We start from the raw sequence: 57,671 nt of genomic DNA on the forward strand, positions 1-57,671 counted from the left end.
GTGCGCGGCCGTCGCCGCCGTCCTCGCGCTGTGGTTGTTGCGTGAGGCACCTCACAGGCGCGCGCGAAACACCGGCGGTAGGATGCCGGTGTGACGGACTTCGACGACCTCCTCGCCGCCAACCGGACCTTCGCCGACTCCTTCTCGCTCACCGGCTTCGACGGCATCGCACGTGCCGGTGTCGCCATGGTGACGTGCATGGACTCGCGCATCGACCCCCTCGGCATGATCGGCCTCCGGCCCGGCGACGCCAAGATCCTGCGCAACCCGGGCGGTCGCGTCAACGACCAGGAGCTCGTGGCCCTGGTCCTCGGCGCGCACCTGCTGCAGGTGAAGCGGGTGCTCGTCGTCGAGCACACGCGCTGCGCGATGGCCTCGTCCACCGAGGAGCAGATCCACCAGCGGGTCTCGGACAGCGCCGGCACCGACGCCACCTGGATGTCGATCGGACCGATCACCGACCAGAAGCGGCAGATCCGCGCCGACGTGCACCGCGTGACGTCGCACCCGCTCATCCCCGAGAGCGTCGAGGTCGGCGGCTTCATCTACGACGTCGACTCCGGTCTGCTCGAGCAGGTCGTCTGACGCAGACCCCTGACCGCGCAGGTCAGTCGATCGGGGTGCCGTCGAGGGCGAAGGTCGCGCGGGTGGTCGGGAGGAGCGTGGTCTCCACCACGTCCTGCACGACGGTGGGATCGATGTCGGCCAGGTCGACGGGAGACGCAGCGGGGTCGAGCATCCCCGGCTCGCCCACCGGCTCCCACGCCGCCCCGGCGAAGACCCACTGGCGAGTCGTCGTCCCGTCGACGACGGTGGCGACGCCGCTGCCGTCCCTCACGTCGAACGCCGTCACCGTCGCCGCGCCGACGGAGTCGTCGAGCTCCGTCACCTGCGTGTCCCACCAGGCGGCGGCGTCGGGCACCGTCACGCCGTCCTTCTCGGTGTAGCCGCCGTCGTCCGCGACGACGATGTCGTCGGAGGAGCCGGAGTCGAACCCGCCGTCGAAGGAGCGCGCGACCCCGAGGAACACCACGACGGCGATGACGAGCGGCACCAGGAAGATCGCGATGACCGCGACGACGCCACAGCCGATCGTGCGCTCCGTCGTCCACCCGCCGGTCCGCCGTCCTGACCCCGAGCCCGAGTCCGAACCCGAGCCGCCGTAGGACGGCGGGGCCCAGCTGGGCCCGCCGGAGCCAGGGGTCGACGCGGGCGCGGAGGACGTGACCGGTGGCAGGGTCGACGGGGCCGGCGGGGTGGTCGGGGCTGGCGGGGTGGTCGGGGCGACAGGGTCGAGATCGGCCACCGGCGCGGGCATCCCGAACGGCGGCGCGCCCAGGTCCGGGGACGTCGACGACGGTGGGCGCCCCTCGAGGTCGCGCAGGACCATCGCGAGGTCGCCCTTCGTCGCCGCTGCGTCGATCTGCTCGAGGCGCAGCGCCCGGTCGGCCGCCGTGATGCGACCCTCCGCGTACGCCTCGTCCACCATGCGTCGAGCCCGCCGACGGTCGCCGCGCCCGGCGCCGCTCGGGTCGCTGATGTCGCTCACGGCGGCAGCGTAGCGGGACGGACGTCCGGCTCCGGTCAGGCGTCGATCAGGTCGGAGTCGACGTCGTAGGCGCTCTGCACGATGAACTCCTTGCGCGGGGCGACCTCGTTGCCCATGAGGAGCTCGAAGACCGCGGCAGCCCGCTCGGCGTCGTCGACGGTGAGCCGGCGCAGCGTGCGGTGCCGCGGGTCCATCGTGGTCTCGGCCAGCTGGTCGGCGTCCATCTCTCCGAGGCCCTTGTAGCGCTGGATGGGGTCCTTCCAACGGACGTTGCGCCGCTTCAGGTCCGCCAGCGTGCGCTGGAGCTCGGCGTCGGAGTAGGTGTACTGGTACTTGTCCTGGCCCTTCTTCGGGTTGGTGAGCTCGATGCGGTGCAGCGGGGGCACCGCCGAGAACACCCGACCCTCCTCGACGAGCGGACGCATGTACCGGAAGAAGAGGGTGGCGAGCAGGCACCGGATGTGCGCGCCGTCGGAGTCGGCGTCCGCCATGAAGATGATCCGGCCGTAGCGGGCCTGGTCGAGGTCGAACGTGCGTCCTGATCCGGCGCCGACCACCTGGATGATCGAGGAGCACTCGACGTTCTTGAGCATGTCGCCGACGCTGGCCTTCTGGACGTTCAGGATCTTGCCGCGGATCGGCAGCAGCGCCTGGAACTCCGAGTCGCGCGCGGACTTCGCCGTCCCGAGCGCGGAGTCGCCCTCGACGATGAACAGCTCGGTGCGGTCGGCGTCGGCCGCGCGGCAGTCGGCGAGCTTGGCGGGCAGGGCGCTGGACTCGAGCGCGTTCTTGCGCCGCTGGTTGTCGCGCTGCTGACGCGCCATGAGACGGGTCCGCGACGCGGCGACGACCTTCTCCATGACCTGTCGCGCCTTGGCCTTCTCGGCCGCCTTGGTCGACGTCAGGAACGCCTTGAGCTCGCGGGAGACGACCTGGTTGACGATGCGCGTGACGGCCGGGGTGCCGAGCACCTCCTTGGTCTGCCCCTCGAACTGCGGCTCGGCGAGCCGTACGGTCACGACCGCGGTGATGCCCTCGAGCACGTCGTCCTTCACGATGTCGGCGTCACCGGACTTGAGCAGCCTGGTGTTCCGCAGCGTGTCGTTGAAGGTCTTCGTGACGCCCCGCTCGAAGCCCTGCACGTGCGTGCCGCCCTTCGGCGTGGCGATGATGTTGACGAACGAGCGCAGCTCGGACTCGTAGCCGGTGCCCCAGCGCAGGGCGACGTCGACGCCCAGCTCGCGCTCGACCTCCTGCGGCGTCATGTGCCCCTTGCTGTCCAGCACGGGCACGGTCTCCGTGAAGGAACCCTCGCCCTGCAGGCGCAGCACGTCGCTGACCGGCTCGTCGGCTGCCAGGAAGTCGCAGTACTCGGTGATGCCCCCGTCGTGCTTGAACGACTCCTCGAGGGGCTCGTCGCCACGCTCGTCGCGCAGCACGATCTGCAGGCCCGGCACGAGGAACGACGTCTGCCGCGCGCGGTTGACCAGCTCGTCGTAGGCGAAGGTGGCGGTCTTGATGAAGATCTGCGGGTCCGCCCAGTAGCGCACGCGGGTGCCCGTGACCGTCTTCTTCACACGACCGCCCTTGTGCAGGGTGTTGTCGGGCGTGAAGTCCGCGGCCGGGCCGTCGCCGGCGAAGACGCCGGGCTCGCCGCGGCGGAACGACATCGACCAGGTGGCGCCGGACTTGTCGACCTCGACGTCGAGCCGCGAGGACAGCGCGTTCACGACCGACGCGCCGACACCGTGCAGGCCACCGGTCGCGTTGTAGGACCCGCCGCCGAACTTCCCGCCCGCGTGCAGCTTGGTGTAGACCACCTCGACGCCCGTGAGACCGGTCTTCGGCTCGATGTCCACCGGCACCCCGCGGCCGTTGTCGCGCACCTCGACGGAGCCGTCGGCGTGCAGGACGACGTCGATGCGGTCGCAGTGCCCGGCCAGGGCCTCGTCGACGGAGTTGTCGATGATCTCCCAGAGGCAGTGCATGAGCCCGCGCGTGTCGGTGGAACCGATGTACATGCCCGGACGCTTGCGCACGGCCTCGAGGCCCTCGAGGACGAGCAGGTTGCGAGCGTCGTAGGTCGACACGTCCGGGACCTCCGTGGAAGACGTTGGGGGGTGGGTCGGGCGTCCGCGGACCCGCGCGGCGGGTCGGGGGCGTCCCGCCGTCAGCCTAGTCAGCGGCTCGTCGGTGACCCGTCTGACACGCGGCACGCCGACCGGCGTCCAGCCGTTTGACCCCGGCGGGCAGTATCTATGTCGTATGTCACCTGGGCCTGTGCGGAACAGGCCGCCGTGGTTGGATGTTGTGACAGACGTACCCCCGACGCCGCTGAGGAAGAGAGAACATCATGGCTGCAGTCGCCGAGCTTCCCGGTCTGAACGCGACCGACCGTTGCGACCGGTGTGGAGCACAGGCGTACGTCCGCGTCGAGCTCGCCGGCGGAACCGAGCTGCTCTTCTGCGCACACCACGCCCGCGAGCACGAGGACAAGCTGCGTGAGATCGCCGTGTCGATCCACGACGAGTCGGGCCGCCTCGCCGGCGTTCCGGGCTCGGCCCCCGACGTCGAGGTCTGAGACCAGGTCCTGAGAAGCGGCTTCACCGGGAGCCCCTCGCCGCACTGCGGCGAGGGGCTCCTGCCGTCTCGAGGTGCGGAGTCGGTCGACGGGTGCCACGCTCGCCGCACGAGGTCGGCATCACGTCGACCACTGTCCGAGGAGTCCTCATGCAGATCGGTACGTCGCTCTTCCTGCTGGCAGTCGGCGCGATCCTGTCCTTCGCCGTCCAGGACCGCATCAGCGGCGTCGACCTGACGATGGTCGGCTACATCCTCATCGCGGTCGGCGCGCTCGGCCTCGTGCTGTCGCTCATCCTCGGCACGCGCACCCGTCGCGACCTGCCGCCGCCCCGCTGACCGTGCTCGTCGTCCCGAGAGCCTGGTCAGCGACGCGAACCCGTTGCTAACGTCACCTTCATGAGTGCCGGGGAGGGGCCTGTGGCCCAGGATCCGTTCTGGGGCGTCGTGCGCCGACGTCATCCCGACGTCGACCTCGTGCTCCTCACCGGCCGCTCCCCGCTCGACCCTCCCGCGGCCGAGCCGGACGACGCGATCAGGTTCGACGAGGCGCGGAGGATCGAGCGCGGCGTCGACGACGCGTACGGGTCGATCCGTCACCTACTGCCGCCGGACACGCCCGCTCCGACCCGTCTGTGGCGTGCGGCCGACGGCGGGCACGCGTACCTGAACGAGAAGGCCCTGCGGGGTCTGGCGGGCCCGCGGGCCGTGGTCACGCTCCGGTCCCTCGCCCGCGCCCTGCAAGAGCGCGGGTGGGCGGTGGAGGCGGCCGGCGACGAGGACCGGCCGCGCCTGATGGCGACCAACGGTTGGATCGACCTCGACGTCCGCAGCGGTGCGGCGGCGACGCAGCTCCTCATGGCGGGTCCGGTCGTGCCGGTGCGCGCCGACGACCTCGCGACCCTGAAGGCCGAGCGGTGAGCGGCGTCGAGGCGGACTGGAACGCCATCACCGCCGCGGCCAGGGTGTGGGACGGCGCGGCCGACGGGCTCGACGGTGCGTGGCGACGGCTGCACGGCACGACCGGCTCGCCCATGGCGCCCGACGTCGTAGCGGCGTTCGAGACCTTCCGCGAGGCGTGGGTCGACGAGGTCAAGGACGTCGCGACGACCGCGCAGGCGCACGCGGAGTCCCTCGACGACGCTGCCGCGACCTACTCGGCGGTCGACGACGCCGCCTACCAGCGCATCAGGTCGCTGATGCCGTGGTCGTACCGCGACAGCACGATCGACCCCGACGGTGGCCCGCCCCCGATGCCGACCCCGTCCCCCGGCCCGAGCCCGTCGCCCCCTCCCCCGAGCGACTCGGCCCCGGCCACGCCCCAGCCGTCCCCTGGACCGTCGCCCACGCCGTCACCGAGCCCGACGGGAGGTGACTGACGTGGCACTCGTCCGGGTCAGCCAGCCCGACCCGCTGCGCACGACATCGGCCGCAGCGGCGTCGGCCACCACCGGCGTCCGAGCCACCGGCGAGAGCGTGAGCGATGCGCAGGAGTCGCTGGCGTCACAGGGCACGCCCGCGTCGTGGACCGGTGACGCCTCCGAGGCCGCCGAGAACGAGTTCACGGCGCTCTCCGCGCGTCTGGACGCCGCGTCCGCCGCGTTCGTGCGAGCCGTGACCGTGCTCGACGCGTTCGACGACACCCTCCAGACGCTCAGCTCCCGGCGGATCGACCTGGTCGAGAGGGTCTCGGAGCTCAACGGACGGATCGATACCTACGATGCCGACGTCGCCGCGTCGGATAAGGACGACGCGACCGCGCAGGAGGCGCTCGTCCAGAGGTCGGCCAACCTCGAGCGCGAGGCCACGGCCCTCCAGGCGGACGTCGACGCGTGGAACCGCGACCAGGAGTCGGCCGAGCAGACCGTGGTCTCCGGGCTGCAGGGCGTCGACACCGTCGCCGAGGGGCAGTCGGCAGCCTCGGCACCGAACCGTGCCGATGCCGCCACCCTGGCGCAGCAGCTGCAGCAGAAGGTCGACAGCGGTGACCCCGAGGCCGTCGCCGACTGGTGGAGTGGCCTGAGCCCCGAGCAGGTGGCCGCGCTCGTGATGCACTCCCCGCAGCTGGTCGGGAACGCCGGCGGGGTACCCAGCGAGGTGCGTGACGAGGCGAACCGCACGTCGATGCTCAGCGACATCGACTACCTCAGCCAGCGTCGCGACGACGGCCAGCTGAGCGACCTCGAACGCCAGCAGCTGATGAACGCCGAGGACGCCCGCGACACGCTCGACGACTACCAGGACCGGATCGATCCCGAGACCGGCGAGAACCAGGCGTTCCTGCTCGTCTACCGGCCCGACGCCTTCGACGGTGACGGCGGCGTGGCGATGAGCCTCGGGAACCCCGACACCGCTGACGACGTCACCTCCTTCGTCCCGGGGCTGACCAGCGAGGCGACGTCGCTCAGCGGCAACGTCGAGTCGATGGACCGGCTCATGCAGCTGGCCGACGGGAAGAACGGCGACCGGTCCGTCGCCGCGATCACGTGGATCGACTACGACGCACCCAGCAGCGGCGAGGGACTGACCGACGATCCCTGGGACTTCCTCCAGGTCGCCGGGCAGGGCAAGGCCACGGACGGCGGGGAGCGCTTCGCCGACTTCGTGGCCGGCATGCGAGCGAGCGACCAGGGTCCTGACGCCCACTTCACGGCGATCGGCCACAGCTACGGGTCGACGACCGTCTCGCACGCCGCCACCGACAACGACCTGCAGGTGGACGACATGGTCCTGATCGGCAGCCCGGGCACCGGATCGGCCGAGACGGCGACCGACCTGATGCCGGAGGGACACCTGTTCGTCGGATCGGCCGACTACGACCCCGTCACGCTGCTGGGCTCCCCCGCCATCGGCGCCCTCGGTCACGACCCCGCCCAGGCCGACTTCGGTGCGCACCGCTTCGAGGTCGACCCCGGCTCCTACCGGGTGCAGGACCTCCTCGAGAACCACTCGTCGTACTTCAACGAGGGCTCGACGTCGCTGGACGCGATGGCCGACGTGGTCGCCGGCCAGACCCCCGACCAGGTCGACGGACGCACGATCGGCAGCTACCAGACGCTCGACACGCTCGTCGTCGGCAGCTCCGTCGTGTCCGGCGGCGAGCAGATCTGGAACGGGGTCGAGTGGACAGGCGGGCAGGTCGCCGACGCGGCAGGGTGGACCTGGGACAAGGCCAAGGACGCCGGCAGCTGGCTGAACCCGTTCGACTGAGAGGCTGGGATGAGACGTTCGAGGATCGTGGTGGGGATCGTGATGATGGCCAGCCTGTTCGGGTGCGGTGACGGAGGGTCCGGCGACGACTCGGCCGACGCTCAGCGCACCGCCGAGGAGGCCCGGACCGCCGCGACGCAGACCTTCGACGCCGTCGGTCAGGGCGTGGAGGCGCTCGGCTACTCCAGCACCGGCGCGGGACGCTGGGTCATCTGCGGCCAGGAACCGAGCCCCAACGGCGCCCAGTACGTCGCGGAGATCGCCGTCGTCCAGAGCAACGTGCCTCCGTCGCAGTACGGCGAGGTCGTCCGCCGGCAGGCGGAGGCCCAGGGCTGGAGCGTCGAGGAGGTCGCCGGCGACACCCTCGAGGGCCGCAAGGACGGCCTGACGTTGCGCGCCCAGTACGGCGCGGCCGGGATGAACCTCTCGGTCCGCAGCACGTGCCTGGACGTGCCGAAGGACGAGATCCGCCGACTGACCGACCTGCCGAAGGACGACCTCGGCGTCGCACCCCCGTCGTGACGAGGTGGGCAAGGATCGTCGCGGGCGTCGTGACGCTGGGCGTGCTGTCCGGGTGCGGTGACCCTGGCGACGACGGCGGTGTATCGCGCGAGCAGGCCTCGCGGCGTTCCGAGGAGATCCGGACGGAGGCGGCGGACCTCTTTCCGAAGCTGGCCACGAGCATGTCGGCGGTCAGCTTCACGGGCAGCGGCACGGCCCGGTGGAAGATCTGCGGCATGCCGCCCAGCCCGAACGGTGCCGAGTACGTGGCCGAGCTGACCGTCGACCAGGCGAACACAGGCGTCTCTGAGCGTCTCGCCGCAGTCAAGGAGCTTCTCGACGGACAGGGGTGGACCCTCGACAAGGAGACGTCCGGGACGGTCACCTCCTCGAAGCAGGACACGACGCTCACCGCTCGTGTCGCGGGGGGGCGGTGCCTATCTGACGCTCTCGAGCGGGTGCGTCGACCTGTCGGGGGACCTGATCGACGAGCTCACCGATCCTGGCCGTCGCGACGACCTCGGCCTGACTCCCCCCTCCTGACCGCTTCCCCGCAGCAACGACGACGGCCCGCCCCGAGGATGCTCGTGCGGGCCGTCGTCGTGCGTCGGGCCGGGCGTCAGTCCAGGTAGTCGCGCAGCACCTGCGAGCGGGACGGGTGGCGCAGCTTGCTCATCGTCTTGGACTCGATCTGGCGGATGCGCTCGCGCGTGACGCCGTAGACCTTGCCGATCTCGTCGAGGGTCTTCGGCTGGCCGTCGGTCAGGCCGAAGCGCATCGAGACGACGCCGGACTCGCGCTCGCTGAGCGTGTCGAGCACGGCGTGCAGCTGCTCCTGCAGGAGCGTGAACGACACGGCGTCGGCCGGGACGATCGCCTCGGAGTCCTCGATGAGGTCGCCGAACTCGCTGTCGCCGTCCTCACCGAGGGGGGTGTGCAGGGAGATCGGCTCGCGACCGTACTTCTGGACCTCGACGACCTTCTCCGGCGTCATGTCCAGCTCAAGCGCCAGCTCCTCGGGCGTGGGCTCGCGGCCCAGGTCCTGCAGCATCTGCCGCTGCACGCGGGCGAGCTTGTTGATGACCTCGACCATGTGCACCGGGATGCGGATCGTGCGGGCCTGGTCGGCCATGGCGCGGGTGATCGCCTGGCGGATCCACCACGTCGCGTAGGTCGAGAACTTGAAGCCCTTGGTGTAGTCGAACTTCTCGACCGCACGGATCAGACCCAGGTTGCCCTCCTGGATCAGGTCGAGGAACAGCATGCCGCGGCCGGTGTAGCGCTTCGCGAGCGAGACGACCAGACGCAGGTTGGCCTCGAGGAGGTGGTTCTTCGCCCGGCGGCCGTCGACGACGATCCAGTCGAGCTCCTCGCGCGTCTTCTCGGAGATGCGGCCGCCCTTGCCGAGCTTCTCCTCGGCGAACAGGCCGGCCTCGATCCGCTTGGCGAGCTCGACCTCCTCGCCAGCGGTGAGGAGGGAGACCTTGCCGATCTGCTTGAGGTAGTCCTTCACCGGGTCCGCCGTGGCGCCGGCCACGAGGACCTGCTGCACCGGCTCGTCGGACTCGTCGGCCGCCGACAGCGTGAAGCTGGACTCCTCGTCCTCCTTCAGCGTCGGGTCGTTCTTGAGGTCCTTGACGAACTCCTCGTCGGGGATGTCGGGCAGGACCTTCTTGCCCTGGGCGTCGACCTTCGCGGCCTGACCACCCTCCGGCACGTCGAGCGCATCGGCGATGTCGACGGGCGCGTCGGCAGTCTTCTTCGCCGCGGCCTTCTTGGCCGGCGCCTTCTTGGCGGCCGTCTTCTTGACCGGCGCCTTCTTCGCGGGAGCGGGGGCGGCGGTCTTCTTGGAAGTCTTCGTCACGGGCTCTTCTGATCTCGCGGGTGGGCTGGACGATCGTGCTGCGCGCTACCCCGGGCGGTCTCGGCGAGGGGGTCGACGACGGTTCCGGCACGGCGGGACGGCAGGCTCTGACACCTGCGTCCGAGGACGGAACACACCGAGGACTCACCTCCCTGACCTGTCTGAGGGCGCAACAAAGAGGCCTGCGGTCAACCTCTGCGTGGTCCAGTGTGCCACGGGGACACAACCCGCGTGGCCGGACCCCCTGGACCGTCCGTGGCCCGCGGGAGGTCAGTCGAGCGGCCAGGTGTGCACGGGCTCGTTCGTGTGCATGAGCTCGGCGTACCGGCGGGTGACGGCACGGAGCGCCTCGGTGCGGTCACCCCCGCGGCCCAGCTCGTGCTCGACGGCCGAGACGAGCCAGGTCGCACCGTTGGCGCCCCGGATGCAGCGCTGCTCGACGACGTCGAGCAGCCGGTCGGAGACCGCGGCGTCGACGCCCATCTGGGCCAGACCCTCGTGCGCGAGCGGCAGCAGGTGACGCAGCACCAGCTCGCGGACGGAGACCGTGCCCACCGACGGCCAGTACTGGTCGGCCTCGATGCCCACCCGCGCCGCCTGGTGGAAGTTCTCCTCGGCCGCCTTGAAGGAGAGCTGCGACCAGACCGGACGCTCGCTCTCGCGCATCACCTGGACCAGGCCGTAGAACAGCGCCGCGTTCGCGACCGTGTCGACCACCGTCGGACCGGCGGGGAGCAGGCGGTTCTCGACCCGCAGGTGCGGACGGCCGTCGCTGACGTCGTAGATCGGCCGGTTCCAGCGGTAGACGGTCCCGTTGTGGAGCAGCAGCTCGGAGAGCGAGGGGACGCGGCCGGACTCGAGCTCGGCCACCGGGTCCTCGTCGTCCACGATCGGCAGCAGCGCCGGGAAGTAGCGGACGTTCTCCTCGAACAGGTCGAAGACCGACGTGATCCACCGCTCGCCGAAGAACACACGGGGCCGGACGCCCTGGGCCTTGAGCTCCTCGCTGCGCGTGTCCGTCGCCTGCTCGAACAGCGGGATCCGCGTCTCGTGCCAGAGCTGCCGGCCGAGGAGGAACGGGGCGTTGGCGCCCACGGCCACCTGCACGCCGGCGATGGCCTGCGCGGCGTTCCACGTCGCCGCGAAGTCGTCGGGCTCGACCTGCAGGTGCAGCTGGGTGCTCGTGCACGCCGCCTCGGGGACGATCGTGTCGGCCGTCGTCTCGAGGCGGTCGACGCCGTCGATGACGATCGCGATGTCCTCGCCACGCGCCGACAGGATCTGGTCCGACAGCAGGTGGTAGCGCGGGTTCGGCGACAGCGACTCCTGGCCGAGGTGCTCCGAGCGCAGGGTCGGCAGCACCCCGACCATCAGCAGCCCCGCCTCGACACGCGCCGCCTTCTCCTGCGCCTCGTTCAGGTCGCGGCGGACCGTGCGCTCCAGCACCGCGAAGCCGTCACCGCTGGCTGGCTGCGGCGGGACGTTGATCTCGATGTTGAACAGCCCGAGCTCGGTCTGGAACGCCTCGTCGGCGATGGCCTCCAGCGCCTCGGCGTTCCTCATCGCGGGGTCGCCGACGCCGTCGACGAGGTTCAGCTCGATCTCGACGCCGATCTGCGGCTCGCCCACGGAGAAGTCGTGCTCGGACAGCATCCGGGCGAACACGTCGAGGCAGCGGCGCACCTTCTCGCGGTACCGCGTCCGGTCCTCACGCGTGAAGGTCCTGTCGTCGACGTCCTGACCCATGCGTTCACCCTAGGGGCGACGCCGGTCCCGTGCGCGTCATCGCAGCGAGGCGGCGTCGGAGAAGGCAGCACGCACGATCTTCCTCAGCTGCCGCGGGTGGGTGCCCACGCGGAGCGCGTCGCCGAGGGTGGCCGCCATCGTGTAGCCCGGGTCCGCGGTCCTGGCCCGCTCGAACCCGATGGCGGCCTGCGCGCCGTCTCCGCGCAGGTACGCGAGGTAGCCGGCCACCGTGTACGGCACGGCCGCGTAGACGCCCGGGGAGCGGCGGGCCAGCTCGCGCCACGTGACGAGGCGCTCCGGCCCGCAGTCCTCGAGGGTCGGCCACAGCCCGTCGCGGACCGCCCCCAGCGTCAGCCAGATCCCCAGTCGCAGCAACGACCGCGCCTCGACCGCGTCGATGCCGGAGCGGTCGACGGTACCCACGACCTCCTGCACCTCCTGGAGCCCGGCGACGGCGAGGTCGGTCGGGGCGCGCCACGACTGCTCCACCAGCTCTCGCTCGACCTGCACCACCTGTGTCAGGAGCCACGTCGCGCCCGGTCCGTCGCACGGTCGCCAGCGGTCCTCCAGCGTCGCGCGGTCGGGGAGCACCTCCTGGCCCGCGAGAACCGCCTCCAGCATCGCCGGGTGGTGCGGGCTCAGGTCGAGCGGCGTGCCCGCCGGGTCGTCGTCCGACGTGGTCCAGTAGCGCGACGAGTCGGTCCACGCGGTGACGACCGGTCGGATCCCGCCGAGCGCGCCCTCGACCGCACGCGCCGCCTCCGCTGCTCGCGCGGTCCTGCAGGAGACGACGAGCACGATCGCCCCGTCGGCGCCCTGGCCGCGCAGGTGGCCGGCCACGAAACGGGCGATCTGACGCACGTGGTCGTCCTGGTCCGGCAGGTCCACGCGCATCGTGAAGCCCAGCCTGTGCCGTGGACCGCTCGTCGCGATCGCGCAGATCGACTCCTGCGGTGCGAAGCCGAGGGCAGCAGGGAGGAGGTTGAAGAGGTCGGCCACGTCGTGGGCCGTGTACACGGGCTGAGTCGTCATGGTCCCAACCTGGTGCCGGCGGGTGCGGCGTGGCGGCGTGCGTGCGCGCCCTGTGGACAGGACACGGCACGCTCCCCCGGAGGCCGTGGAGGGTGTGGACGGAGCGACCGTCGGCGGTCCGCAGCAGAATGGGCCCATGCGGTCCACGGCGTCGGTGCTCCACCTCGACCTCGACGCCTTCTTCGCCTCCGTGGAGCAGCGCGACAAGCCGTCGTTGCGCGGCCGGCCCGTGATCGTCGGTGGCATCGGCCAACGGGGCGTGGTCTCGACCTGCTCCTACGAGGCCCGCGTGCACGGCGTCCGGTCGGCGATGCGGATGGCGGAGGCCCGCGCCCGGTGCCCGCACGCGGCGTTCCTCTCGGGCCGCTTCGACGCCTACCGCGAGGCGAGCACCCTCGTCATGCGCCGGCTGCGGGAGGAGTCGCCGCTCGTCGAGCCGCTCTCCCTCGACGAGGCGTACGTCGACCTCGCGGCCGGCGCGGACGACGACCTCTCCCCCGACGCCGTGCTGGAGCGCGTCGAGGGGCTGCGCCGCGACATCACCGAGATCACCGAAGGTCTCACGGCGTCCGTCGGCGTCGCCTCCTCGAAGCTGATGGCGAAGATCGCGAGCGAGCTGCGCAAGCCCGACGGCGTGTTCGTCGTGGCGCCGGGGACCGAGCTCGCGCTGCTGGAGCCGATGCAGGTCCGGGCGATCCCGGGCGTCGGGCCGGCCACGGCGGAGCGTCTGCGCCGGATCGGGGTCGGCACGGTCGGCGAGCTGCGCGAGCGCGACGAGGACGAGCTGGTGCGGCTGCTGGGCTCCGCGTCGGGACGCTCCCTGGCCCGCCTAGCCCGCGCCGACGACGACCGCGCCGTCGTCGCCGAGCGCGAGGCGAAGTCCATCAGCGTCGAGGACACCTTCCCCGACGACGTCACCGACCGCGCCCGGCTGGAGGCCGTCGTCGACACCATGGCGCGCCGGGTCGGCGGACGGCTGCGGAGCGCTGGGCTGTCCGGACGCACCGTCACGCTGAAGATCCGCTACCACGACTTCGAGACGCACACCCGGTCCACGACCCTCGCGGGTCCCACCGACTCGCCCACGCTCCTCGCCGCGAGTGCGCAGGGCCTGCTCGCCGCCACGGACCTGTCCGGCGGCCTGCGCCTGGTCGGGGTCGGGGTCAGCGGTCTCGCCGACTGGGTGCAGGACGACCTCTTCGCCGAGCCCGAGCCCGAGGCGGCCGACGAGCTCGAGGACAACCCGCCCGCCGTGCCCGACGCCTCCAGCGCGGCTCCGGACCGCTCCCCCGACCCGGGCACCCTCTGGAGCCCCGGCGCCGACGTCCACCACCGCGACCACGGCGACGGCTGGGTCTGGGGCGCGGGCCTCGGACGGGTGACGGTGCGCTTCGAGACGCGCCTCACCGGGCCCGGCCCCGTGCACACCTTCGCGGCCGCCGACGACGCGCTCACCGCCGGCCACACCGGGCCGACCCGCCCCCGTCGGCCTGACGAGCTCGCGGTGCCGAGCGCCGCGGAGCGGTCGGTCGATGGCGGCCTGGGTGCCGGGCGATAGCGTCGCGGCATGACGTCGACGCACGAACCGCCCGTCGCCCCTCAGCACCCGGTCGTCCGCCGCCACCACGGCGACGAGGTCGAGGACCCGTACGAGTGGCTCCGCGACAAGGACGACCCGCGGACGCTCGCGCACCTGGAGGCCGAGAACGCGTACGCGGAGGCGCGCACGGCGCACCTCGCCGACCTGCGCGGTCGGCTGTTCGAGGAGATCCGGTCGCGGACCCTCGAGACCGACCTCTCCGTCCCCGTCCGGCACGGTGCGTGGTGGTACTACTCCCGCACCGTCGAGGGCAGCCAGTACGCCATCCGGTGCCGCACGGCCGTCTCCTCCCCCGACGACTGGGACCCGCCCGTGCTGGTCCCGGGCGAGCCCGTCCCCGGCGAGGAGGTCCTGCTCGACTCCAACATGGAGGCCGAGGGGCACGAGTTCTTCTCCCTCGGCGGATTCTCGCTGAGCGACGACGGCACCCTGCTCGCCTGGTCGACCGACGTCGTCGGCGACGAGCGCTACACCATCCGCGTCAAGGACCTGCGCAGCGGCGAGCTGCTCGCCGACGAGATCACCGGCACGAGCGGCGGCGTCACCTGGTCCGCCGACGGGAGCCACCTCTTCTACACGACCGTCGACGACGCGTGGCGCCCCCACCGGGTCTGGCGGCACCGACTGGGCTCCGACGCCGACGACGTGCTCGTGCACGAGGAGACCGACGAGCGGTTCTTCACCGGGGTCGGGCGCACCCAGTCCGAGCGCTACCTGGTGATCGGTGCGTCGTCGAAGATCACGAGCGAGGTGCTCGTCCTCGAGGCCGACGACCCGACCGGGGAGTTCCGCGTCGTGGTGCCCCGCCGCGACGGCGTGGAGTACTCGCTCGAGCACGCGGTGGTCGCCGGACGTGACCTGTTCCTGGTCCTGCACAACGACGGCGCGGAGGACTTCGAGCTCGGTGCACTCCCCGTCGACGCCACCCCGGTCGACGGTCCGCTGCGCGAGGCGCTCGAGACGGTCGTGCCGCACCGCCCAGGCACCCGGCTGGAGGGCATCGACGTCTTCGCGCGGTCGCTCCTGCTCTCCTACCGCCGGGAGGCGCTCACGCGCGTCGCCATCGCGACCGTCGACGAGGACGGCCTGGGCGAGCCGCGCGAGATCGACTTCGGCGAGGAGCTGTTTACCGCGGGTGTCGGCGCGAACGCCGAGTGGGACCAGCCGGTCATCCGCCTCGGGATGGGATCGCTCGTGACGCCCAGCACCGTGCTCGACCTCGTGGTCGAGACGGGCGAGCTCGTGGTGCGCAAGCAGCAGACGGTGCTCGGCGGCTACGACCCGGCCGACTACGTGCAGCACCGCACGTGGGCCACCGCCGACGACGGCACGCTGGTGCCGATCTCGCTCGTGGCGCGCGCCGACACGCCTCGCGACGGCTCCGCCCCCGCGCTCCTCTACGGCTACGGCTCCTACGAGATCAGCATCGACCCCGGCATGTCCGTGCCACGCCTCTCGCTGCTCGACCGCGGCTTCGTGTTCGCCATCGCGCACGTCCGCGGCGGCGGGGAGCTCGGTCGGGCCTGGTACGACCAGGGCAAGCTGACCCACAAGAAGAACACCTTCTCCGACTTCGTCGCCGCGGCGCGCCACCTCGTGGCGGAGGGCTGGACCTCGGCCGAGCGGCTGGTCGCCGAGGGCGGGAGCGCGGGCGGCCTGCTCGTCGGCGCGGCGCTCAACCTCGCACCCGACGCCTTCGGTGCCGTCGTGGCCGAGGTCCCCTTCGTCGACGCGCTCACGACCATCCTCGACCCGAGCCTCCCGCTGACGGTCATCGAGTGGGACGAGTGGGGCGACCCGCTGCACGACGCGGACGTCTACGCCTACATGAAGTCCTACACGCCCTACGAGAACGTCGCCGAGGTCGCGTACCCGCCCGTGCTGGCGGTGACCAGCCTCAACGACACCCGCGTGCTCTACGTGGAGCCCGCGAAGTGGGTCGCCCGGCTGCGCGAACGGTCCACCGGCGAGGTCCCCGCCCTGCTCAAGACGGAGATGAACGCCGGCCACGGCGGCGTGAGCGGACGCTACGCGGCCTGGCACGAGCGCGCCTGGGAGCTGGCCTGGATCATCGACGTCGTGGGGGCGCCCCACGAGCCCCGACCGGCCGCCACGGATGTCGGTGCCGACTCGTAGGCTGCTCGCGTGTTCCGCATCGCCACCGTCAACGTCAACGGCATCCGCGCCGCCCTCCGCCGAGGCATGGGCCCCTGGCTCGAGGCCGCCGACGCCGACGTCGTCACCCTGCAGGAGGTCCGCGCGCCCGACGCGCTCGTGCACGAGCTGATGGCCGACACCGGCTACCACGTCGTCCACACCGAGGCCGCCGCCAAGGGTCGCGCGGGCGTCGCGGTGCTCAGCCGCACCGAGCCCAAGGCGCACCGTGTCGGCCACGGCGACCCGTCCTTCGACGACGCCGGACGCTGGGTCGAGTCCGACCTCGTCCTGCCCGACGGCAGCCTTCTCACGACCGTCTCGGCCTACGTCCACTCCGGTGGCGTCGGCACGCCCAGCCAGGACGAGAAGTACCGGTTCCTCGACCAGCTCCTCGTGCGGCTCGCCGAGCTGCGTGAGCACGCCGACCACGCGGTGGTCACGGGAGACTTCAACGTCGGCCACACCGAGCTCGACATCAAGAACTGGAAGGGGAACCTGAAGAAGGCCGGGTTCCTGCCGGAGGAGCGCGCCTACCTCGACCGCGTGCGCGACGAGCTCGGGTGGGTCGACGTCGCGCGGGCGCACGCCGGCGAGGTCGAGGGCCCCTACACCTGGTGGTCGTGGCGCGGCCAGGCCTTCGACAACGACACGGGGTGGCGCATCGACTACCAGCTCGCCACGCCGGAGCTGGCGGCCACCGTCAGCTCCGCTCGCGTCGACCGCGCCGCGAGCTACGCGGAGCGGTTCTCCGACCACGCCCCGCTCGTCGTCGACTACGCCCTCTGACCGTGGCGCTCGCCCGCGTCCTCGGTCCCGTCCGGGCCACCGGCCTCGGGGCCGGGTCGATGCTGGGGGCCGGCGTCTTCGTCGCGCTCGGGCCGGCCGTCGGTCGTACCGGCGTCTTCGTCGTGTGGGCGGTGCTGCTGGCGGCGCTCGTGGCTGGACTCAACGCCCTGGCGTCGGCCCGGCTCGCCACCCGCTATCCCGCCGCGGGCGGGACCTACGTGTTCGCGCGGGAACGCCTCGGGGCCACCTGGGGGCACCTGGCCGGCTGGGTGTTCGTGGTCGGCAAGACCGCGTCCTGCGCGGCGATGGCGCTGGCGGTCGGCGCCCACGTGGCCCCCGGACACGCGACCACGCTCGCGGTCCTCGCGGTCGCCGTGCTGACGGCCGTCGACCTCGCCGGCGCCCGCCGTTCGGCCGATGCGCTCACCGTGTCGGCGGTGCTGGTCGTGCTGGTGGTCGGGACGACGTCCCTCCTGGTCCTCGGCGAGGCGCCGCGCGACGACGGGGTCGGCTACGCGATCGACCTGCAGGCGGTCCCGCAGGCGGCGGCGCTGCTCTTCTTCGCCTTCGCCGGCTACGCCCGCCTCGCGACCCTCGGCGAGGAGGTGCGGGACCCCGAGCGCACCATCCCGCGCGCCGTGGCCGTCTCGTTCGCGGTGGTCACCGTCCTCTACGTCGTCGCCGGGGCGGCGGTGGCTCGCGCCCTCCCGCCCCACGTCGCCGGCGCCAGCGACCGCGCCGTCGCCGACGCGGTCGACACGCTCGGCCACCCCGTGCTCACCGCCACCGTCGCCGTCACGGCCGTGGTCGCGGCCGGCGGCGCGCTGCTGTCCCTCCTCGGCGGGGTCAGCCGCACCACGTTGGCCATGAGCCGCGACCGACACCTCCCGCGGGTGCTGTCCCACGAGTCCTCCCGTGGCGTGCCCGCGACCGCCCAGCTCGCGGTCGCGGTCGTCGTGGTGGCCGCCCTGCCCTTCGTGGGCGCGGTCGAGGCGGTGGCGGCCTCGAGCGGCTGCGTGCTCGTCTACTACGCGCTCACCAACGCCGCGGCGCTGACGCTCGACGGCACCGTCCTGCGGGTCCTCGCGGTCGCGGGGCTCCTCGGATGCGTCCTGCTCGTCCTCGCCCTCCCCCTCGCCGGCGTGCTCTGGACGATCGCGGTGGTCGTCGTCGGCCTCGCCGCCGGCCGCCTCACCCTCCCCCGCGCCGCGGCCTGAGCCGCCTCTCCCTCCCCGCGTTTCGTGGACATCGTGACGATCTCGGGCGCGGAAACCGTCACGATGTCCACGAAACGCGGGAGGGGAGGGTGGGCTCGGGCGTAATACATCAGGTGCTGATATAGTTGGTTGCATGCAGCAACCTGATGTCGCACGCCTGACGCAGGCCCTGCGCGACTTGGTGGCGGTCGTGTCCCGCGACTCCGCCACGCGAGGCCTGAGCCGCACCGCGGCCGGGACGCTGTCCGCCCTCGACCGGCACGGTCCGTGCCGCGTCTCGGACCTGACCCGGCTCGAGGCCGTCGGTCAGCCCGCGATGACCGGACTCGTCCAGCGACTCGAGGCCACCGGCCTCGTCAGCCGCACGAGCGACCCCAGCGACCGCCGAGCGACCCTCGTCGCGATCACCGACGCCGGACGCTCCGCCCTCGCGGAACGTCGCCGGAGCCAGGACGCACTGATCGCCGCCCGACTCGGCCGCCTCTCACCCGACCGACTCGACGCCCTCGACCGCGCCGTCGACGCGCTCGTCGACCTGACCCAGGAGGACCATGACCAGCCCCACTGACCAGACATCCGACACCGGCGGCCACGGCTCCGCCCGAGCGAGCCTGCTCGGGCAGCCGAAGGCCGTGTACGCGGTCGCCTTCGCGTGCGTGATCTCCTTCATGGGGATCGGTCTCGTCGACCCGATCCTCCCCGCGCTCAAGGAGCAGCTCGACGCCACCGAGAGCCAGGTGACGCTGCTGTTCACCAGCTACCTCGTGGTCACCGCGGTCGCCATGCTCGTGACGAACGCGGTGTCCAGCCGGTTCGGGGCCAAGCGGACGCTCGTGGTCGGCCTGGCCATCATCGTGGTCTTCTCGGCCCTCGCCGGCTCCAGCGGCAGCATCGAGGGCATCGTCGCCTTCCGCGCCGGCTGGGGGCTGGGCAACGCCCTGTTCATCGCGACGTCGCTCGCCGCGATCGTCTCGAGCGCCCGCGGAGGGTTCGCCGGGGCGATCATCCTCTACGAGGCGGCGCTCGGCCTCGGCATCGCGGCGGGCCCGCTGGTCGGCGGCACCCTCGGCAACATCAGCTGGCGCGGTCCGTTCTACGGCGTCGCCGTCCTCATGTCCATCGCGCTGGTCGCGACCGTGCTCCTGCTGCCCTCCACGCCGAAGCCCACCCACGCGACGCCGCTCAGCGCCCCGCTCAAGGCCCTGCGCCACCGCGGCCTGGCGACCATGAGCGTGGCCGCACTGCTCTACAACTGGGGCTTCTTCACCATGCTCGGCTACGCACCGTTCCCGATGGCGCTGTCCATCACCCAGCTCGGCTGGGTCTTCTTCGCCTGGGGCGTGCTCGTGGCGTTCTTCTCGGTGATCGCCGCCCCGTGGCTGCAGCAGCGCTTCGGCACGTCGGTCTCCCTGTACGCAGCCTTCACCCTCTTCGCGGTCGACCTCGCCCTCATGGCCACCGACCCCACCGACCAGCGCCTCATGGTCGGGTGCGTCGTGGCTGCGGGCATCTTCATCGGCATCAACAACACGCTCATGACGCAGGCGGTCATGACCATCTCGCCGGTGGAGCGTCCCGTCGCGTCCGCCGCCTACGGGTTCGTCCGCTTCATCGGCGGCGGGCTGGCGCCCTTCGCCGCCGGTCGGATGGTGCAGGCATGGTCGGTGCACGTGCCGTTCGCCGTGGCGGCGGTCGCCGTCCTGGGGGCCGCGGTCGTGCTGTCCACCGCCCACCGGGCGCTGCGCGACGCCGACGCCGGCCTCGACGAGGACGGACACGTCGTGACCGACCAGGACGACGTCGCCGGCGAGGTCGCCGACGAGTTCGGGGGCGCACCCGGCGCCATCGACGAGGCCCTGCACGCCCGCTGAGCCGGTCCACCACGACGGGGCGCGCACCTGCTGGTGCGCGCCCCGTGTGGCCGGGACCCCGGTCCGGTCGTCCTGGTCAGGTCAGTTGAACCGGACCTTCATCGAGGTGCCCTTCTCCGACAGCACCCGGACCTTGACCCCCGCGGCCGGCAGCTTCACGCCGTGCTGCGGCGCCTCCGCGTAGAAGTACTTCTTCGTGTCGTCGAAGAGCGGGGCGGCGGCCTGTCCACGGATGTACGTGGGCTTGCCGTCCGTGTGCAGGGTCATCGAGTCGGCCTTGCGCATCGAGAACGGCGCGTCGTAGACCTGGACGCGGGCCCGGAACGGCTTGCCCGTCGTCCTGTCGATGATCGGTCGCGGTCGGGCGTCGATCGGCAGGTTCCGACCCTCGCCCGGGTGGGTGATGGTGTTGTTGTCGGCCTGCGACGTGTCCCAGTAGGAGATCAGCAGCCCCTGCTGGTACGCGTAGTGCTCGACCCAGTCGGGACGCGTGCTCGCGAAGCCGAAGTTGTACGGCCCGGTCCGCAGGTACCGGTCGTACGAGACGTACGAGCGGTGGCCCATGACGTAGAAGTTGTCGTAGGCGTCCGTGGTCGTCGCCCCCACCACGCTGAAGCCGTCGAACGTCCACGCGGCGGCACCGTCCTCCGCGCCGTCGGCGAGCAGCGTCGAGCCGGCCGCGGTCACCGCGACGTCGTCGACGAACAGGCCGGGCAGCGCCAGACCGCCGTCCGTCTTGTAGAAGAACCGCAGCTGGACGGTCGTGCCGGCGTACGCGTCGAGCGGGACCGACAGGTCGGTCCACGTCTTCTGCTCCCCGTCGATGCCCGGACGCCCCGAGGTGTCGTCGCCGATCGGCGTGCCGCCGACGGTCCCGTCGAGCGCCGTCCACGTCGCGCCGGCGTCGGTCGACGCCTGGACGTACGCGTAGTCGTAGCCCTCCTCGATCTCGTAGCGCACCTTCGCCTTCAGCACCGCGTCGGTGGCGCCCGCCGGGATGCTGACCTCGGTGGTCATCGCGTTGGCCAGGTCGTCGCCGGAGCCCGAGTGGAACTGCTTCGAGCCGGCGGCCGGGGCGCCGAGGTCACGGGTGACCTCCTTCTTCGGGAGCACGACGACGGCACCCTGCGCCTTCGCCGTGTTGTACTCCTGGGGACCGAGCTCGAGCGTCCGCTTCTCCTGGGTCCCGACGACCTCGTAGTCGAGCCAGCCGAGCTGCAGCTTCTCCCAGGCACCCAGGTCGCCGGCGCGCTCGCCGAGCGCCTCGCCCTTGGCGTTGAGCCGCGACTGCGCCATGAGGGTCCAGTACTCGTTGCTGTTGTCGCCGCCCGCCGTGCTGTACGCGTCGGGCAGGCCGAGGTCGTGGCCGTACTCGTGGACGAAGACGGAGAGACCGCCGTTCTCCGGCTGCACGGTGTAGTCGCCGATCCAGAGGCCGGTGTCACCGATCTGCGTGCCGCCGAGGCGGTTCTGCGCCGGCCCGGTGACCCCCTGGTCGGTCAGGAAGGCGTACCAGCGGTGCGACCAGATGGCGTCCTCGCCGTACGTCGCGTCACCGTCCTCCTCGCCGTGCCCGGCGTGGACGATCTGGAAGTGGTCGATGTAGCCGTCGGGCTCGTTGAAGTCGCCGTCGCCGTCGTAGTCGTAGCGGTCGTAGACGTCGTACTCCGCGAGCTGCTGCTTGATCTGCGCGTCGGTGCGGCCGGCCTGGCGCTGGTCGGCCACCCACTGCGTCGTGGCGTCCTGGATGAGGTTCCACGTCGAGGCGTCGTCGCGGCCGTAGCGGGCGGTGTTGTACTTGACCTTGACCCAGTCCGACACGGTGCCGTCGATCGTGTACCGGCCCGACGACTGCGTCTCGTAGTACGTCTTGACCGACTCGACGCCCTTGCCCTCCTTGAAGTAGAGGTCCTGGTAGTGCTGCCGGTCGTAGTCGGGCTGCCAGACGGTGGAGTTGTCCTTCGTCCGGTCCGGCTCCTCGATCTGGTTGTGCTGCGGGCCGTCGAACTTCTCGGGTCCGGGCGTGGACGGGTCGGTGTCGGCGTCCGGGTAGTCCGGGTGCCGCTCGTCGCCGAACTCCGCCAGGATGACGAACACCTTGTCGGCACGCTCCTGCGACAGCTCGACGTACTGGTCCTTGCGCTTGCCCTTCGAGGCCTTGGCCTTCGCGCTGCGCGACGCCTTCGGGCTCGCGAGGGTCGCGGCGTCGGCCGGTGCGGCTGCCTCGCCCACCTTCACGACGGTGCTGCCGTTGCGGGTGACGGGCTTCGCCTCGCCGCTCACGACGGACGCGACGGCCTGCTCGCGCAGCTCCCGACGCTTGTCCTCCAGCGGGTTCGGCAGGTCGTGGTCCTTCTGGACCCGGTCGGCCCCCTGCTGAGGCGGCGCCTCGGCCGCCGTGGTCGGTGCTGCGAACGTGAGTCCGAGCGATGACGCGAGCCCGATCCCGAGCACGCATGACGTGACACGCTTCACGTGGTCCCCCCTAGGAACAACTGATGTCTCGGGGGCCGGTCGGCCCCCTGTCGCGTCGGCGGGCCGGTGGGCTCGTCCGACACGAGGCTCGAGCCAACCTAAACGTTTGCTGAGGACGACGACAGTCTTGACTTCACCGGCGACTAGTACTAAAGAACTAGTTCTCCCCGGCTCCGACGCGGTGGTCGCTGGCACTCGGGCCCGGGAGGTGTGACACTGACGACAGTCCCATCCCTGACGTCAGGACCACCATGCGCACCACCATCGCCGTCGTTCTCACCGCCCTCCTCGTGAGCCTCACGGGAGGCTCCGCGCACGCCGTGGTGCGGGTGAGCGTCTACTCGCAGCAGATCCTCGAGCAGACCAACGGGGTCCGGGCGAAGTTCGACCGGCCGAAGCTCGCGCTCAACAGCTGCATGGACGGGTACGCCGACTCGTGGGCCAAGCACCTCGCCACGCAGGAGAAGCGACTCGTCCACCGTTCGTCCGCGTCGCTCCAGGCCATCATGAAGAAGTGCGGCCTGCGCAGCATCGGCGAGAACCTGGCGTTCGGCTACGCCGACGGTCGCAGCGTCGTCGGTCGCTCCACCGACAAGGTCTGCTCCTCCTCGTGCTCGAAGATCAACTGGATGACGTCCGGCGGGCACCGCGCCAACCAGATGAACGCCGCCTTCCGCCGGATCGGCGTGGGCGCGTGGCGCGACAGCAACGACCGCTACTACTCCGTCGCGCTGTACGGGCAGGCGCGCTAGCCGGCCGCGTCGGGCCGAGCCCCCGACGCGCCGAGGCGGCGTTCGGCCCGGGTCGCGACCGTGTCCTAGGCTGGTGTCGTTGCCGTTGGATTTAACCGTGCCGGCAGCTCGGGGACCGCACATACCGGGCGCTCTGCTCAGCGGGTGAAACGACGGACGACGCGCCCACGACGGTCGTGGACGCACCCGAAGGAGTAGTAGGAAAGATGGCAACCGGAACGGTCAAGTGGTTCAACGCCGACAAGGGCTTCGGCTTCATCGCGCCCGACGACGGCAGCGAGGACGTCTTCGCCCACTTCAGCGCGATCCAGACGAGCGGCTACCGCTCGCTCAACGAGAACCAGAAGGTCGAGTTCGACGTCGAGCAGGGCCAGAAGGGCCTGCAGGCGGCGAACATCCGTCCGCTGGACTGACCTCGGCACCGACGACACGGCCCCGCGAAGCGCAGGCTTCGCGGGGCCGTGTCATGTCACCGGCGCGTGAGGGACACGCGGTGACGGCACCGGGTCCGGTCTCTCAGAGGTGACCGGACTCGTCCCAGGCGTGCTGGGCGAAGTCGGTGCCGCGCTCGCGGACCGCGACCGTGGCGTCGGCGGCGATCGGACGGTGGGTGGCGCCCGACGGACGACCGGGGAACCGCGCGGACGCGGCGGCGACGTCGGAGGGGCGGAAGTCGAAGGTGAGATCGTCCATGTTCATGAGGCTAGTCTCATGTTTGGGGTGGCGACACCCCTACCGGACGGTAGTGTTCGACGGCCGCTCAGCGGATCTCGCGACGCAGCTCGCCCAGGCGACGCCGCACCTCGACGGCACGGAGGTGGTCGACGTTCAGCGGCGGCTCCAGCTCCTCCACGACGTGCTGGGCGAGCTCACGGATCGCCTCCCGGTCGTGCATGGGCCAGGTGACGACGCGCAGGTGCTGCTGCATCCAGTCGGCGACGGCGGGGTCGTCCAGACCGCGCGCCCGCAACGGCTCGTGCAGGATCGTCGCGAGGGCGGCGCGGAACGTCGAGGAGCGCGAACGACCGTGCAGCTGGACCGTCTGCACGAGGTGCCGCACCGTCGTGACGACGTCGTCGGTGCGGCCCACGGCTCCCGCGTGGCCCACGTGCAGGACACCCGCACCCACCGGCAGCATCAGGCTGCGGTTCAGCACGCGGGCGCCCTCGGCGTCCACGTGCCACGCGAACACCCCGGCGACCTCCTGGATCGCGTCGAGGTTCTGGGGTGGCACGGCGTGCTCCGCGTTCGCGAGGTGCTGCACCGCGGCCGCCACGGCGTCGCCGGGACCGTCCTGCGACGCAGCTGCCTGCCCGGCCTCGGCGACCGACGGAGGACTCGTGACGGTCACCGGCTCGTGCACGGCGTCGTCGGCGACCGCGGGCTCGGACTGGTCGACGACGGCCCTCGGCTCCGCGACGACCGGCACCGGGCGCGGTTCGTCGCCGCCGACCGTGACCTCCGCCCCAGCGTCCTGCAGCACCGCGGCGAGCGGTCCCACGTACGCCTCGGGCGCGACGAGGTGCACCCGCCGACCGCTGACGGGGCCGTCGAGCGACTCCAGGCGCACCAGGACCCACTGGGCCCAGACGCCGCGATAGACCGGGTCGAGGTCGGCGAGCTCGCGCGAGTCGGGCGAGACCCACTCCCCCGGCTCGAGCAGGCCGTGCTCGGCCGAGAGCACGAACCACGTCGCACCGCGCGCCTGCGCCCGCAGCCGTGCGGCCTGGAAGCGGTCGGCACGGTAGACCTCGCGGGCCGGTGCGGGCACGAGCACCCGCTCGCCCGCGCCGGCCAGGAGCAGCACATCCGCGGACTCGGCCGTCGGGTCGCGGACCTCCAGCCGCGGCCCGGCCAGGCCGGCACGCTCGACGATGTCCTCGAAGGTCGCCAGCCGGGCCGACGCCTCCGGCCCGTCGTGCCGCGCCTCGACGTCGGGCTCGGGACGCGCCTGCACGACGGTCGCCTCGGTGAACGCCGACGTCTCGAACCTCGCCTCACGCCGTGCGCGGTCGACCGGTGCGGGCGGGGTGCCAGGTGCGGCCGGGGTGGCAGGAGCGGGCGGCTCGTCGGGGTGGTCGGGCAGGTCGGGGTCCAGCTTGCGCTCCTCGGGAGGGATGACCTCGTACAGTCCGCGCGCGACCCGGCGGAACAGCGGAGACCTCACCGCGAACTGCGGCTGCTTCGGCCGGCCCCCCTCGCACAGGCCCACCAGGTGTGCCCGGATGGTCGCCTGGCTCACCTCCGGGTAGCGGCGGGCGAACCAGCGGTGCACGTGCTCGTAGCCGAACGGATCGGGCATCGCGTCGGCGCACGCGTACATCAGCTGCCACACTGGCTTGTCGTACTTCACCGCACCTCCCGATCCTCGCTGCTGCCGCTCCTCGACAGGTACGCAGAGACGGGCACCCGCGATCCATGACGCGACGGGACGTGGATCACAGGGAATGCGACCGTCCGACGCGTCGTTGACGCCCGGGTACGACCCCTGACGTCTGCGGAAGGAATCCCATGTCGACCATCGACCTCACCGCCCAGAGCTTCGAGGAAGCCGTGACCGGCGAGGGCATCACCCTCGTGGACTGGTGGGCGTCCTGGTGCGGTCCGTGCCGGCAGTTCGCGCCCGTCTACGACGCCGCGAGCGACCAGCACCCCGACGTGACCTTCGGCAAGATCGACACGGAGGCCGAGCAGGAGCTGGCCGGCGCAGCGGGCATCACGTCGATCCCCACGCTCATGGCGTTCCGCGACGGCGTGCTCGTGTTCAGCCAGCCCGGTGCACTGCCCGCGCCGGCGCTCGACCAGGTCATCCAGGCGGTCCGCGACCTCGACATGGAGGACGTCCACCGTCAGGTGGCCGAGGCGCGCGCCGCCGAGCAGCCCGGCACGCCCGGCACGCCCGACGCGCCCGCCTGACCACCGCCCGATCGCGACGGACCGCCGTCGTCCCCGCCCCGCGGCCCGGACGGCGGGCCCGCCGATCGCGCCCTAGGGTCGAGACACCACCACCGGAAGGGACCCCATGATCCTGATCAACGTCAAGTTCACCGTGCGCCCCGAGGCCGTCGAGCAGTGGCCGGAGGCCGTGCGCCCCTTCACCGAGGCCACGCGGGCGGAGGAGGGCAACCTCTTCTTCGAGTGGTCGCGCAGCCTGGAGGACGAGAACACCTTCGTCCTCGTGGAGGGCTTCCAGGACGACGCCGCCGAGGCGCACGTCTCGAGCCAGCACTTCGCCGACGGCCTGGAGGCGATGCGTCCGCTGCTCGCGTCCACGCCGCTGATCATCAGCCAGACGATCCCCGTCGACGGCTGGGGTCGCATGGGCGAGCTCCAGGTCGACTGAGCGCGACAGACCCCTGCGCCGTCGCCGGACCGCGTGAGGGACACTAGAGGGATGCCCACGACCACCGACCTGCGCGTGCTGCTGCGTCATCCGGTCGACTTCGTGGTCGCCGAGGACCCGGCCGCCTCGCGGTTCGTGTTCTCGGCGCCCGACGGGGAGCACGAGGTCACGGCCACCGAGGCGATCGGTCCGTTGAGCCAGGGCATCCGCACCATGAACGCCGACCCGTCGGTACGGGCGTGGGCCACGCCGGCGATCCTCGCGCTGCGGCTCATGGCCACCGGCCGACTCGCCGCCCCGGACTCGACGTCGGCCTCGCAGCTACAGGACGCGGCGCGCTCCGTCGGCGCCGACGCCGCATCGGGCCAGGCGAAGGTCCGGGGGTTCCTCGCAGCACTCGCGGTCGACGCGCCCGCCGTCGCCACGCAGCCGCAGGACGACGCGTTCCCGGACCCGCAGGGCATGCGGCGACGCACCCGACCGAACGCCGCGACGGCGCCTCCGCTCGTCGAGCAGGCGCCGGTCCGTCCGCGCGCGTTCAGCGGCCAGCTGGTCGTGACCTTCCGCCAGTCGACCGACGCCGAGGGGCACGTGGCCGACGTGCGCCTGAAGGTCAAGCCGCTCGATGCGTCGTGGGCGGCCGTCGACGTCGCGGACCTGTGGCGTCGCGACGACCACCACTTCGGTGCCGGCGCGCGGCCCGGGGTCCGGACCCTGGTCAGCACGGCTGCTGCGGCCTGGCCGACCCTCACCCGCATGCTCGGTCGGCTCGACCAGGGGTCCGTGCCGCTCACGGCCGAGGAGGTCGGCGAGCTCGGACGCACCCGGGTCGCCAGCCTGCTGCGCTCCTACCGGGTCGAGGTCCTGTGGCCGGACGGGCTGGTCCGCTCGCTCGACTCGCGACCCACCGTCCGACGGGTCGGCGACGCGATGCCGCACGACCGGCCGAGGGCGTTCGGCCGCTCCCAGGTGTTCCGCTTCGACTGGAACCTCGCCCTCGGCGACGACACGCTCACCGCGGAGGAGCTCGACACCCTCGCCGACGCCCAGCACGGCCTGGTGCGTCTGCGCGAGCGCTGGGTGCTCGTCGACCCGGCTCGCACCCAGGCCCTGCTCGAACGGCGCACGCACCAGCTCACGGCCGTCGAGGCCCTGAGGGCCGCGGTCTCGGGCGAGATCGAGATCGACGACGTGCGTACCGAGGTGTCCACGGAGGGGTGGCTCGACGACGTGCGCCGGCGGCTCGCCGAGCACGGCGCGCGCGACCCGGTCGAGCCCTCGCCGCGGCTGTCCGGGACCCTGCGCGAGTACCAGCGCGACGGCCTGCGCTGGATGGCCCAGCTCGTCGACCTCGGGCTGGGTGGCATCCTCGCCGACGACATGGGCCTCGGCAAGACCGTCATGCTCATCGCGCTGCACCTCCACCTCGAGGACCAGGCCCGCGCGGCGGGGCAGCCCCTCGCGCCGACGCTCGTCGTCTGCCCCGCGTCCGTGGTGGGCAACTGGGTCCGGGAGATCGAGCGCTTCGCCCCGGGCGTGCCGGTCAGACGGCACCACGGCGCCGGCCGCAGCCTGGTCGGGGTGACGGAGGGGTTCGTCGTCACGACCTACGCCACGCTCCGTCGCGACGCGGCCGACCTCGCCGAGCTCGAGCCCGGCTGGGGCGTCGTGGTCGCCGACGAGGCGCAGTACGTCAAGAACGTAAGGTCCGCGGCCGCCCGAGCCCTGCGCTCCATCCCGACGCCGGTCCGGCTCGCCCTGACCGGCACGCCCGTGGAGAACGGCCTGACCGAGCTGTGGTCGATCCTGGACTGGACCACCCCGGGCCTGCTCGGCGGGCTCGAGGAGTTCCGTCGACGGTGGTCGCGGCCGATCGAGCGGGGCCAGGACCGCGACCGCGCGGGCGAGCTGTCGCGCCTCGTGCGCCCGTTCCTGCTCCGTCGCCGCAAGAGCGACCCCGGGATCGCGCCCGAGCTGCCCCCGAAGACCGAGACCGACTACCGGGTGCACCTCACCCGGGAGCAGGTCGGGCTCTACGAGGCGGTCGTCCGCGAGACGATGGCGGAGATCGAGTCGAGCGAGGGCATGCAGCGTCGTGGGCTGGTCGTCCGGCTCCTCACGCAGCTCAAGCAGGTGTGCAACCACCCGGCGCAGCTCCTGCGCGAGCCGCGGGCCACGTTGACGGGCCGGTCCGGAAAGCTCGACATGCTGGACGAGCTGCTCGACGAGATCGTCGCGGCCGACGGGGCCGCCCTCGTGTTCACGCAGTACGCCCAGATGGGCCACCTGCTCACCCGACACCTGACCGAGCGGCGCATCCCGGTGCAGTTCCTCCACGGTGGCGTCCCGGTGCCGACGCGCGAGCAGATGGTGACGCGGTTCCAGGCGGGCGAGGTCCCGGTGTTCGTGCTGTCGCTGAAGGCCGGGGGCACCGGCCTGACCCTGACCCGCGCCGACCACGTCATCCACTACGACCGCTGGTGGAACCCGGCCGTCGAGGACCAGGCCACCGACCGGGCCCACCGCATCGGTCAGACGAAGCCGGTGCAGGTCCACCGGATCATCGCCGAGGGCACGATCGAGGAGTCCGTCGCCGAGCTGATCGCCTCGAAGCGCGCTCTCGCCGACGCCGTCGTGAACGCGGGCGAGAGCGCGCTGACCGAGCTGACGGACGCCGAGCTCGTCGAGCTGGTGCGGCTGCGACGCTGACCCTCCGGCCGGGCCGCCGGACCGTCACCCCGACTTGCCTTGGTACTACCTTTCGTGGCACGCTCACGTGACCTGCCTCACGTCCTGCGTCGCCTCGTTCGGGTGACCGCCGTCCCCTCACGTCCGGAGTCCTCGTGGATCCCATCGACCCCGTGCACGGGACCGGCGTCCTGCTGGCCATCGCGCTCGCCGCCGTCGTCCTCCTGCTCGTCCTCATCATCCGCGTCAAGCTGCACGCCTTCGTCGCGCTCGTCCTGGTCAGCCTGCTCACGGCGGTCGCGACCGGCATCCCGCTCGTCGACGTGCCCACCGCGCTGACGTCGGGCTTCGGCTCGACGCTCGCCTCCGTAGCCCTGCTCGTCGGCTTCGGCGTGATGATCGGGCGTCTCCTCGAGGCGTCCGGCGGCGCCCAGGTGCTCGCCGACACCCTGGTGTCACGCTTCGGCGAACGTCGGGCCCCGCTCGCGCTCGGCGTCGCGGCGTTCCTCTTCGGGCTGCCGATCTTCTTCGACGCGGGCCTCGTGGTCTTCCTGCCCATCGTGCTCACCGTGGCGCGTCGCTTCGGCGGGTCGGTGCTGGTCTACGCACTCCCCGCCGCCGGTGCCTTCGCCGCGACGCACGCGCTCCTGCCGCCGCACCCCGGACCCGTCGCGGCCGGCACGGTCATGGGCGGCGACCTCGGCGTCGTCCTGCTGGTCAACCTGCCCATCGCGGTCATCGCCTGGTACGTGGGCGTGTACCTCTTCTCCCGGTGGGTCGGAGCGCGCGTGCACGTCGACGTCCCGACCCTGCTGCTGGGCGAGGAGCAGGACGGCGGGCCCGGCACGACGCCTCCGCCCGTGGCGCTCGTGCTCTCGATCCTGCTCGTCCCGCTCGTGCTCATCGGTCTCAACACCGTCCTGACCACCCTCGTGGCCGGTGGCACCCTCGCCGAGGGGCACCGCTGGGTCGACGCCCTGGTGCTCGTCGGGACCACGCCCGTCGCGCTGCTGCTCACGCTGCTGCTGGCGATCGCGACCCTCGGCCGCCGCGGACGCTCCCTCGCCGAGACCGGCGCCCTGCTCGACGCCTCGCTCGGTCCGGTCTGCTCGGTCATCCTCATCACCGGCGCGGGCGGGATGCTCGGCGGGGTCCTGCGCACCAGCGGCGTCGGTGCGGCGCTCACCGACTCGCTCGGAGGCCTGGGGGTCCCCCTGCTGCTGCAGGCCTTCCTGCTCGCGGCGGCGCTGCGGGTGGCCCAGGGCTCGGCGACGGTGGCCCTCACGACCGCGTCCGGTCTCGTCGCGGCGCAGACCGCGGACCTCTCCGACGTGCAGGTCGCACTGCTCGTGACGGCCGTCGCCGCCGGGGCGACGGTCCTGTCGCACGTCAACGACTCGGGCTTCTGGCTGGTCAGCCGCTTCTTCGGCCTGGACGTCCGCACGACGCTGCGGACGTGGACCGTCATGGAGACCACCCTGGGCCTCAGCGCCCTGGCCCTCGCCGCCGTCGCCTACCCTCTGGTCGCATGAGTGGCTCAGTCCGGTCGGAGCTGACCGACGACCTCGGCGCAGATCGCGTGCATCGCCGCCCGAGCCGCCTCGGCCTCCCCCGCCGCGACCGCCCGGGCCACCTCGGCGTGCAGTCGCCGCGCCTCGGGCGCGGGCTCGGCCGGCATGAGGTCGTGGTCGGTGCGACCGCGCAGCACCTCCTCCACGACGTCGCCGAGCGCCCGGAACATCGGGTTCCCCGTGCCGTCCAGCAGCAGCCGGTGGAACGTCACGTCGAGCTCGAGGAAGGCCTGCAGGTCGCCACCGGCCCCGGTGCGCTCCAGCTCGTCGGCCAGCCGCAGCAGCCGGCGGCGCACCTCGGGCGTCGCGTGGGCGGCTGCCAGCGCCGCACTGGTGGGCTCCACGGCCGCACGCAGCTGCGCCAGCTGGTGCAGCAGACGTCCGCGGCCGGGTCCGGCGAGCCGCCAGCGGATCACCGACGGGGCGTAGTGGTCCCACCGCTCCTCGGGCATCACGGTCACGCCCGTCCGGCGGCGGCTCTCCACCAGGCCCATCGACGCGAGCACCTGCACGACCTCGCGCGCGACGGTGCGCGAGACCTCGTAGTCCGCGCGGATCGCGTCCAGCGTCAGCGCCTCCCCGGGGGCGAGCAGACCGTCCACGATGCGTGGACCGAGATCGGCCAGGACCTCCTCGTGCGCGGTCGGCATGAGAAGGACTCTAGGGCGTCCGGGGGGCGGGGGTGAGCGGCGCGCTGCAGGTCGTCGTGATGGGCGTCTCGGGCACCGGCAAGTCCGCGGTCGGATCGCGCGTGGCCGAGCGACTGGGCGTCCCGTACGTCGAGGGCGACGAGCACCACCCGGCGGCGAACATCGCGAAGATGGCGGCCGGGACGCCGCTGACCGACGACGACCGACGCCCCTGGCTCGAGGAGCTCGCCGACGTGCTCGCCAGCAGGGAGATGGCGGGCACCTCGACGCTCCTGGGGTGCTCGGCGCTGCGCCGCACCTACCGCGACCTGCTCCGCGGGACCCTGCCGCCGGGGACCGTCGCCTTCCTGCACCTCGTGGCCGCGCCCGACGTGCTGCACCGCCGCATGGAGGAGCGCGAGCACTTCATGCCGCCGAGCCTGCTGCGCAGCCAGCTCGCCACCCTCGAGCCGCTCGAGCCGGACGAGCTCGGCACGGCGATCGACGTCGACGCCCCGCTCGACGTGGTGGTCGAGCGGGGCGTCGCGGCCGTGCGAGCCCTCGCCGGGCGCGGTGCAGTGCTGCGCTAGAAGGTGCCGCAGTTCGAGACGAACGGCGTGCCGGCCACCCGTCCCTCCAGGAACGCGAACGCGCTGGGGAACCCGGACACGAACCCCCCGACGTGGGTCGGGGTCACCAGGGTCTGGAAGCGGACCTTGGCACCCTGGGAGCACCAGGACCGCGCCATGTCGCGACCCTGCCCGTAGTCGACGACGTCGTCGAGCCCGGAGTGGCTCACCAGGCTCGGCACGGACGGTCGGACCGCCCCGAGGCGGCGCTCGGCGAGCGCGGCGGCGATGTCCGGCCGGCTGAGGTAGTCGGAGATCGGCCGGCCCTCCTTCGTCAGGGTCGAGGTGCGCGTGAACGCACCCGGCAGGATGCCGTCCACGATGCAGGTGTCCAGCACGCGGTCCAGGAACTCCGTGCCCCGCGTGTTCAGCAGGTCCCGGATGCGCAGCTGGGGCTCGGCGTCGTCGAGCGCGGCGACGGCGTACCCGAGGAAGAGCGCGTACGGCGAGCCGTCGAGCTTCGGGGCGACCCGGGCGAGGTCGGCGGGCACGGCGCCGGCGTAGCCGCCCTTCAGCTTCAGCTCCGGCGCGTACGACGAGGCCAGCTCGAGGGCACCGGCGGCGGCGTTGCCACCCTCGGAGTAGCCCGAGACGAGCACGGGCGCCGTCGACGTGACGATGCCGAGGCGCTGGGCGGCACGCACCGAGTCGAGGACGTTGCGCCCGAGGGACCGCGCGTCGACGTACGGGTGCACGCCCGGGGTGCCGAGACCCTCGTAGTCGGTGACGGCCACCGTGTAGCCGCGTGCGAGGAGGCCCTTGATGAAGGCGCCCTCGTACTCCGTGCCCGCGGCGAGCTGCCGCGAGGGCGCGCACCGGTCGGCCATGCCCTGCGTACCCACGGCGTACGCGACGACGGGACGCTCCCCCACGCCGAACCAGGCCGTCTTGGGCTTCAGGATCGTGCCGGTCACGACCGTCGGGCCCTTGGCGTTGGCGCTGGTGTACATCACCCGCGTGACGTCGGCCGGGGCCCGCAGCGCCTTGAGCGGGTCGAGGTAGAACACCGACGGCTCGCTGCGCAGGACGGTGCCCGGCGCACCCGACGTGTCCGCGGGCGGTGTGTAGAAGTCGTCGGCCGACGCCGGCGGCGCGGCGACGAGGCCCGCGCCGAGCGTGGCGGCGAGAGCGAGCAGGAGACGACGTCCTCGGGACGGACGCCGTCGGTACAGGACGGACTGAGACATGGTGGGACCCCCTCTGCGCGACACCCTCGGTCGCGCTCGCTCAGTCTGGTGGTGAGTTCCATCACAGGTCAACACGGGGGTCGTCGCCGCCGGTCGGACGTGCGCCCCGCCACACCGACGACGGTCTGCGGACCCCTGATTTGCGAACGTCTCCCAGAACCGATTGGGTCCAGGGACCGACCGACCCCAGGAGGATCCGTTGACCACCCTGTTCATCGACGGCCGGTGGCGCGACGCGTCGGACGGCGAGAGCCGCACGATCCGCTGTCCCGCCGACGGACGCACCGTGACCACCGTCGCCGAGGCGACCCCCGACGACGCGGTCGACGCGGTGCGGGCGGCGCGCCGGGCCTTCGACGAGGGGCCCTGGCCCCGGACGCCCGCACCCGAGCGCGCCGCGCTGCTGCACCGTCTCGCCGACCGGCTCGAGACCGAGAAGGAGGACGTCGCACGCCTCGAGGCCCTCGACACCGGCAAGCGCATGGTCGAGGCACGGATCGACGTCGACGACGTCGTCGGCGTGTTCCGGCACTTCGCCGGGCTGGCGCAGGCCGACGCCGGGCGCGTGGTCGACACCGGTCAGCCCCACGTCTCGAGCCGGGTCGTGCACGAGCCCGTCGGTGTCTGCACACTGATCACCCCGTGGAACTTCCCGTTACTGCAGACGTCGTGGAAGGTCGCGCCGGCCCTCGCGACGGGGTGCACCTTCGTGCTCAAGCCGAGCGAGCTGACGCCGTCGACCGCCATCTGGCTGGTGCGCACCCTCGCCGACCTCGGCGTGCCCGACGGCGTCGCCAACCTCGTGCTGGGCGCCGGGGACCGGGTGGGGCCGACGCTCACCGAGGCGCCCGAGGTCGACCTGGTGTCGTTCACCGGTGGTCTCGTGACCGGCCGGCGGATCATGGCGGCGGCCGCCCCCACCGTCAAGAAGGTCGCGCTCGAGCTCGGGGGCAAGAACCCCAACGTCGTCTTCGCGGACGCCGACTGGGAGGCAGCGGTCGACAACGCGCTCACCGCGGTGTTCCTCGACTCCGGCCAGGTCTGCTCGGCCGGCACGCGGCTCGTCGTCGAGGACTCGATCCACGACCGGTTCGTCGACGAGCTGGTCGCGCGCGCCTCGCGGATCCGCCTCGGCGGACCCGACGACGAGCGGGCCGAGACCGGTCCGCTGATCAGCGCCGCCCACCGCCAGAAGGTCGAGGCCTACGTCGCGGCGGGCGTCGCCGAGGGAGCGGTGCTGCGGGTGGGCGGGGCACGCCCTGACGACCCGGCGCTCGCCGACGGCTTCTACTACCTGCCGACCATCCTCGACGAGTGCTCGGCGGACATGTCGTGCGTGCAGGACGAGAGCTTCGGTCCGGTGCTCACCGTCGAGCGGTTCACCGGCGACGACGCCGACACCCTCGAGGACGCGGCCGTCTCGATCGCCAACGACACGATCTACGGGCTCGCCGGTGCCGTCTGGACGCAGGACGCCGGCCGTGCCGAGCGCGTCGCGTCGCGGCTGCGGCACGGCACGGTCTGGATCAACGACTACCACCCGTACGTGCCCCAGGCGGAGTGGGGCGGCTTCAAGCAGAGCGGCGTCGGCCGTGAGCTGGGGCTGGCCGGGCTCGAGGAGTACCGCGAGTCCAAGCACGTCTGGCACAACGCCCGACCCGCGCCGAGCGGCTGGTTCGGCGCCGACCCCGCACCGCGGGACTGACGGAGGTTCGCATGCAGAGCTACGACTACGTGATCGTCGGCGGCGGGTCCGCCGGTTCCGCCCTCGCCAACCGTCTGAGCGCGGACCCCGGGACGAGCGTCCTGGTGCTCGAGGCAGGGCGCTCCGACACCAAGCTCGACCCGTTCATCCACATGCCCGCCGCGCTGCCCTTCCCCATCGGCAGCCGCTTCTACGACTGGCGCTACGAGTCCGAGCCCGAGCCGCACATGGGTGGACGACGGGTCTTCCACGCCCGCGGCAAGGTGCTCGGCGGCTCGTCGTCCATCAACGGCATGATCTTCCAGCGCGGCAACCCGCTCGACTACGAGCGCTGGGCCCGCGACCCCAGCCTCGAGCAGTGGGACTACGCGCACTGCTCCCGTACTTCAAGCGCATGGAGACCTGTCTGGCGGGCGCCGACGCCTGGCGCGGCGGCTCGGGACCCCTGGTCCTGGAGCGCGGCCCCGCCACGTCGCCGCTGTTCGGCGCGTTCTTCGAGGCCGTCCAGCAGGCCGGGTACCCCCTGACCGACGACGTCAACGGCTACCGCCAGGAGGGCTTCGCGAAGTTCGACCGCAACGTCCACCGGGGTCGTCGGCTCAGCGCCAGCCAGGCCTACCTGGCACCCGTCAGGCACCGTCGGAACCTGACGGTGCACACGCTGTCGCTGGTCACCGGCCTGCGCATGCAGGGCACGCGGGTCGTCGGCGTCGACTACCTGCGCGGTGGCCGTCTCGAGCGCTCCGTGGGCGCCGGAGAGGTGATCCTGTGCGGCGGCGCGTTCAACTCCCCGCAGCTCCTGCAGCTGTCGGGCATCGGCAACGCCGAGGAGTTTCGAGCCCTGGGCATCGACCCGGTCGTGGACCTGCCGGGCGTCGGCGAGAACATGCAGGACCACCTCGAGGTGTACATCCAGCACGCCTCGAAGCAGCCCGTCTCGATCGCCCCGTGGCTCAAGCACCGGCACAAGCCGCGCATCGGCGCCGAGTGGATGTTCCTGCGACGCGGCGTCGGCGCGTCGAACCACTTCGAGGCCGGCGGCTTCGTCCGCAGCAACGACCGGGTCGACTACCCGAACCTCATGTTCCACTTCCTGCCCATCGCCATCCGCTACGACGGGTCGAAGCCGGCGGGCGGGGAGGAGAACGGCGGCCACGGGTACCAGGTGCACATCGGTCCGATGTACTCCGACGTGCGCGGCTCGCTCAAGATCCGCAGCCGCGACCCGCGGGAGCACCCCGCGCTGCGCTTCAACTACCTGTCGACCGAGAACGACCGGCGCGAGTGGATCGAGATGGTCCGCGCGGCGCGCGACATCCTCGAGGAGCCGGCGTTCAGTGCCTTCAGCGCGGGCGAGATCTCGCCCGGGCCCGGTGTCCAGACCGACCAGGAGATCCTCGACTGGGTCGCACAGGACGCCGAGACCGCGCTGCACCCCTCGTGCACCGCCAAGATGGGCACCGACGACGCCAGTGTCGTCGACCCCGCGACCATGGGCGTGCACGGCACCCAGGGGCTGCGTGTCGTGGACGCCTCGGTGTTCCCGTACGTGACGAACGGCAACATCTACGCGCCGGTGATGATGGTGGCCGAGAAGGCCGCCGACCTGATCGCCGGCAACACGCCGCTCGCCCCGCTCGACGTCCCCTTCTACCGCCACGGCACGGGCATGCCGCTGCGGCCCGAGGGCGATCCGCGCAACGCCGCGCCCGTGCCGGGCACCGTCCGCGCCGACGCGGGGACGCCGTCGTGAGCGAGCCGGCCGCCGCGGGCACCGACGTCGACGTCGTCCCTCCGCCCAGGTCGCGGGTGAACCTGCCCGTCCTCGTCGGGGCGTCCTCCGTGATCCTCGCGGTCACGGCCTGGGGTCTGCTCGCCCCGCGCGGCGCCGAGGCCGGACTGGGCACGCTGGTCGGGTTCGCGACCGACTGGTTCGGCTGGTTCTACGTGCTGCTGGCCACGGCGATCCTCGTCTTCGTGGTCTACCTCGCCACGTCGCGGTTCGGCCGGACGAAGCTCGGGCCCGAGCACGCGCAGCCGGAGTTCAGCACGTTCGCGTGGGCCTCGATGCTGTTCGCCGCGGGCATCGGGACCGACCTGATGTTCTTCGCGGTCGCCGAGCCGGTCACGCAGTACCTCGCGCCGCCGACCGGCGAGCCCGAGACGGTCGACGCCGCCCGCGAGGCCACCGTGTGGACCCTGTTCCACTACGGCATCAGCGGCTGGGGCATGTACGCGCTGATGGGGGTCGCGCTCGGCTACTTCGCCTACCGGATGAACCTGCCGCTCGCCGTGCGCTCGGCCCTGCACCCGCTGATCGGACGCCGTACCGAGGGCTGGATGGGCGACGGGGTCGACCTCGCCGCCGTGCTGGGCACGATCTTCGGCGTCGCCACCACCCTGGGCATCGCCGTCGTCCAGCTCAACGTCGGGCTGAACATGCTCTTCGACGTCCCCCTCGGACTCACCGCGCAGGTCACGCTCATCGTCGTCGGCGTCGCCATGGCCACGCTCTCGGCCGTCTCGGGCGTCGACCGGGGCATCAAGTGGCTCTCGCAGGCCAACGTCCTGCTGGCCGTCCTCCTGGCGGTCTGGATCCTGGTCACCGGGCGCACGACCTACCTGCTCGACGCGCTCGTGCTCAACGTGGGCGACTTCGTGCGGCTCTTCCCGGAGATGTCACTGCAGACGTTCGCGCACGAGGACACCGGGTCCTGGATGTCGGACTGGACGCTGTTCTTCTGGGCGTGGTGGATCGCGTGGGCGTCGTTCGTGGGCCTGTTCCTGGCCCGCATCTCCCGGGGCCGCACGATCCGGCAGTTCGTCCTCGGCACGTTGATCATCCCGTTCCTGTACCTCCTCATGTGGATCTCGATCTTCGGCAACGCGTCGATCGACCTGGTCCGCCAGGGCAACCAGTCGTTCGGCCAGCTGACGCTGGAGGCACCCGAGCAGGGCTTCTACACGATGCTCGCGCAGTACCCGGGCTTCACCTTCCTGGCCTCCATCGCGACGTTCACGGGTCTGCTCTTCTACGTGACGTCCGCCGACTCCGGCGCGCTGATCATGGCCAACCTCTCGTCCCGCATGCGCGACGTGCACGCCGACGCCGGCGCGGCCCTGCGCATCTTCTGGGCCGTCGCGACGGGCGCGCTGACCATCGCGCTGCTGTCGGTCGGTGGCATCGCGACGCTGCAGTCGGCGACCATCATCATGGGCATCCCGTTCGCCCTGGTGATGGTGGCGGTGATGGTGGGGCTGCACCGTGCGCTCCGCGCCGAGGCGTGGATCGTCGACTCGCGCGACGGCGCCCTGCACGGCGTGCTGTCGAGCCGGAGCGCTCCGGACCGTGGGGGCGCGGGCCAGTGGCGCTCGCGGTTGCGTCGCGTCATGTCGTTCCCGAGCCGCGCCAAGGCCGAGGAGTTCCTCGACCGCGTCGTGGCGCCGGCGCTGGAGGAGGTGGCGGGCGAGCTGGCCACCACGTGCGCGGCGGCGACCGCACGTCGCTGCAGCGACGAGGACGGCCAGCCGGGCGTCGAGCTGACGGCCGAGGTCGCGGACGGGTCCACCCCGTTCTGCTACCGCGTCACGCTGCGCGAGGTCCCGATCCCGGTGTACAGCTCCTCGCTCGTGCCCCGCGGCGACGACTACTACGCACGGCTCGAGGTGCACCTGCGCCACGGCGGCCAGGGGTACGACGTGATGGGCTACACCCACGGCCAGCTCATCGACGACGTGCTCGACGCCTACGAGAGCCACCTGGAGTTCCTGCGCCTCGCCGACGGCACGTCGCTCTAGCGAGAGGCGGCAGGACCGGCCCAGGGGAAGCGACCCGGCCCCGCCGCCCGTCCCGAGAGAAGGTCATCCTCCCTCGCCCGCGCCGGTGAGGAGGGCGTCGGACGGCTCTTCCATGAGAACCGACCGTCAACGTCAGGTCAAGGGTCTGAGGGTCACCGGTCGGTGGGCCACGTGTTCTCCGCGACCAGGTCCGCGAGCGGACGCGGGCTCGTCCAGTGCTCCTGCTCCAGCATCGGGCGCTCGTAGAACGCCTCGACGGGGCCGAGGCACAGCAGGGCCACCGGCTCCGCCCCCGCCGGCATCGCGAGCTCGTGCGCGACGACGGCGGGGTCGAACATCGACACCCAGCCCATGCCGTAGCCCTCGGCACGCGCGGCCAGCCACAGGTTCTGGATCGCGCACGACGCGGAGGCGAGGTCCATGTGCGGCATGGTGCGCCGACCGAACACGTGCTCCTCGCGGCCGTCGGGCAGGGCGACCACCAGCAGCTCGGCGCAGTCGAGGAGGCCCTCGACCTTCAGCCGCATGAACTCCTCGGCCCGCTCCCCCATCGCCTCGGCGGTCCGACGACGCTCGGCGTCGACGTGTGCGTGCAGACGCTGTCGCAGCGCGGCGTCGGTGACCCGGACGAAGCGCCACGGCTGCATCAGTCCCACGCTCGGCGCCCGGTGGGCGGCCTCCAGCAGCCGGGCCAGCACGTCGGCCGGCACCTCGCCCCCGGCGAAGTGCCGCATGTCGCGACGTTCCGCGATGACCCGGTGGACGACCTCCCGCTCGTGCGGGGCGTACGCGTGCTGGCTCACCCGGCGACGCTAGCAACCGCGCTCCCCGATCGACGCGTCGGCCGGTCGCCGACTGTTCACCTCCAGGACAGGGACCTCTGCCAGGGTGCGTCGTTGAGATGACCGTGACCTTCTTCCGCCACGGGGTGGCCTCCGGCGACCCCCTGCCCACCGCCGTCGTCCTCTGGACACGGGTGACTCCCACCGCGAGCGCCACACCCGGCTCCGGGCGCGGACCGCGGGCCGACGTGGCCTGGGTCGTGGCCCTCGACCGGGCCTTCCGGCGCGTCGTGCGCCGGGGCACGGTGACGACCACCGCTGCCCAGGACCACACCGTGAAGGTCGACGTCACCGGCCTCGCCCCCGGCACCACGTACTACTACCGCTTCACGCACCAGCGGACGCGCTCGCCGATCGGCCGCACCCGCACCGCGCCAGCCACCGACGCAGCACCCGCACGTCTGCGCTTCGGCGTCGTGTCCTGCGCCAACTACGAGGCCGGCTACTTCAGCGCCTACCGTCACCTCGCGCAGCAGCGGGTCGACGTCGTCCTGCACCTGGGTGACTACATCTACGAGTACGGCACGGGCGAGTACGCCATGGGCCAGAAGAACGTCGTCGTGCGCACGGCCGACCCGACGCACGAGATCGTGTCGCTCTCGGACTACCGCCGGCGGCACGCCCTCTACAAGACCGACCCCGACCTGCAGACGCTGCACCGCTCCGTCCCCTTCATCTGCACCTGGGACGACCACGAGTCGGCCAACGACGCCTGGCTGCAGGGCGCGGAGAACCACGACCCCGCGACGGAGGGGTCGTGGGCAGCTCGCCGGGCGGCCGCCTACCGCGCCTACGACGAGTGGATGCCCGTGCGGCTGAGCGGCACCGCACGGCTCGGCGACGGCACGCAGATCTACCGGCGGTTCACGTTCGGTCGGCTCGCCGAGCTCTCGATGCTCGACCTGCGGAGCTACCGCACCGCACCGGGCGGGGCGTTCACGCAGGTGCCCTCGCGCGACGACGCCGACCGCAAGATCGCGGGCGACGCCCAGATCGCCTGGCTCAAGCGCGGGCTCAGCACGACCGCCTCCCAGTGGAAGCTCGTGGGCAACCCGGTGATGATCTCCCCCGTCCTCGTGCCCCCGCTGCCGAACCGCGTGCGCGACGCCCTCCAGGACTCCGTCGGCCTGCTGCCCGCGGAGGGCGTGCAGTACAACACCGACCAGTGGGACGGCTACACGGTCGAGCGTCGCCAGGTCCTCGAGCACCTCGCCGACCAGAACATCACCGACACGGTCTTCCTCACCGGCGACATCCACTCCGCGTGGGCCTGCGACCTGCCGACGAACCCCGGCACGTACCCGCTCAGCACGACCGTCGGCACCGAGCTCGTGTGCACGTCGGTGACCAGCAACAACCTCAAGGACATCCTGGGAGCCCCGCCGCGCACCGCGTCGGTGGGCGTCGAGGAGGCGATCAAGACGGCGAACCGTCACGTCAAGCACCTCGACTTCGACAACCACGGCTTCTCCGTGCTGGACGTGACACCGGCACGCGTGCAGATGGACTGGTACGTCATCAGCAGCCGCGCCGACCAGGCGGCGACCGCCACGTGGTCGACCTCCTACGAGGTCCCGGCGTCGGCCCACAAGGTCCGCAAGGTCAGCCAGCCCACGACAGGAGCCACCGCATGAGCGCCCGCCAGGTCGACCGACGGACCGTGCTGCGCGCGGCCGCCGCCACGGGCGGAGCGGTCGTCCTCTCCGGCGCTGCCGGAGCGCCGTGGGCCTCGGCCGCGTCGACCACCTCCCAGCGGGTGTACGTGCTCGTCATCGACGGCTGCCGGCCCGACGAGATCACGCCCGAGTCGACCCCGAACCTGCACGCGCTGCGCACCGCCGGACGCTGGTTCCCGCAGGCGCGGTCGATGCCGATCGCCGAGACCATCCCGAACCACGTGATGATGATGACCGGCGTGCGTCCCGACCGCAGCGGCGTGCCGGCCAACTCGATCTACGACCGCGCGCAGCGGAAGGTGCGCACGTGCGGCGAGCCGACCGACATCGTCTTCCCCACCATGCTCGAGCGTCTGCGCGAGCGCGGGCTGACCACCGGGTCGGTCCTCAGCAAGGACTACCTCTACAGCGTGTTCGGCACCCGGGCGACCTACCGGTGGGAGCCGTTCCCGCTGCTGCCGGTGACCAACCACGCGCTCGACGTGTTCACGATGAGCGCGCTGCGCACGATGGTCTCCGAGGCCGATCCGCACCTGGTGTTCGCCAACTTCGGCGACATCGACCGGTTCGGCCACAGCGACCTGACGGGCTCCAACCTGCAGGTGCTGCGTCGGACGGCGCTGACCTCCACCGACGCGCAGATCGGCTCGTTCGTCTCCTGGCTGCGGACCCGCAGCACCTGGGCGTCCACGACCGTCATCGTGCTCGCCGACCACTCGATGGACTGGAGCGACCCCGACCGCCTGATCAACCTGACCCGCGCGTTCAAGGGCAACCCGCTGCTGGACGGCCAGGTCGCGATCGCCGACAACGGCGGGGCCGACGTGATCAGCTACCTCGGACGCAGCGCCGACCGGTCGCGGGCCCTGGCGGAGGCGACGCGGGTGGCGCTGGCGACGCCCGGCGTGCTCAGCGTCCGCACCACGGCGCAGCTGCGCCTCGGCGCCAAGGCAGGGGACCTCGTCGTCTACTGCAAGTCGGGATACCGCTTCTCCGACCCCGACCTGTACTCCAACCCGATCCCGGGCAACCACGGGCACCCGGCGACGGAGGCCATCCCGTTCTTCCTCACGGGCGGGGCCGTCCGTCGAGCGGTCCTCAGCGAGCGCGCCGCGACGATCGACGTCGCGCCGACCATCGCGAAGATCTTCGGCCTCGCCGCCCCGCGCGACGGCTTCGACGGCGTGGCTCGGGTCTGAGCAGGTCGGAATCGTCACGACGGCGGCGGGCTGGCCCCGTCGTCCGTAGGATCAGCCGGGTGGTGGGAGCCGTTCGTCGTGTCGGGCCGCCGGTGTCGGTGCTGACGCTGGTGTGCCTCGTGCTGTCCGTGCTCGCCGCCGCGGCCCCGGCGGAGGCGGCGAAGGACCCCCGTCTGACCCGCGCGGTGTACGTCGACCCCACGACGGCGTCGGCGCGGGCGGCGGCGAAGGACAAGCGCTTCGCGCCCATCGGCTCCCGCGCCCAGGCCCTCTGGCTGACCGAGGGGTACCCCGCCTCCAAGGTGGCGGCCGTGGCCTCCGGGTACGCCGACCGCGCCCGCCGTACGAAGCGGACGCCGCTCCTGGCGGTCTACGCGATCACCGGACGCGACTGCGGCCAGCACTCCGCCGGCGGGCTCAGCCCGACGCAGTACAAGGCCTGGATCGACCAGGTCGCCAAGGGTCTGCGGGGACGCTACGCGATGGTGGTGCTCGAGCCCGACGCCCTCGCGCTGCTCGGCGCGTGCTCCGGCCAGGGCGACCGTGCGGCGCTCCTGCGGTACGCCACGCGCAGCCTCGCGCGCGCCGGCGTCTGGGTCTACATCGACGCCGGGCACAGCCGCTGGATCACGCCGCAGGACATGGCGAAGCGCCTGGTGTCCGCCGGTGTCCGCGACGCGCGCGGGCTCGCGACGAACACCTCCAACTTCCGTCCGACGGCCGAGGAGCGCACGTACGGCGCCGCCGTCGTGGCCGAGCTCGCCAAGCTCGGCGTGAAGGGCAAGCGCTACGTCGTCGACACGTCACGCAACGGAGCGACGAAGCCGGTCACCCCCGGCGTCTGGTGCAACCCGCCGGCAGCACGGCTCGGCCGCGCGCCGACGGTCGTGGACAGCAAGGGTCTCGACGCCTACCTGTGGGTCAAGCGGCCCGGCGAGTCCGACGGACAGTGCGAGGGCGGCCCGACTGCGGGCACCTGGTGGCCGACTGGGGCCCGCCGCCTCCTCGCCCGCTGAGCCCCCGCGTCACGGGACGTAGGGCGCGGCCAGCAGGAAGAACGCCACCGCTCCCCCGGCCGTCACGATCAGCAGGAACGAGAACGCCAGCGCGCCGAGCCGCGGGCGCATCCCGAGGATGCCCCGGAGCCCGAGCACGAGGGCGACCAGCGGCGCGAGCACCCATGCCGTCGTCAGGGCGTCCGCGAAGGGGTCACTCGGGGCGACGACGCCGGCCGCCGTCATCGCGGCCAGCAGGCCGAGGACGTACCACGGCACCAGCAGCGGGAGCGTGCCCACGACCGCGGCCCGGAGGGCCATGCGCACGCCTCGGCCGACACTCGGCGCGAGCGGACCGTCCGGCAGCGGGCTCCCCACCTCCGGGCCCGCGAGGTGCTGGAAGAAGCGGCGACGGCGCACCAGCAGGAGCGTCAGCGCGAGGCCGACGGAGAGCATCCACCACGCGTCGGCCGACATCTGGTCCATCGTCTGCGGGCGCACCCGGGCGGGCGCGAGCTCGAGGCTCGCCCACGCCAGCATCGGCACGACCGTGAGCACCACGGCACAGATCCCGAGGCCCAGCAGCAACGAGACGAGCCGCGTCCAGCGCGTCACGGCAGGGCCGGCGAGGGACAAGACCGGCTCGCGCGTGCCGTCGGGCCGCGCGTCACGGGCGGGCACACCGGGTCGGTCGCCGAGGTCGGCGGGGCGGCTCAACGGCCGGACGAGAGGGGCGGCGACGGCTGCCGCCGGTGCGAGCACGACCGGTGGGGTCGCCGCGGGCCGCCCGGACGGCGCGTCCACCGCCGCAGACGCTTCAGGGGCGGCAGGGTCGGCGACGTCGTCGACCGCCGACCTCAGGGCGCGCGCCATCGCCTCCACGCCGCTGTACCGCTCCTCGGGGTCGACGGCCATCGCGGTCTGCACCACGGCCGCCAGACGCGGTCCGACCCAGGGCGCCGACGCCCGCGGGTCCGGACGAGGTTGCGTGCGGTGCGCCATGAGCTGCGCGGCCATCGTCCCCTCGAACGGTGCGCGCCCGGTGAGGGTCTCGAAGAGCAGGCAACCGACGGAGTACACGTCGCTGCGCTCGTCGGCGCGACCGTCGTACTGCTCCGGCGCCATGTAGTGCGGCGTGCCGGCCACCGTGGCCGTGGCGTCCGAGGCTGCCCGCGCGATGCCGAAGTCGACGATCTTGATGCCACCGGAGTCGGTGACGAGCACGTTGGCCGGCTTGATGTCGAGGTGGAGGATGCCGGCACGGTGACAGGCCGCGAGGCCGTCCAGCACTCCGGCGACCACCAGCACCGACCGCGGGCTGGGGCCGCGCAGCGCGAGCAGGTCACGCAGCGAGGTGCCCTCGACGAGCTCCATGACGAGGTGCGGTGTGACCTCGCCGTCGCCGTCAGGCATCCGCACGAGGTCGTGCACCGTGACCACGTTGGGGTGGGAGACGCGCGCGAGGGTCTCGACCTCGCGCGTGATGCGCCGCATCGCCCGCGGGTCGTCGGCCAGGAAGTGGGAGAACCGCTTGATGGCGACCTGGCGGCCCAGGTGCCGGTCGAGCGCGCGGAAGACCACGCCGTGGTTGCCGGCGCCGATGCGGCCCTGCAGCTCGAAGCGGGCGGCGTCGACCTGCGGCTCGATCGTGTCGCGGCCGTCGGGCCCGCCGACGGGCACCGTTCCCGGTGGCGCCACGAGCGGCACGGGCGCGGTCGAGGCGCCGTCGGGCCGCGGCGTGGTGGCGGGGCCGGGCGTCGGCGTCGGGCGACGCCTCCTCCACCGTCGGGAGCGACGGTCGCGCTGGTCGGCCATGGACACCATTGTCACGGCTGACGCGAAACGCCCGACACGGCCACCGTGCCGTGCGTGTCGGACCCGACGGCGACCTTGACCCCCGCGAGCGCGAGGACGGCCCCGTCGCGGACCGTCACCCACGTGTCGCCGATGCGCTCGCCGTCGACCGAGGTGCCGTTCGTGCTGCCGGCGTCGCGCACCTGCCAGGAGCCCCCCAGGAGCCGCAGCTCGGCGTGACGGTAGGAGATCTCCGGCTCCTCCAGCGGCAGCGGGCTCTCGGGCAGCCGGCCGAGCACGGTGACGCCCTCGCGCGGCACCCGGACGCTGTGGGCGCCCCGGTGCAGGAACAGGTCACGTGGTCCCGCGATCGTCGGAGCCGCGTCGGCTGGCACGAGCACGGGGAAGGCCATGGTCTCCTGCGCGGCCGGCGCGTCGGTCCGCACGGGCAGGGGCGTCGGCGCTGACGGCGCGGTGGACGCGGTGGGCGTCAGGTCGGCCACGACGTCCCAGTCGGGGACGACGGACTGTCGGTCGGGGCGAGCGGACGACTCGAGGGGGCGTCGCACGGAGGCGCCGGTGCGGCTCCCCCGAGCCGGGGGCACCCATCCGGGGCGCAGCGCCGGGTCGACCTCGACCTCGACCCGCACCTCCTCGGGCGTGCTCCAGCCCTCGCGCTCCGCGTGAGTCAGGTAGAGCTTCGCCGCGTCCTCCCCCAGCCGCTCGACGTCGCCGTCAGGGTCGAGCCGCTCGAGGTCCTCCGGCGACACACGGACGACGAGCTCGCTGAAGGCGACCCGGTCCCCGCTCGGCATCACCACGTGCTGCCCGGTGAGCGCCTTGACGAAGCGACGCCGCAGGACGGCTGCCGAGCCGGTCGGGTAGGCGACGAGACGCGCCGCGGCCTCCGTGGCGGCGGCCTTCTTCGAGCCCGTCCCGAAGATGCTCTGGGCGACGCGCAGTCCCACCAGGACCACGCCGACGAAGGCGACGAGGATCAGCAGGTTCGTGGCGATGGAGGTGAGCGTGGTCATGCTGCCATCGTGGGCCGAGCGGCCGGGAATAGGCGAGCCGCGGTGGAACATGTTCCACCGCGGCTCATCCCAGGGCACGACACGCCCCGGCCAGGACGTGGCGTGCGGGTCCGTCAGTCGTCGACGACGACGATCTGCACGTCGATGTTGCCGCGCGTGGCGTTCGAGTAGGGGCACACCTCGTGCGCCTTGTCGGCCAGCGCCTGCGCCTCGTCGTGCGGCAGGGTCGGGACGGTGACCTCGAGCGTGACGGCCAGGTCGAAGCCGCCCTTGCCGTTGGAGCCGATGTCGACCTTGGCGCCGACGCTCGAGTCGCTCACGTCTGCCTTGGCCTGACGGGCGACGAGCTGGAAGGCACCGTGGAAGCACGCGGCGTAGCCGGACGCGAAGAGCTGCTCGGGGTTCGTGCCCTCGCCGTTGCCGCCCATGCTGGTGGGCAGTGCCGTGTGCAGGTCGAGACGGCCGTCGCTCGTGACGACGTGTCCGCCGTCGCGGCCGCCGCCGGTCGCCAGCGCCTCGGCGGTGTAGATCGCGTCCATGGTTCCTCCTGGAAGTCGGGGATCGGGCCGGCTCGTGCCGCACCCGCCAACAGTATGATCGCACACAATTACATCGTGTGCAATCTATTGCTTACGCTCGACCGCAGCGGGCTCCTGGCATGATCGTCGTCGACGACGAGACAGGGACGAGACAGGAGGGGCGGAGGCGTGCTGCGCATCGGCTGGTCGGTCGGGCCCGAGTTCTCGGGTCGTACCGTGGTGGAGCCCGGCGGGAAGCTGGTGCTGGCCCGGCGGATGACGCTCCCCGAGCAGCGGTCCGTGGCCGTGGAGGAGATCGCCGGCTCGACCTACGTGTTCGTCCGTCTGCCCTACCTGAGCGACCCGGCGGTGGTCGTGCAGGCCGGTACCGGCCATCCCGTCCTCCACCGCGGCCAGCGGGCGAACGGCGTGGTCGTGGAGGTGGTGACTCCGGACGGCGAGGCCTCGACGCCCGTACCCGGTCAGCGGATGTCGCTCACGGCGCCCGGCACCCGCGTGAGCCTGCGCTTCCCGGACCTCAGCATCGACCTCGTCGTCGACTTCGACCCGCCGACGCTGGCGCCCGCGGGCACCGGGACGGTGCAGCTCGACGTCGACGCCCTGCAGCACGACGACGCCTGGCTCGTGGCGGCGATCGCGGTGGCTCTGTCGCCGGAGCACGGCGTGGTCGGGCATGCCCAGCTCAAGGAGGCGTTCGCGCAGTGGCGGGAGGAGCCCGAGCGCAGCGACGGCGCGTTCGACCGCAACGTCCTGCGACCGGCTCTGGAGTCACGCGGCGTGGAGCTGCCGGGCCCCCGGCTCAACAAGATCCTGTACCTCGTGGAGCGCTGCCGCCGCACGCACGAGTTTCCGGCCCGGGTGCTCGAGCAGGTGCGCGCACGGCTCGACCCACCGGCGGGCTGAGTCGGCCCCGGACGCACGAAGGCCCCGCACGGACTGGTGTCCGCCCGGGGCCCTCCCGACCCTGGGGTCAGCGCTGGTCGTCAGGACCTGAGGTGTGGACGATCTCGTCCTCGACCTCGGGGATGTGCGCGTCGGGGTCCTCGAGCGCCGCAGGGACGCCGGTCTCGTCGCCCGCACCCTGGGCCTTCTGCGCCACCCGCTCGACCGCCTCGGCCGACTCGTCACGCACATGCTTGGCACCATGCTGCGTCGACCCGACGGCGTCGGCGATCGCATCCTCGTCGCTGGAGCGCGGCGCGGCCTCCGCGACCTTCTCGCGCACCTCCCCTGCCTGGTCCGCAGCCTCGTCCTTGACGTCCTTCGCCGCGTCCTTGGCCGTGTCGACCGCGTCGGACAGCCCTCCCTCGTCGGCGGCGTCCTTCACGTCCTCGGCCTTCGAGACGGCCTCGTCCTTGACGTCCTTCGCCGCGTCCTTGGCGGTCTCGACAGCGTCGGACAGCCGGCCGTCCGTGGCGTCCTCGACGGTCTCCTTGACCGCCGCGACCGCACCGGTGGCCTGGGCGCGCGCGGTCCCGACGGTCTCCTTGAGCGAGTCGACGACCTCGTGGCGCTTGTCCTCGTCGCGCACGGCCTGCACGGCCTCCTCCGCGAACGACTCCGCCTTGTGCACGGCGTCCTGCACGCGCGGGTCGGACTGGAAGCGCTCCGCCGCGTCACGCAGCTGCTCGTACCGTTCGCGGCCGGCTCGGGCGCCGAGCACGTAGCCGACGCCGAACGCCAGCGCGTAGACGATCTTCTTCATGGGGTTCCTCCCGAGTCGTGGTCCGTGACCTCCAGCCTGTCAGGGCTCGTGTCGACCTGCATCCCAGGAGGAGGTGTGGCGTGTCGGACGCCAGGCTCACGGAGCGACGACGGCCGCGAGTCGGCGCGCGACGCCGCTGGCACGCGCGGTGCGGCGTTCGACGGCGCGGCGGAGGACCTCGGGGGTCGCGACGATCGTCAGGCTGGTGCGCGCGCGGGTGATCGCGGTGTACAGCAGCTCGCGGGTGAGCACGAGCGAGTCCTCCTCGGGCAGCAGGAGGGTGACGTGGTCGAACTCGCTGCCCTGGCTGCGGTGCACGGTGCTGGCGTAGGCGCTCTGCACCGAGGAGAGTCGCGTCGAGGAGACGGTCGTCGTCGAGTCCAGGTGCACGACGAGCCGGTGGCCGTCGTCGAGCGTCACGCCGACGTCGCCGTTGTTGACCCGCAGCGACGCGTCGTTGCGGGTGACCAGGACGGGTCGGCCGACGAACCAGGGCCTCGCCGGGTCAGGGAACGTGCGCACCTCTCGCTCCAGACGCTCGTTCCAGTGGCTGACGCCGTACGGGCCGTCACGGTGCGCGCACAGCAGACGGTGCTCACCCAGGGCCGCGAGCGCGGTGGACACGTCGCCGTCGGCCGCCGCGCGCGCGACCGCGCGAGCCTGCTGCGCGGGAAGGCCGGACACGACCTCCTCGACCTCGTCGGGACGGTGCAGGGACACCCCGTCCACCCCGTCGGCGAGCAGGTCGAGCACCCGTGACGCATCGCCCTCGACCACCGCCGCCGCCAGCGCTCCGATGCCGCCGTCGAAGCGGTGCGACTGTTGCAGGTGGGTGACGACCGGGCTGTCGTCGCCGCCCAGACCCTCCACGACGTCGCGCAGCACCGCACCGGCCTCGACGGACGCGAGCTGCTCGGCGTCACCGACGAGCACCAGGCGGCAGCTCGAGGGGACCGCCTGCACCAGGCGCTCCATCAGCAGCAACGAGACCATCGACGTCTCGTCGACGACCACGACGTCGTAGGGCAGCTTCTGCCCCGCGTGGTGCCGGAAGGCCGTCCGGTGGTCGGGTCGCGAACCCAGCAGCCGGTGCACCGTGCCGGCCGGCAACGTCCGCAGCCAGCCGCGCTCCGCCTCGGTGAACACCGGATCGGCCGATGCGGCGGCGACCGCCTCGCGCATCCGCGCCGCGGCCTTGCCGGTCGGCGCCGCCAGCCCGACGGCCAGGGGCCGGTCGTGCCCGACCGCGGTGTGCTGGCTCGCGAGCGCGACCAGCAGACGCGCGATGGTGGTGGTCTTGCCCGTGCCCGGACCGCCGGTGAGCACGGTCGTCCACGCGTGTGCGGCGCGGGCCGCGGCAGCACGCTGGTCGGCGAAACCCGGGTCGCCGAAGAGGCGGGCCAGGTCGGCCTCGAGGGAGGTCCGGTCGACGGCGGGAGGTCGCAGCGCGAGCCGCTCCCCCAGCCGTCGACACAGCGAGACCTCGAGCGCGTGGTAGCGCACCAGGTGCAGCAGCGGAGCCTCTGCGACGAGCACACGGTCGCGTCCGGACGTCAACGGGCTGTCCTCGACGCGTGTCCACCAGGCGTCGAGGTCGTCGACGAACGAGGGCCACACGACCTCCGGCGCCTCCAGCCGCAGGTCGTCGACAGCGCCGCTGAGGTCGACGCACGACGACCCGAGCCGCACGCCACGCACGGCGAGCGCCAGGGCGAGCAGCACCGCCTCGTCGTCCTCGCCCGCCAGCCCCGCGACGGTGCGTGTGACGTGGACGTCCGCGGCCGCGAGCACACCTGCGTGGTTCAGGGCGGCCAGCAGACCGTCGCTCTCGACGTCGAGACCCTGGACCACCTGCCGGTCGAACGGGTCGCCCGACCCGACCTCGACCGCGGGGGGCGGGGACGTGTCGCTCATCGCGGACCTCCGTCGGTCGGGCTGCCGTCGAGCAGCGCACTGAGGTCCAGCACCAGCGCCGACGGGGGGCGCCAGGCGAAGACGCCGAAGGGGCTGCCGTCGGCTCCGCGGGGTCCGTCGGGCCCGGTCATCCCGCGCACGAACAGGTACAGGACGCCGGCGAGGTGCTCGTCGGGGTCGTACCCCCGCAGGCGCCAGCGCAGGAAGCGGTGCTGGGCCACGGCGTACAGCAGGGCCTGCAGCGGGTAGGTCGTGTGCAGCATCGCGTCGGCGAGCCGCTCGGGCGCGTACGCCTCCAGGCCACCACCCGCCTCGACGAGCGCGCCGCTCTCGAGCCGGTTCGTCTTGTGGTCGACGACGAGCGTCCGGTCGCCGTCGAGCCGCAGGAGCAGGTCGATCGATCCGGTGAGGTACCCGCGCAGGGTGCGGCCCCGCAGGCTGGTGTCGCGCAGCTCCGCCGCGAAGGGTCGCAGCGCGTCGTCGGACGGAAGGTGCGCCTCCATGAGGTCGGCGACGTCGGCGAGCGTGCCGGTGCGGCCGGACCGCCGGGCGGTGTCGCCGCCGGCGAGCGGCAGCTCGAAGTCCATCTCGCGGAACGGGCGACGACCCAGGGCGTCGGCGAGCGTGAGGTCGTCGGCGAGGGGGCCGAGCGGGGTGCACAGGGCCCCGACGAGCGCGGGGGCGAGGACGTCCACGTCGACGGCGAGCGGCCGCAGGGTCAGCTCGTCCTCCACCCGGCGACGGACCTCCGCGTCGAGGTCGGCGGCACCGACGTCGACGTGCTCGAGCACGCCGTGCACGAGCGTCCCCAGCGCTGCGCCACCGGCCAGGTCGGCCCAGGGCGAGGGACCGAGCGCGGGTGCCGTGTCGACCTCGGCGACCACCTCCACCTCGTCGTCCGCGGCACTGGACTCCGGCTCGCTCGAGACGCTGGGGCCCTCGTCGCGCCGTACGAGCGAGGTGTACGACGTCCGGGTCCAGACGGTGTCGACCTCTCGACGCAGGTGACGGACCTCGAGCCGTTCGCTCTCGCCTGCGGCGGGTGCGAGCTCGTCGTCTCCCGTGGCCATCTGCTCGACGACCGGGCCCCCGCGCTCCTGCCAGGCCCGCAGCCGCGCGACCGCGTCGTGGTCGGATGGCACGGCCTGCACGTCGGGGACGTCGGGCTGCGACGGGTCGGAGCGGAACAGCAGACGGTGCAGAGCGCCGTGGCGGGCGTTGAACGTGGGCGACCAGTGCACGACCAGCCGCGACTGGGCGCGGGTGAGGGCCACGTAGAGCAGGCGAAGGGACTCCCCTGCCCGCTCCGCGTCCGACCGTCTGGCGTGGGCGGTCCATGAGGGTCCCGCCCCGCCGACGTCGAGGCAGCGACGGCCGTCGTCGTCGTGCAGGCGGACGATGCTCGGCTCCGGCACCCACCGGTCGAACAGGAAGGGCACGTAGACGACGGGGTACTGCAGTCCCTTGCTGACGAACGTGGTGACGATCTGCACGGCGTCGGCGTCGGTGTCGAGACGGTGGGTGCGGTCGGCGGCCGGGGAGGTCTCGCTGCGGCGGTCGAGCAGCCAGCGTCGCAGCCCGGACAGGCCGAGTCCGTGCTCCCGGGCTGCGATCGCGAGCACCTGGCCGACGTGCTCGAGGTCGGTGAGGCGACGCCGCCCGCCCTGGTGGCTCAGCAGCCGCTCGACGACGGACGCGTCGGCGGTCAGCGCCTCGACCATGCCGGCGGTACCGCGCTCGCGCTGCAGGTCGGTGAGGTCGCGCAACCTCGCGGAGACGCGATCAGTCACGGCGTCGCCGTCGTCGGCGGCCAGGTCGTCGGCCGTGCAGCCGAGGAACGGACCGAGTGCGGCGGCACGGGTGTAGCCGCTGCGGTGCGGCGACTCCATGGCGGTCAGCAGCGTCACCCAGTCCTCGCCCGCGCGACTCTGCAGCACGTCCGACCCACCGGTGCGCACGGCCGGCACGCCACGACGCTCCAGCTCGGTGTGCAGCAGCTCGGCATCACCGTGCCGCTCGACGAGCACCGCCACGTCGCCCGCCGTGAGCGGCACGGGGCCGGCGCCGTGTTCGTAGCTCGCACCTGAGCCCAGCAGCGCGGCGACGTCGGCCGCGACGTCGCGGGCCACCCGGGGCCGGACGTCGCCGATGCGCAGGGCGTCGTCGGCGGACCCGGCGTCGCTGCGCAGGTGGGCTCGCAGCCGGAAGGGGGCGTCGCCGCGCGGGTCGCTGAGCCGCGACCCGTCGAGCGCGGCGCCGGCCGGACGCACGACGATCGCCGGGTCGCCGAGCGCAGCACCTCGCAGGACCGCGTCGACGGCGGCGACGAGCGGCGCGTCGCTGCGGTGGTTGACGGTGAGGGTGCGTCGGGTGTCGGCCTGCGCGGCGGCCCGTAGGTAGGTGTCGACGTCGCCGCCCCTGAACCCGTAGATGGCCTGCTTCGGGTCGCCGACCAGCACCATCGTGGCGTGCCCCACGAAGGCGCGCTCCAGGATGCGCCACTGCACGGGGTCGGTGTCCTGGAACTCGTCGACGAGCACGACCCGCCAGCGGTCGCGCATGACGGTGCGGGCCGGTGAGTCGTCGGGCTCGAGCGCCTCGGCGAGCCGCTGCAGCAGGTCGTCGTAGGAGAGGGTGCGGGCCGCCAGACGCCGACGCGCCGACTCCTCCCGGACCGCTGCGGCGAACCTGCGACGCAGGTCGGGTGCGGATCCGGGCTCCGCGTCGGTGGGCAGCAGGAACGCCGACGGGTCCTCGACCGCACGCCGGCCGAGCACGGCCGCCTCCTGGTGGTCGAACGGTGGTGTCTGGCCTCGGCCGACCGCCCGCAGGTAGAGGTCGGAGACGACCTGGTCGACGATGTCGGTGTCGTCCTCGACGAGCACGGACCCGGGCTCGACGTCGCCGGTGGTCCCGAGGCTGCGCAGCACGGCCTGGCAGAACCCGTGGGTGGTGGTGATCGTGGCCTCGTCGAACCGTGCGACCGCGGCGCGCAGCCGGCGGCGACGGACGCTGCGCTCGGTCTCGTCGACGCCGAGGAGGAGCTGCTGCAGGGGGTCGCGGTCGTCGCCGCGACCGGCGGCGAGGACGGCGTCGGCCTGCACGAGCCGTTCGCGCACCCGGTCCTTCAGCTCGGCGCTGGCCGCCCGACCGAAGGTGACGACGAGCAGCTGGTCGAGGGTGGCGACGCCCTCGGCCACGAGGCGAGTGACCAGCGCGGCGATCGCCCACGTCTTGCCCGTGCCGGCGCTGGCCTCCAGGAGCGTGGTGCCGCTGGGCAGGGGGTCGGTGATGTCGAACTCGGCGACCGGTCGGTCGGTGCTCACGCGTCGACCTCCATCCGGTCGAGGAGCGGGAACCACAGCGTGGAGGCGTGCTGCTCGAAGCCGCGCCCGATCAGGTCGCCCAGTGGCGCGTCGGGCCCGAGCACGAGCCGGTGGTAGGGGTCGGCGACCTCGCCCGGAATGTCGCGGCTGCCGATCCACTCCCGTTCGGCCTTGGCGAGGGCGATCTCCGGGCGCGTGCGCCGCGCGAGGTCGGCGTAGGCCTGGGACGTCTTGACCGGCAGCGGGAGGAAGGTGGTGCGACCGAGGGCGTGCAGGTCGAGCAGCTCGGCGAGGACCGACCGTGCGTCGTCCTGCGCCGGCGCCGCGAGCGTGACGACACCGGGTGCCTTCCGGTAGCCGCTCGGCACACGGCCGACGAGGTGTGCGGGTCGTCCGTGGCCCGCCGCCGCGAGGGCGAGGACGTCGACCCACGCCTCCAGCAGCTGACGTCCTTGCACGGTCGAGGCGGTGACCCGCAGGACGTGGTCGGGGTGCACGCCGGCGACGGTGCCGAGCACGCGCCGACCGTCGCCGAGCTCGACGTCGACGTCGACGCTGCGGGCGGTGTCGGCGCGCAGGGGTGCCGCCAGCGCGAAGAGAGTCCTCACCTCGGGACGCACCCGCTCGAGCTCGGCGTCGCCGAGCGCGCCGGGCGGTAGGAGGCCACGGCGGCGTTCGTCGGCCTCGGCGTCGTGACCGGGGACTCCGGCCAGCACGGCAGCGAGGACGCGGTCCTTGACCTTCCACCGGTCGAGGTGGTCGAGCCCGAGGGGGACGCTGTCGTCGATCGGCTCGTCCTCGTAGGGCAGACGCACGTCGAGTCGGCCGGTGACGAAGGACCTCACCGGGTGACGGACCAGGTCGCGCAGGGCGTCGAGGGTGATGATCCGGTCGGCGTCGCCCGGGAGCGCAGCCGGAAGGAACGGGGGCTCGGCGACCTGCGGACGCACGGTGGCGCGGGCGCCGGCGTAGGCGGCGGTGTCGAAGCTGAAGGAGGAGCCGGGGACCAGGGCGCCCGGGACGAACGAGCGCGCGTCGAAGGCCTGCAACGGGTGCTGCACGAGCACGTGGCTGCGCACGTCGGCGGTCGGCACGGTACGCGCGAGCTGGTCGAGCAGCTCACCGACCGGGGTGGCTGGCGGGAGTGAGCGGCCGGTGTGCTCGCTGGCGCCGGTGTAGGTGATGACGAGGTGCTCGGTGGCCGACAGGACGGCGTCGAGGAACAGCTGGCGGTCCTCCCCCGCTGCGTCGCGTTCGCCGACCAGCGGGGTGCGTGCGAGCACGTCGTCGCCGAGCGGGGTGGGCGTGCGAGGGAAGGCACCGGAGTCGAGGCCGAGGAGGCAGACGACGCGGTGCGGCACCGAGCGCATCGGCACCATCGTGCACACGGTGAGGGAGCCGGTGCGGAAGCTCGTGCGGGTGGGGCGTGGGGCGAAGGCGTCCGTCAGGAACGCGGCGACCTCGCCGACGGTGAGGGTGCCGCGGGCGGCTGGGGCGGTGTCGGCGCGGGTGAGGTCGGCGAGGACGCGGAGGACCTGCTCGCGCTGCCACGCGTCGCGGGTGGGCACGTCGGTGAGGGTATGGACGGCGGTGGTGAGCAGCTCGACCCACTCGTCGACGGGCTGGGGGCGCGACGCGTCGAGCACTGCGGCGAGCCGCTCGACGGCCTCGGTGAACCGGCCGACGAGGTCGACGCCGGTGCTGCCGAGGTCGTCGAGCGGGAGCACGCCGCCGAGCCGGTTGCCGGTGTGGGTGCCGTCGTGGGCGTCAGGGTCGTCGTGACCGTCGGTCACGACGCCGAGGGCGAGGCGTTGGAGTCCGCTGCGCCAGGTGTTCTGCGCGAGTCCGCCGAGGTGCCAGGCTGCGCGGGCGTCGGCGTCGACGCCCCAGCGGATGGCGGTCTGCACGGTCCACTCGTCGATCTGCTCGAGGTCGTCGTCGGTGAGCGCGAAGCGTCGTCGGACGGGCGCGAGGCTGAGGAGGTCGCGCACCTCGGTGGCGGTGGTGCGGCGTGCTGCCGCGATGGCGACGACCTTCTGGAGGACGTCGGCGACGGGGTTGGTGGCTCCGGTGGCGCGGTCGGCGAGGCGGACGCGGAGGCGGTGGCCGGGGTGGTCGACGTCGGGCACGTCGTCGAGCCCGAACGCGGCTTCGACGAGGGGCGCGAAGGTCTCGACGTCGGGGCACATCACGAGCACGTCGCGCGGCTCGAGGGTGGGGTCGTCGGCGAGGAGGCCGACGACGACCTCTCGCAGGACGTCGACCTGCCGGGCAGGGCCGTGGCAGGCGTGCACCTGCACGGACCGGTCGAGCGGGTCGAGGTCGCGCGGGTCGCCGTCGGGGCCGTCGCGGTCGGCGGCGAGGTCGGCCTGCAGGTGGCCGAGCAGGCTGACGGGCCGGGCGGGACCGGGCAGGTGGTGGGTGGTGGTGTCGCCGGGGAGCGCGAGGAGGCTGCGTTCGAGCTCGCCGACGTCCCGTGCGCAGGCCGCGAGGAGCGTGTTGCCGGTGTCGGGGGTCTCGACGGTGTCGCGGCGCACGGGCTGCCGTGCGCTCTCGTCGAGGCTGCGGGCCACCTCGTCCCAGCGGGTGCGTGACGGGTGGGGCAGCCAGAGGTGGACGTCGCGGGTGTCGGCGAGCGCGCCGACGACGTCGAGCTCGGCGTGCGGCATGCGGGTGTGGCCGAAGAACGACAACCGCCGGGGCAGGTCGGGGTCGAGGGTGTGCTCGCGCAGACGCGTGGCGGTGTCGGCGAGGCGGAGGTCGGGCGAGGGGTGGCCGTCGAGGAGCGCGTGGGCACGTCTCCAGATCTCGGCCTGCCAGCGGACCTCGGGGACGAGCGGCGCGCCCACCCCGTCGACGTCGTCGCCGGCAGTCCAGGACTGCACCATCCAGGGCCGCTGGACGGCGTACCCGTGCAGGAGCGAGGCGATGCGCTTGGCGGTCGGGTAGCGCCGGCTGCGCCGCAGCGCCTCCTCCCTCGGTTCGAGACCGTGGCCCACGTGACGGGCGACGATCGCGAGCCAGGGTTCGTCGAGGTGCTGCTGGATGACGTCGAGGACGACCCAGGCGAGGCGACGCGGCGCCCACGGGTCGTCGCGCTCCTTCTCGGTGAGCTCGGTGAGTAGGTGGAGGGGGCGCACGAAGGAGACGCCGGCGCAGATGCCGTCGTCGTGCCCGGCGGCGGTGCCGAGGCGGTGGCTGAGGGTCTGCGCGAGCCACCGTTCGACCCCGGCGGCCGCGACCACGACCAAGTCGCGCTCGAACGGGTCGTCGGGCGGCTCGGCCAACAGCCCGGCGAGCCCCTCCGCGAGCACGTCGGCCCGCTCCGCCCGATGGATCGTCAACGCCACACGACGAACCTAGCCGTAGGGGCGGACACCCGTCCCCACCCCGTCCACCGCCGCCGCACCGCCCGCCGTCCCGAACGGACGGACGTCCGAGCCTTGTGGATGACGACTTCACCCTCCGGCGGGTTTTCGCTACCTTCTGACGCGTCAGATCGGGGGATCACGAATGAAGAAACTTACGATCGCGGCGACCTTGACAGCCGCGCTTCTTCTTACCGGATGCACCGGCGACCCGGACGTCCTCGAGCCGGGGCCTGGACCCTCCGAAGACGCATCGGCGTCCGCAAGTTCTGCGCCCAAGCCTCCTGAACTCCCCGAGCAAGCCTCAAAGTCGACAGACGAAGGCGCGGCATCTTTCGCATATCACTGGGTTCAGCTGTTCAACTTTGCCGCTATCACGGGCGATACAG

46 protein-coding genes and 1 pseudogene (2 of these 47 cut by a window edge) are annotated in these 57,671 nt (G+C 72.6%); 29 read left to right on the plus strand and 18 right to left on the minus strand.

Annotated features, from left to right (window positions below):
• On the plus strand, positions 1 to 94 hold the 3' end of the coding sequence (locus AC3WRM_RS07830; RefSeq protein WP_492247562.1) for an MFS transporter. 1,691 nt of this gene lie to the left of the window's left edge; only the last 94 of its 1,785 coding nucleotides appear in the window; its start codon lies off the left edge, out of view; the stop codon is at positions 92 to 94.
• A complete protein-coding gene (locus tag AC3WRM_RS07835) occupies positions 91 to 585 on the plus strand; it encodes a beta-class carbonic anhydrase (protein WP_492247561.1) in 495 nt (164 codons plus the stop codon). The genes AC3WRM_RS07830 and AC3WRM_RS07835 overlap by 4 nt, the downstream gene beginning before the upstream one ends.
• A gap of 22 nt (positions 586 to 607) precedes the next feature.
• Here the strand turns inward: AC3WRM_RS07835 and AC3WRM_RS07840 are convergent, their stop codons facing one another.
• Positions 608 to 1,549 (minus strand): DUF1707 domain-containing protein, encoded by a 942-nt coding sequence (locus AC3WRM_RS07840; protein WP_492247560.1) that lies wholly within the window; start codon positions 1,547 to 1,549, stop codon positions 608 to 610.
• A gap of 35 nt (positions 1,550 to 1,584) precedes the next feature.
• Positions 1,585 to 3,639: a DNA gyrase/topoisomerase IV subunit B gene (locus AC3WRM_RS07845; RefSeq protein WP_492247559.1), complete on the minus strand. Its 2,055-nt coding sequence runs from the start codon at positions 3,637 to 3,639 to the stop codon at positions 1,585 to 1,587.
• 263 nt (positions 3,640 to 3,902) lie between these two features.
• Between AC3WRM_RS07845 and AC3WRM_RS07850 the strand changes: the two genes are divergently transcribed.
• The 6 genes from AC3WRM_RS07850 to AC3WRM_RS07875 all read left to right on the plus strand — a co-directional run bounded on the left by AC3WRM_RS07850 (position 3,903) and on the right by AC3WRM_RS07875 (position 7,861).
• The gene (locus AC3WRM_RS07850) at positions 3,903 to 4,130 is read left to right on the plus strand and encodes a DUF7455 domain-containing protein (protein ID WP_492247558.1); all 228 of its coding nucleotides are present in this window, start codon (positions 3,903 to 3,905) and stop codon (positions 4,128 to 4,130) included.
• A gap of 149 nt (positions 4,131 to 4,279) precedes the next feature.
• Positions 4,280 to 4,468 (plus strand): DUF6458 family protein, encoded by a 189-nt coding sequence (locus tag AC3WRM_RS07855; RefSeq protein ID WP_067857049.1) that lies wholly within the window; start codon positions 4,280 to 4,282, stop codon positions 4,466 to 4,468.
• A 60-nt stretch (positions 4,469 to 4,528) separates the two neighbouring features.
• On the plus strand, positions 4,529 to 5,050 hold the full coding sequence (locus tag AC3WRM_RS07860; RefSeq protein ID WP_492247557.1) for a hypothetical protein: 522 nt from the start codon (positions 4,529 to 4,531) through the stop codon (positions 5,048 to 5,050).
• Positions 5,047 to 5,508, plus strand: a complete 462-nt coding sequence (locus tag AC3WRM_RS07865; protein WP_492247556.1) for a hypothetical protein — start codon at positions 5,047 to 5,049, stop codon at positions 5,506 to 5,508. Before AC3WRM_RS07860 ends, AC3WRM_RS07865 begins: the two co-directional genes overlap by 4 nt.
• Position 5,509: 1 nt before the next feature.
• Positions 5,510 to 7,339: an alpha/beta hydrolase gene (locus tag AC3WRM_RS07870; protein WP_492247555.1), complete on the plus strand. Its 1,830-nt coding sequence runs from the start codon at positions 5,510 to 5,512 to the stop codon at positions 7,337 to 7,339.
• Positions 7,340 to 7,348: 9 nt separating this feature from the next.
• The gene (locus AC3WRM_RS07875; RefSeq protein ID WP_492247554.1) at positions 7,349 to 7,861 is read left to right on the plus strand and encodes a hypothetical protein; all 513 of its coding nucleotides are present in this window, start codon (positions 7,349 to 7,351) and stop codon (positions 7,859 to 7,861) included.
• Between the two features lie 598 nt (positions 7,862 to 8,459).
• Here the strand turns inward: AC3WRM_RS07875 and AC3WRM_RS07880 are convergent.
• The 3 genes from AC3WRM_RS07880 to AC3WRM_RS07890 form a co-directional block, all read right to left on the minus strand.
• Complete coding sequence (locus AC3WRM_RS07880; protein ID WP_492247553.1) at positions 8,460 to 9,704, minus strand: RNA polymerase sigma factor; 1,245 nt, start codon at positions 9,702 to 9,704, stop codon at positions 8,460 to 8,462.
• Positions 9,705 to 9,974: 270 nt separating this feature from the next.
• Positions 9,975 to 11,450 (minus strand): glutamate-cysteine ligase family protein, encoded by a 1,476-nt coding sequence (locus AC3WRM_RS07885; protein ID WP_492247552.1) that lies wholly within the window; start codon positions 11,448 to 11,450, stop codon positions 9,975 to 9,977.
• A gap of 36 nt (positions 11,451 to 11,486) precedes the next feature.
• Positions 11,487 to 12,482 carry a DUF4192 domain-containing protein gene (locus AC3WRM_RS07890; protein WP_492247551.1) on the minus strand — a complete coding sequence of 332 codons (996 nt, stop codon included), beginning with the start codon at positions 12,480 to 12,482 and terminating at the stop codon, positions 11,487 to 11,489.
• A 136-nt stretch (positions 12,483 to 12,618) separates the two neighbouring features.
• On the opposite strand from AC3WRM_RS07890, the gene AC3WRM_RS07895 reads away from it, so the two are divergent.
• The 6 genes from AC3WRM_RS07895 to AC3WRM_RS07920 all read left to right on the plus strand — a co-directional run bounded on the left by AC3WRM_RS07895 (position 12,619) and on the right by AC3WRM_RS07920 (position 20,113).
• The gene (locus AC3WRM_RS07895; RefSeq protein ID WP_492247550.1) at positions 12,619 to 14,040 is read left to right on the plus strand and encodes a DNA polymerase IV; all 1,422 of its coding nucleotides are present in this window, start codon (positions 12,619 to 12,621) and stop codon (positions 14,038 to 14,040) included.
• 9 nt (positions 14,041 to 14,049) lie between these two features.
• On the plus strand, positions 14,050 to 16,218 hold the full coding sequence (locus AC3WRM_RS07900; RefSeq protein WP_492247549.1) for a S9 family peptidase: 2,169 nt from the start codon (positions 14,050 to 14,052) through the stop codon (positions 16,216 to 16,218).
• Between the two features lie 9 nt (positions 16,219 to 16,227).
• Positions 16,228 to 17,025, plus strand: a complete 798-nt coding sequence (locus AC3WRM_RS07905) for an exodeoxyribonuclease III (protein WP_492247548.1) — start codon at positions 16,228 to 16,230, stop codon at positions 17,023 to 17,025.
• A gap of 2 nt (positions 17,026 to 17,027) precedes the next feature.
• Positions 17,028 to 18,242, plus strand: a complete 1,215-nt coding sequence (locus AC3WRM_RS07910; protein WP_492247547.1) for an APC family permease — start codon at positions 17,028 to 17,030, stop codon at positions 18,240 to 18,242.
• A 133-nt stretch (positions 18,243 to 18,375) separates the two neighbouring features.
• Positions 18,376 to 18,810 (plus strand): MarR family winged helix-turn-helix transcriptional regulator, encoded by a 435-nt coding sequence (locus tag AC3WRM_RS07915; protein ID WP_492247546.1) that lies wholly within the window; start codon positions 18,376 to 18,378, stop codon positions 18,808 to 18,810.
• Positions 18,794 to 20,113, plus strand: a complete 1,320-nt coding sequence (locus tag AC3WRM_RS07920; RefSeq protein WP_492247545.1) for an MFS transporter — start codon at positions 18,794 to 18,796, stop codon at positions 20,111 to 20,113. The genes AC3WRM_RS07915 and AC3WRM_RS07920 overlap by 17 nt, the downstream gene beginning before the upstream one ends.
• Positions 20,114 to 20,194: 81 nt before the next feature.
• Here the strand turns inward: AC3WRM_RS07920 and AC3WRM_RS07925 are convergent, their stop codons facing one another.
• Complete coding sequence (locus AC3WRM_RS07925) at positions 20,195 to 22,588, minus strand: immune inhibitor A domain-containing protein (protein ID WP_492247544.1); 2,394 nt, start codon at positions 22,586 to 22,588, stop codon at positions 20,195 to 20,197.
• 251 nt (positions 22,589 to 22,839) lie between these two features.
• Between AC3WRM_RS07925 and AC3WRM_RS07930 the strand changes: the two genes are divergently transcribed.
• Positions 22,840 to 23,340, plus strand: coding sequence for a CAP domain-containing protein (locus tag AC3WRM_RS07930; RefSeq protein WP_492247543.1), 501 nt, complete (start codon positions 22,840 to 22,842; stop codon positions 23,338 to 23,340).
• 206 nt (positions 23,341 to 23,546) lie between these two features.
• Positions 23,547 to 23,753: a transcription antiterminator/RNA stability regulator CspE gene (gene cspE / locus AC3WRM_RS07935; protein ID WP_055967782.1), complete on the plus strand. Its 207-nt coding sequence runs from the start codon at positions 23,547 to 23,549 to the stop codon at positions 23,751 to 23,753.
• 103 nt (positions 23,754 to 23,856) lie between these two features.
• Here cspE and AC3WRM_RS07940 read toward each other — a convergent pair whose 3' ends face one another.
• Complete coding sequence (locus AC3WRM_RS07940; protein WP_492247542.1) at positions 23,857 to 24,033, minus strand: hypothetical protein; 177 nt, start codon at positions 24,031 to 24,033, stop codon at positions 23,857 to 23,859.
• Positions 24,034 to 24,100: 67 nt separating this feature from the next.
• Positions 24,101 to 25,693, minus strand: a complete 1,593-nt coding sequence (locus AC3WRM_RS07945) for a DUF7669 domain-containing protein (RefSeq protein ID WP_492247541.1) — start codon at positions 25,691 to 25,693, stop codon at positions 24,101 to 24,103.
• A gap of 158 nt (positions 25,694 to 25,851) precedes the next feature.
• Here AC3WRM_RS07945 and AC3WRM_RS07950 point away from each other — a divergent pair, with 158 nt between their 5' ends.
• From AC3WRM_RS07950 to AC3WRM_RS07965, 4 genes are all read left to right on the plus strand, one after another.
• A complete protein-coding gene (locus tag AC3WRM_RS07950) occupies positions 25,852 to 26,256 on the plus strand; it encodes a thioredoxin family protein (protein ID WP_492247540.1) in 405 nt (134 codons plus the stop codon).
• A 106-nt stretch (positions 26,257 to 26,362) separates the two neighbouring features.
• Complete coding sequence (locus tag AC3WRM_RS07955) at positions 26,363 to 26,683, plus strand: putative quinol monooxygenase (protein ID WP_492247539.1); 321 nt, start codon at positions 26,363 to 26,365, stop codon at positions 26,681 to 26,683.
• Positions 26,684 to 26,734: 51 nt separating this feature from the next.
• Complete coding sequence (locus AC3WRM_RS07960; protein ID WP_492247538.1) at positions 26,735 to 29,392, plus strand: DEAD/DEAH box helicase; 2,658 nt, start codon at positions 26,735 to 26,737, stop codon at positions 29,390 to 29,392.
• A gap of 134 nt (positions 29,393 to 29,526) precedes the next feature.
• Positions 29,527 to 30,903 (plus strand): GntP family permease, encoded by a 1,377-nt coding sequence (locus tag AC3WRM_RS07965; protein ID WP_492247537.1) that lies wholly within the window; start codon positions 29,527 to 29,529, stop codon positions 30,901 to 30,903.
• Between the two features lie 5 nt (positions 30,904 to 30,908).
• Here the strand turns inward: AC3WRM_RS07965 and AC3WRM_RS07970 are convergent, their stop codons facing one another.
• On the minus strand, positions 30,909 to 31,592 hold the full coding sequence (locus tag AC3WRM_RS07970) for a FadR/GntR family transcriptional regulator (protein WP_492247536.1): 684 nt from the start codon (positions 31,590 to 31,592) through the stop codon (positions 30,909 to 30,911).
• 32 nt (positions 31,593 to 31,624) lie between these two features.
• On the opposite strand from AC3WRM_RS07970, the gene AC3WRM_RS07975 reads away from it, so the two are divergent.
• The gene (locus AC3WRM_RS07975; RefSeq protein WP_492247535.1) at positions 31,625 to 32,161 is read left to right on the plus strand and encodes a gluconokinase; all 537 of its coding nucleotides are present in this window, start codon (positions 31,625 to 31,627) and stop codon (positions 32,159 to 32,161) included.
• On the opposite strand, the gene AC3WRM_RS07980 is transcribed toward AC3WRM_RS07975, so the two are convergent.
• Positions 32,158 to 33,387 (minus strand): lipase family protein, encoded by a 1,230-nt coding sequence (locus AC3WRM_RS07980; RefSeq protein WP_492247534.1) that lies wholly within the window; start codon positions 33,385 to 33,387, stop codon positions 32,158 to 32,160. The two genes, AC3WRM_RS07975 and AC3WRM_RS07980, sit on opposite strands and share 4 nt — an antisense overlap.
• Before the next feature lie 199 nt (positions 33,388 to 33,586).
• Between AC3WRM_RS07980 and AC3WRM_RS07985 the strand changes: the two genes are divergently transcribed.
• From AC3WRM_RS07985 to betT, 3 genes and pseudogenes are all read left to right on the plus strand, one after another.
• Positions 33,587 to 35,092 (plus strand): aldehyde dehydrogenase family protein, encoded by a 1,506-nt coding sequence (locus AC3WRM_RS07985; protein ID WP_492247533.1) that lies wholly within the window; start codon positions 33,587 to 33,589, stop codon positions 35,090 to 35,092.
• A gap of 11 nt (positions 35,093 to 35,103) precedes the next feature.
• A pseudogene (gene betA, locus AC3WRM_RS07990) lies at positions 35,104 to 36,845 on the plus strand (choline dehydrogenase).
• Positions 36,842 to 38,890, plus strand: coding sequence for a choline BCCT transporter BetT (betT, locus tag AC3WRM_RS07995; protein ID WP_492247532.1), 2,049 nt, complete (start codon positions 36,842 to 36,844; stop codon positions 38,888 to 38,890). Before betA ends, betT begins: the two are co-directional and overlap by 4 nt.
• Before the next feature lie 152 nt (positions 38,891 to 39,042).
• Here betT and bluB read toward each other — a convergent pair whose 3' ends face one another.
• Positions 39,043 to 39,693, minus strand: a complete 651-nt coding sequence (gene bluB, locus AC3WRM_RS08000; RefSeq protein ID WP_492247531.1) for a 5,6-dimethylbenzimidazole synthase — start codon at positions 39,691 to 39,693, stop codon at positions 39,043 to 39,045.
• A gap of 98 nt (positions 39,694 to 39,791) precedes the next feature.
• Between bluB and AC3WRM_RS08005 the strand changes: the two genes are divergently transcribed.
• From AC3WRM_RS08005 to AC3WRM_RS08015, 3 genes are read left to right on the plus strand one after another with little or no spacing between them, the layout of a single operon-like run.
• A complete protein-coding gene (locus AC3WRM_RS08005) occupies positions 39,792 to 41,366 on the plus strand; it encodes an alkaline phosphatase D family protein (RefSeq protein ID WP_492247530.1) in 1,575 nt (524 codons plus the stop codon).
• Positions 41,363 to 42,607 (plus strand): alkaline phosphatase family protein, encoded by a 1,245-nt coding sequence (locus AC3WRM_RS08010; protein WP_492247529.1) that lies wholly within the window; start codon positions 41,363 to 41,365, stop codon positions 42,605 to 42,607. The genes AC3WRM_RS08005 and AC3WRM_RS08010 overlap by 4 nt, the downstream gene beginning before the upstream one ends.
• Before the next feature lie 59 nt (positions 42,608 to 42,666).
• On the plus strand, positions 42,667 to 43,623 hold the full coding sequence (locus AC3WRM_RS08015) for a glycoside hydrolase family 6 protein (protein WP_492247528.1): 957 nt from the start codon (positions 42,667 to 42,669) through the stop codon (positions 43,621 to 43,623).
• Between the two features lie 9 nt (positions 43,624 to 43,632).
• Here AC3WRM_RS08015 and AC3WRM_RS08020 read toward each other — a convergent pair whose 3' ends face one another.
• The 3 genes from AC3WRM_RS08020 to AC3WRM_RS08030 all read right to left on the minus strand — a co-directional run bounded on the left by AC3WRM_RS08020 (position 43,633) and on the right by AC3WRM_RS08030 (position 46,969).
• Complete coding sequence (locus tag AC3WRM_RS08020) at positions 43,633 to 45,417, minus strand: serine/threonine-protein kinase (RefSeq protein ID WP_492247527.1); 1,785 nt, start codon at positions 45,415 to 45,417, stop codon at positions 43,633 to 43,635.
• Between the two features lie 11 nt (positions 45,418 to 45,428).
• Complete coding sequence (locus AC3WRM_RS08025) at positions 45,429 to 46,430, minus strand: FhaA domain-containing protein (protein ID WP_492247526.1); 1,002 nt, start codon at positions 46,428 to 46,430, stop codon at positions 45,429 to 45,431.
• 113 nt (positions 46,431 to 46,543) lie between these two features.
• A complete protein-coding gene (locus tag AC3WRM_RS08030; RefSeq protein ID WP_067856962.1) occupies positions 46,544 to 46,969 on the minus strand; it encodes an organic hydroperoxide resistance protein in 426 nt (141 codons plus the stop codon).
• Positions 46,970 to 47,137: 168 nt separating this feature from the next.
• Between AC3WRM_RS08030 and AC3WRM_RS08035 the strand changes: the two genes are divergently transcribed.
• Complete coding sequence (locus AC3WRM_RS08035; RefSeq protein ID WP_492247525.1) at positions 47,138 to 47,872, plus strand: hypothetical protein; 735 nt, start codon at positions 47,138 to 47,140, stop codon at positions 47,870 to 47,872.
• A gap of 67 nt (positions 47,873 to 47,939) precedes the next feature.
• On the opposite strand, the gene AC3WRM_RS08040 is transcribed toward AC3WRM_RS08035, so the two are convergent.
• The 4 genes from AC3WRM_RS08040 to recC form a co-directional block, all read right to left on the minus strand.
• Entirely contained in the window at positions 47,940 to 48,674 is a 735-nt protein-coding gene (locus AC3WRM_RS08040) for a hypothetical protein (RefSeq protein ID WP_492247524.1), read from the minus strand.
• Positions 48,675 to 48,770: 96 nt separating this feature from the next.
• A complete protein-coding gene (recD, locus tag AC3WRM_RS08045) occupies positions 48,771 to 50,588 on the minus strand; it encodes an exodeoxyribonuclease V subunit alpha (RefSeq protein ID WP_492247523.1) in 1,818 nt (605 codons plus the stop codon).
• Positions 50,585 to 53,914: a UvrD-helicase domain-containing protein gene (locus AC3WRM_RS08050; RefSeq protein ID WP_492247522.1), complete on the minus strand. Its 3,330-nt coding sequence runs from the start codon at positions 53,912 to 53,914 to the stop codon at positions 50,585 to 50,587. The genes recD and AC3WRM_RS08050 overlap by 4 nt, the downstream gene beginning before the upstream one ends.
• Positions 53,911 to 57,264: an exodeoxyribonuclease V subunit gamma gene (gene recC / locus AC3WRM_RS08055; protein ID WP_492247521.1), complete on the minus strand. Its 3,354-nt coding sequence runs from the start codon at positions 57,262 to 57,264 to the stop codon at positions 53,911 to 53,913. Before recC ends, AC3WRM_RS08050 begins: the two co-directional genes overlap by 4 nt.
• Before the next feature lie 163 nt (positions 57,265 to 57,427).
• Here recC and AC3WRM_RS08060 point away from each other — a divergent pair, with 163 nt between their 5' ends.
• On the plus strand, positions 57,428 to 57,671 hold the start of the coding sequence (locus tag AC3WRM_RS08060) for a DUF6318 family protein (RefSeq protein ID WP_492247520.1). It continues 257 nt past the right edge of the window; the window shows 244 of its 501 coding nt (coding positions 1–244); the start codon lies at positions 57,428 to 57,430; its stop codon lies off the right edge, out of view.

It is taken from the genome of Aeromicrobium sp. EU05-FHT14F07, assembly GCF_058790455.1.

Excerpts from the sequence above, each read along its gene's own strand:
- AC3WRM_RS07850 (WP_492247558.1), top strand. The coding sequence starts at position 3,903 with ATGGCTGCAGTCGCCGAGCTTCCCGGTCTGAACGCGACCGACCGTTGC.
- AC3WRM_RS07855 (WP_067857049.1), top strand. The coding sequence starts at position 4,280 with ATGCAGATCGGTACGTCGCTCTTCCTGCTGGCAGTCGGCGCGATCCTG.
- AC3WRM_RS07860 (WP_492247557.1), top strand. The coding sequence starts at position 4,529 with ATGAGTGCCGGGGAGGGGCCTGTGGCCCAGGATCCGTTCTGGGGCGTC.
- AC3WRM_RS07875 (WP_492247554.1), top strand. The coding sequence starts at position 7,349 with ATGAGACGTTCGAGGATCGTGGTGGGGATCGTGATGATGGCCAGCCTG.
- AC3WRM_RS07885 (WP_492247552.1), bottom strand. The coding sequence starts at position 11,450 with ATGGGTCAGGACGTCGACGACAGGACCTTCACGCGTGAGGACCGGACG.
- AC3WRM_RS07890 (WP_492247551.1), bottom strand. The coding sequence starts at position 12,482 with ATGACGACTCAGCCCGTGTACACGGCCCACGACGTGGCCGACCTCTTC.
- AC3WRM_RS07895 (WP_492247550.1), top strand. The coding sequence starts at position 12,619 with ATGCGGTCCACGGCGTCGGTGCTCCACCTCGACCTCGACGCCTTCTTC.
- AC3WRM_RS07900 (WP_492247549.1), top strand. The coding sequence starts at position 14,050 with ATGACGTCGACGCACGAACCGCCCGTCGCCCCTCAGCACCCGGTCGTC.
- AC3WRM_RS07915 (WP_492247546.1), top strand. The coding sequence starts at position 18,376 with ATGCAGCAACCTGATGTCGCACGCCTGACGCAGGCCCTGCGCGACTTG.
- AC3WRM_RS07920 (WP_492247545.1), top strand. The coding sequence starts at position 18,794 with ATGACCAGCCCCACTGACCAGACATCCGACACCGGCGGCCACGGCTCC.
- AC3WRM_RS07930 (WP_492247543.1), top strand. The coding sequence starts at position 22,840 with ATGCGCACCACCATCGCCGTCGTTCTCACCGCCCTCCTCGTGAGCCTC.
- cspE (WP_055967782.1), top strand. The coding sequence starts at position 23,547 with ATGGCAACCGGAACGGTCAAGTGGTTCAACGCCGACAAGGGCTTCGGC.
- AC3WRM_RS07940 (WP_492247542.1), bottom strand. The coding sequence starts at position 24,033 with ATGGACGATCTCACCTTCGACTTCCGCCCCTCCGACGTCGCCGCCGCG.
- AC3WRM_RS07950 (WP_492247540.1), top strand. The coding sequence starts at position 25,852 with ATGTCGACCATCGACCTCACCGCCCAGAGCTTCGAGGAAGCCGTGACC.
- AC3WRM_RS07955 (WP_492247539.1), top strand. The coding sequence starts at position 26,363 with ATGATCCTGATCAACGTCAAGTTCACCGTGCGCCCCGAGGCCGTCGAG.
- AC3WRM_RS07960 (WP_492247538.1), top strand. The coding sequence starts at position 26,735 with ATGCCCACGACCACCGACCTGCGCGTGCTGCTGCGTCATCCGGTCGAC.
- AC3WRM_RS07970 (WP_492247536.1), bottom strand. The coding sequence starts at position 31,592 with ATGCCGACCGCGCACGAGGAGGTCCTGGCCGATCTCGGTCCACGCATC.
- AC3WRM_RS07980 (WP_492247534.1), bottom strand. The coding sequence starts at position 33,387 with ATGTCTCAGTCCGTCCTGTACCGACGGCGTCCGTCCCGAGGACGTCGT.
- AC3WRM_RS08005 (WP_492247530.1), top strand. The coding sequence starts at position 39,792 with ATGACCGTGACCTTCTTCCGCCACGGGGTGGCCTCCGGCGACCCCCTG.
- AC3WRM_RS08010 (WP_492247529.1), top strand. The coding sequence starts at position 41,363 with ATGAGCGCCCGCCAGGTCGACCGACGGACCGTGCTGCGCGCGGCCGCC.
- AC3WRM_RS08020 (WP_492247527.1), bottom strand. The coding sequence starts at position 45,417 with ATGGCCGACCAGCGCGACCGTCGCTCCCGACGGTGGAGGAGGCGTCGC.
- AC3WRM_RS08025 (WP_492247526.1), bottom strand. The coding sequence starts at position 46,430 with ATGACCACGCTCACCTCCATCGCCACGAACCTGCTGATCCTCGTCGCC.
- AC3WRM_RS08030 (WP_067856962.1), bottom strand. The coding sequence starts at position 46,969 with ATGGACGCGATCTACACCGCCGAGGCGCTGGCGACCGGCGGCGGCCGC.
- AC3WRM_RS08040 (WP_492247524.1), bottom strand. The coding sequence starts at position 48,674 with ATGAAGAAGATCGTCTACGCGCTGGCGTTCGGCGTCGGCTACGTGCTC.
- recD (WP_492247523.1), bottom strand. The coding sequence starts at position 50,588 with ATGAGCGACACGTCCCCGCCCCCCGCGGTCGAGGTCGGGTCGGGCGAC.